The sequence below is a fragment of the Denitratimonas organivorans genome (assembly GCF_037478135.1).
Classification (GTDB): domain Bacteria; phylum Pseudomonadota; class Gammaproteobacteria; order Xanthomonadales; family Xanthomonadaceae; genus Denitratimonas.
Genome location: NZ_JBBHDV010000011.1, coordinates 1 through 57172 on the forward strand (window position 1 = coordinate 1; position 57172 = coordinate 57172).

Genomic DNA, 57172 nt, shown 5'->3' on the forward strand with positions numbered 1-57172 from the left:
ACCTCAAGTGGCTTCTCCTCGATGACACATCGAGACTTCACTTAAACCTTGTTACGTCCCATCCCCATGAGAGCGTGAGCGCGATCTGCAACGGTAAAACACCGCAGAACCGCGACCCTCCACCCTCTCCCTGGTGAACATAGCACTGTGGAACCACCCGATCCCATCCCGAACTCGGAAGTGAAACGCAGACGCGCCGATGGTAGTGTGCCCCGCGCATGCGAGAGTAGGTCATCGCCAGGGTCTTATCCCAAAAGCCCCCGACACAATGTCGGGGGCTTTTTATTGGGAAAAGAAAATGTCATGACATCGGAACAGACAGGGCAATACGCTTGATGGTTCAGTGCTCTGCGCACCCCCCATTCTGCAACCTGTTTCAGTACCCGCGAGATGCACGCCGTTTGGCTTGTTGTTTCGTGCCCGCCTGTGGCACTCTCGGGCCAGTGTGTTCAGGAGATCGTCCCATGATCGATCCGGACGGTTATCGCCCCAATGTCGGCATCATCCTCATGAATCCGGACGGGCGGGTGTTCTGGGCCCGGCGCTCACGTCGGGATGGTTGGCAGTTCCCGCAAGGTGGAATGCGGTCGGACGAGACGCCGCTGGAGGCGATGTTCCGCGAGCTGGAAGAGGAAACCGGGCTGCGCGCCGAGCACGTCGAGGTACTGGCTGCAACACCAGGCTGGTTGCGTTACCGCCTTCCCAGGCGCTTCGTGCGCACGAGCCAGCGTCCGCTGTGCATCGGTCAAAAGCAGGTCTGGTTCCTGCTGCGCCTGGTCGCCGATGAGTCCAATGTTTGTCTGGATCATACCGAGCGCCCTGAATTCGATCGCTGGCAATGGGTGGATTTCTGGTATCCGTTCGAGCACGTGGTCGATTTCAAGCGTGATGTCTATTTGCGTGCGCTCAATCATGTTGCAGCGACCGCACAGGCGGTGGCTGCCGGGGCCTCGATCCTTGGCTTCGGGCCAAAGCACACGCCGGCATCGAGAGTGCCGATGGTGCGCCGGGATGATCAGCGCCGCAGGGGGCAGCAGACTGGCTGAACCTGTGCTGGAGCCATGCAGGTCACCGATCAGTCTGATCAGGACTGATGTTGACATCGATTCTCATTTGCATCAGTATCCACTCCGCTGTTGGTCTATCGGAGTCATACATGTACGTGTGCATCTGCAACGGAATCACGGATCGCGACGTCCGGGAAGCGGTGCATGCCGGTGCCAGCGATCTGTCCCAGCTTTCGGCGATGACTGGCTGTTCGACGGTATGTGGCAGTTGCGGCGATCTGGCGTTGGAAATCATGGAAGAGACCCGGCGCGAGCATTTCTCGCTGCCGCTGCTGGCCGCCTGAGGCCCGTATCCTCCCGTCCGAATCGCTTCCCACTTTCCCATAGCCGGCAGGTAGCGTGCCCGACCGGGCCGACGGTACAAGGCCGCTGACTGACGTGGTGTCCTGGCCGGATCAGTGGGGCGCCATCGAAGATCGCAATGCGAGCGATTTTCGCTCCGCCACCGGGTTCTGGTTGCGGCTAAGCTTCCGGGTCGATGTGGACTCAGGAGAGCCGGCATGAAAGGCGAAACCAGGATCATTGCGCACCTGAACAAGGTGTTGTTCAACCAGCTGACCGCGATCAACCAGTACTTCCTGCATGCCCGCATGTTCGGCCATTGGGGCCTGAAGGAGCTGGAGGAGCACGACTACCACCGCTCGATCAAGGCGATGAAGCAGGCCGATGCGCTGATTGAGCGCATCCTGTTTCTGGAAGGGCTGCCGAACCTGCAGAATCTCGGCAAGCTGCTGATCGGCGAGACACCGCAAGAATGCCTGGACTGCGACCTGCGGCTGGAAACCGCCGCGATGCCGCTGACCCGCCAGGCGGTCGCCGATTGTGAGGAGGCCGGCGACTACGTCTCGCGTGAGCTGCTGGTCTCGATCCTGGAAGCCGATGAAGAGCACGTGGATTGGATCGAAACCCAGCAGGATCTGATCAGCCGGCTCGGCTTGCAGACGTATCTGCAGGCGCAGCTGGACGACTGAACCCTGTCGCGCCGGCTTTGATCCAGCGCAACGTCCCACACCGCGCTGCCATTACACTATCGGGTCCGGTCCATGTGACCGGGCCTTTGTTTTTCCACGGAATCTGCGATGTCGGCGTTCGATGTAGAAAAAGTGCTCCATGTCCACCACTGGACCCGTGATTACTTCAGTTTCCGCACCACGCGTGGTGCCGGCCTGCGCTTCGAGAACGGCCAGTTCGTGATGATCGGCCTGCCGGTCGACGGCAAGCCGCTGATGCGCGCCTATTCGGTGGCCAGCGCCAACTGGGAAGAGGAGATGGAGTTCTTCTCGATCAAGGTGGCGCATGGCCCGCTGACCTCGCGCCTGCAGCACCTGAAAGTGGGTGACGAGATCCTGGTCGGCCGCAAGCCGACCGGCACGCTGTTGATTTCCGATGTGCATCCGGGCCGCAACCTCTATCTGCTGGCCACCGGCACCGGACTGGCGCCGTACCTGTCGATCATCAAGGATCCGGATACCTACGAGCGTTTCGAGCGCGTGATCCTGACCCACGGCGTGCGCCAGGTGGAGGATCTGGCCTACCGCGACTACGTGACGCAGGAGCTGCCCAAACACGAATATCTGGGCGAAATGGTCAGCCGCCAGTTGCTGTATTACCCGGCCGTCACGCGTGAGGAATTCCAGCATCGCGGGCGCCTGACCGATCTGCTGGAAAGCGGCCGGATGATGCAGGATCTGGGCATCGAACCACTGGACCCAAAGCACGACCGCGCGATGATCTGCGGCAGCCCGCAGATGCTGGCCGATTTCCGCCGCATCCTGGATGCGCGTGGATTCACGTCCTCGCCGCGTATCGGGACCGCCGGCGAATACGTGTTCGAACGCGCTTTTGTCGAAAAGTAGCGCGCAGCCTCAGAAGTGCCAGTGGCCTGCGAGCAGCCACTGGCGCCCCGGCGCCGGTTCGAAATAGCGCCCGTTGCCGTCGTTGACGATGACCGAGCCGATGCAGGCCCGGTCCAGCAGATTGTCGATCCGGGCCGACAGCCGCAGGCGGCCGATGCGGTGTCCGGCCTCGATGCCGACCGTATGGCAGGCCGGCGCACTCTGGCTGGCGGCATCGTTGACCACGACCACGCCGGTTCGGCTCGCATCCAGCGCGGACTGCCAGCGCCCGTTATCGAACGCCAGCCGGCTCGCGAGCTGCGAGCGCGGCACCCCGGGAATCGGTGAGCCTGCCGCGATCGGCAGGTCCGGATTCGTGCAAGGACTTCCGCTGCAGGCCAGAAAATCCGTGCGGAACTGCGCCTGGATCCGGGTATAGGCCAGCTGCCACGACCAGTCCCTTGCCAGTTCGGCGTCCAGTGCCAATTCCAGCCCTTGGCGTCGGGCGGCGGCAACATTGCGATAGCTCGAACGCCCGCCGCTGTTCGCCGCGACTGCCAGTTCGTCATCGGTATCGGCGCGAAACAGCGCGCCCTGAATCCCGATGCCGGGCGAAGGTCGCCACTTTGCACCCAATTCCAGACTGCGGCTGCGTGCGGCGGAAAGATCAAACGCCAGCCCGGCACCGCCATCGCGCCGGTAGGCCAGTTCGGCGAAGGTCGGGGTTTCGAAGCCGCGCCCGTAGGCGATGTGGAACTTCAGCGCATCGCTGGTGTGCAGCATCAGCCCGGCCACCGGCGTGGTCGCCGAATAGTGCGCCTGTCCGGAATCATCCGGATTGGCGGCGGTGATGTAGCGGTCCTGCGAGCGGAACGACAGCTGGCTGTGGCGCGCGCCGGCCAGCAGCGACCAGTGGTCCGCCAGTTGCCAGTCCAGTTGCAGATACTGGTCGGAACTGTCGGCGCGGTTGCGCTCGTCGCGGCGCAGCCTGCCTTGCAGGCCGGGAATACCGTCCACATGGTTATCATGGCCACGGCGGCGCTGGTACTGGTGTTCGGCGCTGAGGCCCGCCACCAGTGTCAGTGCGCGACCGGCCAACAGACCGTCGTACTGCCAGCGCAGATCGCCGCCGTGGTAGTCAGAATCCAGATCCACGACCCCGCCCGAATGCAGCGGACTGTTCTGCGGCGCGGCCGGGATCGCCAGGAATTGCAGCACCTGGCGCGCGCCGCCGTAGCCGGTGACATGCAGGCTGTGGCGTTCGCCGATGTCCTGCCGCAGGATCAGCCCGCCCTGGCGTTGCCTTACGGATTTGCGGGTGTTGAAGGCGATGGCGTTGGCCACGGCCTGACGCGGGTTTTCGATGACCTGGTCCCACCCAAGGCCGAGCGGATCGAGGGTGCCCGGCATGTCGATCGCATTGGCGACCAGCGTGAGCTGACGGCTGCCGCCGAAGTCCCAGTCCAGTCTCAGGTTGCCGCTGTCACGCCGAGCCCGGCTGTGGTGCCGGTAGCCATCGGTGGCAAAGCGCGACAGCGCCAGGTTGTAGCCCATCGCGCCCGCCTGTCCCAGCCCCAGCACGCTGGCGCGCCAGAAGCCTTCACTGCCGCTGCGCCAGGAGGTGCTCCAGCGTGCCGGGCCTTCGCCCTGCCGGCTGTGAAGTGCGATCACGCCGCCGGAGGAGTTGCCGTACAGCGCCGAGAACGGGCCGCGCAGCACCTCGATGCGTTCGGCTGCGTCCAGATTGAAATGCGACACCTGGCCGGAACCGTCCGGCATTGTGGCCGGAATGCCATCGGCGTAGAGCCGCAACCCGCGCACACCGAACGTGGAGCGTGCGCCGAAGCCGCGGATCGAGATCTGTTCGTCCTGCGCGTGGTTCTGGCGGTTGCGCACGTTGACCCCGGGAACGCCGCCCAGCACATCGGACAACGCGGTCATCGGTCGCGCAGTGCGCAGCGCATCGATCGCCACCGCATTGATCGAAGCGGGCAGCTGCATCGCATCGCGTGGTGTGCGGGTCGCGCTGACGACGATGTCCGGCAGGCGCGCGGCTTCGTCGTGCACTGCTTCGTGTTCAGGCGCGGGTGCGGGCGGCGCGCCGGACGCCACGCCACACAGCGCCCAGAGGCCGAGCGCCGCCACCGTGCCGAAGCGGGTGGCTATCAAAGAAACACGGGTTTCATGCGGGCGCATCACCTGCCCATGCTAGCGCCGTCAGCATCGGAGGCGGCTGGCTTGTGTGCGTGTGGCGCGGCAGACAATCTAATCCTCGCGTGGTGCGAGTGCGACAAAACGGCCTTCCAGTGAGCAGCACTCGGTGCCTGCGGCGTTGCAGATGCGTGCCAGCATCTGCGCCCGTGCCTTGCCACGTTGCCGGAAGCTGGTGAGGAACTGCTCCCACGACTGCTCCGGCGCCAGCCAGGCCTCGGCCGTCAGTTCGTCGTAGAGCGGGTGGCGGTAGCGCAGCATCGAATCCTGTACATAGACATCAGCCTCCAGGCCGGCTTCTTCCAGCTTCACCGAGACCAGAGCCCAGGCGGCCAGGGTCATCACGCTGGCCAGGCTGCCACCGAAGGCGTTGGCCTTGTCGTTGATATTGGGTGCCAGCGGTGCCACCAGATGCAGCCGTTCGCCATCGTAGTGGTGCAGGCGCAACTGCAGTGCGCGGACAGGAGGCATGGACAGCAGGCGCTGCTCGATACGGTGGGTGGGGATGATCAGGTCCAAGACAACGCTGAAAAGGAGCGGGGCGCGTAAGCTTGCCAAATGGATACTGCATTTGTCTTGCCGGAATTGGCCGGCTGGTCCGTCATCTGCCTGCGCCCGGCGATGCAGCAGGCTGCCGCCCGGCGCGCGGTACAGGCGCGTGGTGCCCGGCATGTTTCGCTGCCCGGCCTGGCCTTGCTGCCGCCACCTGATGTGGCGCTGGCGCGTGAACATCTGCGCAAGTCGCTGGATTGTCCGGTGCTGGTCTTCACCAGCCCGGCAGCGGTGGCGTTCGCGGCACGGCTGCTGCCATTGGCACAAACACCCGCCGAACAGGTGTTCGCGGTGGGTGAAGGCACACGGCGTGCGCTGGCGCGGCAGGGCCTGATGGCGCTGGCACCGCCGGATGATGCGATGCATTCGGAGGGGCTGATGACGATGCCGCACTGGGATGCGATCAGCGGCCGGGTGGGGCTGGTTACTGCACCCGGTGGCCGTGGTGTGATCGCGGCCGGGTTGGCGCGGCGTGGTCTTCAGGTGCAGCGCGCCGAGGTCTATCAACGTCAGCCACCGCGTCTGGATGCGCGGCATTGGCGGGCACTGGCACAGGCCGGCGCACCGCGCGCCGTGTTGGTGTCCAGCGGCGAGGCGCTGGACGCGGTACTGGCCGCTGTGCCGGCGCAATTGCGGCCGACACTGCTGGATTCGGTCGCCGTGGCCAGCAGCCCGAGGTTGGCGCTTCTGGCCGGTGACGCCGGCTTCGCCCACAGCCTGACCGCAGCCGCACCCACGGTGCCCGCGATGCTCGATGAACTGGCCGCATATGCCGCTGCGCCGGGCTTCCGGTAGCATGACCATGCCCGCAACTCCGACGATCGCCACTGTGACCGAAGCCGACGATATCCAGGCCGAACCCGAGCCGGCCCGCACCTCCCGCCGCTGGCCCTGGGTGCTGCTGTTGCTGGTTCTGGCCGGCGCGGTTGCCGCCGCGCTGTATGCGCGCCACACACTGCAACAGGGCCAGAACGATGCGGCACGCTGGCAGGCCGACAGCGAAGCGCTGGATCGGCGCCTGGCCGAGCTTGAGCGCGGCATCGGACAGCTGCGCCAGAATCAGCAGGCGTTGACCCAGCGGATCGATTCCACCAGCGCCACCCATCAGGTGTTGCGCGAGGAAGTGCTGGGCATGGGCGAACGTGCCGGTCTGCTTGAAGACGCCGTCGCGCGGCTGTCGCAAAGCCGCATGAGCGGTGACGCCCTGCTGCGGCTGAATGAGGCCGAATTCCTGTTGTCGATGGGCAGTGAGCGGCTCAGCCTGTATGCCGATGTGCCGGCGACGATCCAGGCCTTTTCGCTGGCCGAAGGCACCCTGGCCGGGCTGGATGACCCGGCGTTGTCGACATTGCGCCAGACCCTGGCGCAGGAACTGATCCAGCTGCGCGCGGTGCCGCCGGATCCGCGCCCGCAACTGCGTGCGGAGCTTGCGCAGCTGGCCGCGCAATTGGCCAATCTGCCGGTTTCGCGCGAGGGTGAAGTCGAAACACTCGGCGCGGGTGATTCGCGTCTGGCGCAACTGCTGGGACAGCTGGTCACGGTACGGCGTGTGGACCCGCAGACCACCCTGCTGGGCCCGGCGCAACGCCAGGCCGCGCTGGCTGCGATCGCGCTGCAACTGGAACTGGCACAGGCCGCGCTGGCGCGCCCGGATCAGGCCGCGTTCGACAGCGCGCTGGCGCAGGTGGAAAACAATGCCGCCGGCTTGTTCGATGCCGGGCAGGCCGAAGTGCAGCACTGGTTCGAGCGCATCACCGAATTGCGCCAGGCGCGACTGCTGCCGCAGCTGCCGGTGCTGGGCGCGACCCTGCGCGAGCTGCGTGCACTGCGCGCTGCGCGCCATGTGGGCCGTGGCTCGGCGTTGGAGCTGCCAGCCGTGCAGCCGCAGCGTGCCGCCCCGGTTGCGGAAGCCGGTGGAGAGGTGCCCGAAGACAGTGCATCGTCCACATCTGACCTTCCGCTGGAACCGGAGATTCCGGCGCAGGCCGACGCCTCGCCGGAGGACGAAACCGCAGCTGGTTGGGATGTCGAACGTGAAGGTGAGACCGGGGATGAAGCCGACACAGAAAGCGATTCGCCGCCCGAGACTGAACCGAATGCACCGCCGGTGGAAGCATCCGAACCGGCTGATGACGGCCATGGAGCCACCCCGTGAGACGCCTGTTCGGGCTGATCCTGCTGCTGGCGCTGGCCCTGCTGGGCGCCTGGCTGTGGCGCGTGGTGGTGGCCGATCCGGGCTATGTGCAGATCGCTTTGCGTGGCTACAGCATCGAAACCACGCTGGTGGTCGCGCTGCTGGCGCTGTTCATCGGCGCTGTGGCGCTGTGGCTGCTGCTGGGCTTGCTGCGGTTTCCGTTCCGTTTCTGGCGCCATCGTCGTACCCGGGTTGCGCGAGAATGCCTGGCCGGTGGGCTGGTGGCGCTGCATGAGGGCCGCTGGCGTCGGGCTGAATCCCTGCTTGTGCGCGCCTCGCGCGATCCCGGTCATCGCCTGCCTGCCCTGCTGGGCGCCGCGCGCGCCGCACAGGCCCGTGGCGATGCGGCGGCCGCCGGTGAACTGCTGGCCAGTGCCGCCGAACATGGCGATCCGGTCGATGCCGCCTTGCTGATCGCGCGCCAGCACAAGCAGCAGGGCGACGCGGCCGCGATCACCGCGCTGTTCGATCCGCTGCCGGTGGCGGCTTTACCACCGCGCGCACTGGAAATCCATCTGGGCGCGCTGGTGGACACCGGCCGCGCACGCGAAGCCGTGCTGTTGCTGCCGGCGCTGCATGCCAGCCATGTGGCCGAAGGCCCGGCGCTGCAACGGCAGGAGGCACGCATCCTGTCCGCCGCGTTGCAGCAGGCCGGCGACGAGGCGGAGCTTTCGCGGCTCTGGTCGAGCCTGTCGCGCGGGCAGAAGTCCGATCCACAAGTGGTGGCCGCCTACGCCCGTCGTGCGGTGGCGCTGGGTCAGGCCGAGGCCGGCATTGCCGCAGTGGAGAAAACCCTGCGCCGGCACTGGTCGCCGGAGCTGGTCGCAATCTACGGCGCGCTGCCGCGCAGCGGCCGCCATTCACCGTTGAAAATGGCTGAAGCCTGGCTGGTCGACCACCCGCAGGATCCGGCTTTGCTGGTGACCCTGGGCCAGCTGTGCCGGCACGAGCAGATCTGGGGCAAGGCCGAGGCCTATCTGCAACAGGCGCTGGCGCACGGGGCCGGCGCCGAGGCATGGGAAGAACTGGGCCATGTGCATGCCGCCCAGCACGACGATGCACGCGCCCGCACCGCCTATGCCCGCGCGCTGGCGATCCAGCGGGGCGAACCGGTATCGCTGCTGCCCGGCCGCAGCCTGCGCGAGGAAATTGCCGGCAGCGCCGAACTGGAATCGCGCTCCAGCATGGGTGTGCCGCTGCTGCCGCACGAGGCCGATCCGCTGCCCTGAGCCGGAGACAGCGCGTAGCAGCCAGTTTGTCCGGTGCTGGTCTTCAGCCGTGGCCGGGTGCCGCAGACACCGCAGAATGATCCAGATTCCCGCCCGACAGCACGATGCCCACGCGGCGTCCGGCGAAGCGTTCGCGTTCACGCAGCACCACCGCCAGCGCCAGTGCACCGGAGGGCTCGACCACCTGCTTCATGCGCTCGAACAGCAGCCGCATCGCGGTCCGTACTTCGTCGTCACTGGCCAGCAGGATGCCGTCGCAACGGTCCGACAGGATTGAAAAGGTGCGTTCGGACAGCTGCGCGCGCAGGCCATCGCAGATCGTGTCCGGACTCATGTCGGTGATGCGCCGCCGCTGGCGCAGCGATTGCCAGGCGTCAGCCGCGCCTTCCGGCTCGGCGCCGAACACCTCGATCGCCGGGTTCAGCGCCTTGACCGCGAGCAGCGTGCCCGACAGCAGGCCGCCGCCGGATACCGGCACCACGATCACATCCAGCGCGGCGGCCTGGTGCAGCAGCTCGAGCGCGGCGGTGCCCTGGCCTGCGATGACGCGTGGATCGTCGAACGGGTGGATCAGTTCGCCACGGGTTTCGGCCAGCACCTGCGCGGTGACGCGGTCACGGTCGTGCTGCGAGGCGTCGCAGGGCACGATCCGTGCACCGAAATCACGGATCGCGGCGAGCTTCACCTGCGGCGCGTTGCGCGGTACCACCACCGTGGCACCAATGCCACGCAGCTTGCAGGCCAGCGCGATTGCAGCGCCGTGGTTGCCGGAGGATTGGGTCACCACGCCGCGGGCTGCGCGGGCCGCGTCCAGCGAGAACACCGCATTGCAGGCGCCACGGAACTTGAACGCGCCCACGCGCTGCAGATGCTCGGCCTTGAAGAACAGCGTGGCACCGGCGAGGCGGTCCAGTGAGGCCGAGCCCAGCACCGGCGTGACATGCGCAAACGGCGCGATGCGGGCGGCGGCGTTGCGGATGCAGGCCAGCGTGGGTGGGTCGGGCAGAGGCGTGTTCATCGGGTGATGGTCGGTGGTCCGGCGTCCAGCATAGCCGCCGCCTGCTGGCAGCGCTGCTCATCCGCGCGCATGTCCGGTTTCATCCCTTTCGGTACTATCGTGGATGGTGTTGCGGCCCGCTGCGGCCGCGTTTGATGGAGTCCGGCTGCGGCCGGGATACGTGACAAGGATGCCCATGACCACCGTTGCCGAGACCGATCCGGAAATCCGCCTGGCCGACTACCAGCCACCACCGTGGCGCGTGCGCCATGCAAGGCTGGAGTTCGATCTGGATCCGGCCGCGACCACGGTCACCGCCACGCTGGCACTGGAGCCGGACCCGGACCGGCCGGTGCAGCCGCTGCGGCTGGATGGCGAAGAGCTGGAACTGCTGGAAATCGCCATTGATGGGCGTCCGCTTGCACCCGGCGAGTATCGTCACGATGCCACCGGCCTGCATATCGAAAGGCTTTCCGGCGCCTGCGAACTGCACACCGTGGTGCGCATCGTGCCGCAGGCCAATACCCGGCTCGAAGGCCTGTATGTCAGCCGTGGCGCGCTGTTCACCCAGTGCGAGGCCGAGGGCTTCCGCCGCATCACCTTCTTTCCGGACCGGCCTGATGTATCGGCGGTGTTCGATGTCGTGCTGCGTGCCGATCGCGCGCGCTATCCGGTGCTGCTTTCCAATGGCGATCCAGTGGAGCAGGGCGGCATGTCCGATGGCCGCCATTTCGCGCGCTGGCACGATCCGCATCCCAAGCCCAGCTACCTGTTCGCGCTGGTGGCCGGCGATCTGCAGCGCGTCAGCGCGCCGTTCACTACGATGGAAGGCAGGCGCGTGGAGGTGAACGTCTGGGCCGAGGCCGCCGACGTGGCGCGCTGCGAATACGCGCTCGGTGCCACGCTGCGTGCGATGGAATGGGACGAGCGCCGCTTCGGCCGCGCCTATGATCTTTCTGTGTTCAACATCGTCGCCGCGCAGGATTTCACCATGGGCGCGATGGAGAACAAGGGCCTCAACATCTTCAACGCGCGTTACATCCTGGCCGACATCGATACCGCCACCGACGAGGATTTCCTCGCAATCGAATCGGTGATCGGGCACGAATACTTCCACAACTGGTCCGGCGACCGCGTGACGTTGCGCGACTGGTTCCAGCTCTCGCTGAAGGAAGGGCTGACGGTGTTCCGCGACCAGGAATTCACCGCCGACCTGCATTCGCGCGGCTTGAAGCGCATCGAGGACGTGCGGGTGCTGAAAAGCCGCCAGTTCGTCGAAGACGCCGGCCCGCTCTCGCACCCGGTGCGCCCAGCCAGCTACCGCGAGATCAACAACTTCTACACCGCCACGGTGTACGAAAAGGGCGCCGAACTGGTCCGCATGCTGCACACGCTGCTGGGCGAGGGCGCGTTCCGTCGGGGCCTGGATGCCTATTTCGCAGCGCATGACGGCGGTGCGGCCACGGTCGAGGATCTGGTTGCCGCGATGGCGCAGGCATCCGGGCGCGATCTGTCGCAGTTTCTACGCTGGTGGGAACAACCAGGCACGCCGCGTATCGAGGTGCACGAGGACTTCGATCCGGCCAGCTGCAGTTACACCCTGACCCTGCGTCAGCACGGCGCCGATCCGCAAAAGCCGCTGCACATCCCGCTTGCCCTGGCGTTCTACGACGCCGCCGGGCAGCGCATCGTGCGCGTGCCCGAAACCGATGCGGCCACCCGCCCAGGCCTGATCGAACTGCGCGATTCCGAACATGTCCTGCGGCTGCACGGGCTTGCCGAAAAACCGCTGCCGGCCTTTCTGCAGGGATTGTCTGCACCGGTGCGGCTGGACATGGCCTACCGCCCGGACGAACTGGCTCGGCTGGCGCAGGTAGAGCCGGATCCGCTGACCCGCTGGGAGGCGATGCAGCGCTTGGCGCGGATGGCGCTGCTGGAACCGGCATCGGACGCGCTGGATGCGCTGTTGCAGGCGCAGGCGGCGCTACTCGACGACCCGCAGGCCAATCCCGCCTTTGTCGCCGAATGCCTGGCGATACCGGATGTCTGGGATCTGTCATCGGATCTGGCGCAACTGGACATCGACGCGATCTGGCAGGCGCGCGAAGCCTTGCTCGAACGCCTGGCCCGCAACCAGGCGCGTACGCTGGATGCGCGTTACTGGGCGCTGTCGGCGCAGGCACTGGAAGGGCTGGATGCCGCCAGCGCCGCAGCCCGCAGCCTACGCAACCTGTGCCTGCAACGCCTGTCGCGGCTGCCGGCCGAAATCGATGGCGCACGCGCCTATGCCCATTTCACCGGCGCCAACACGCTGACCGACAGGATCGCCGCGCTCGGTGTGCTGTTGCATCGTGGGCTTACGCCGGCGCCCACCGCGTTGCGGATGTTCGCGCAACGTCACAGCGGCGATGCGTTGACCACCGACAAATGGCTCGCACTGCTGGCGTCCACACCACGCGCCGGTGCGCTGGACACCGTTGCCGCGCTGTTGGCCGGGCCGCATTGGCAGCCGACCAATCCCAACCGGGTGCGTGCGGTGCTGGGTGCGTTCGCACGCAACAACGTGCCGGCCTTCCATCGTGCCGATGGCGCCGGCTATGCATTGCTGCTGAAGCAGATTCCGGTGCTGGATGCGATCAATCCGCAGGTGGCTGCGCGCCTGCTGTCGGTGTTCGAGCACTGGCGGCGCTTCGACCCGGGCCGGCGTGCGCAGCTGTCGCGCGGGTTGCAGGCGCTGCACCCGCAGCTTCGTTCACGCGACAGCCACGAGGTGCTGGCAAGGCTGTTGCAGCCGTGAAACTGAACGGAAATGTGCGTTTTGGTGCGCAAAACGCTCCGAACAGCCCGGATTCAGCACGGATTTACACCCGGCGCCCGAGACTCGGGACTCATCTTCACAGGGGAGACACGCCATGATGCGCTGGATCACCATCCTTGTTGCGGCCGCCGTACTGACCGGCTGCGTCACCACCCGCGAGGTCGTCTACCGCGAGCCCTACCAGGGCGTTCCGGGCGGCAGCCATGTCGGCGGTGGTACTTATTACGATCCGGGTTATGCCGGCAGCGGCGACTATTACTACGGCAGTGCCAACTACGGCAGCTATGCCGGTTACGGCGTCAGCTACGGGATCAGCTATTTCGACTACCCGCTGTACTACTCGCTGTTCTGGCCGATCAACCGCTGGTACTACGACCCGTTCGTCTATCCGGGCTACCACTATGGCGTGACCTGGTTCCCGCGCAACTATTTCAGCGTCAGCCTGAGCTACGGCAACAGCTGGAATCGCCATGGCTGGATGTCCTACTCGCCGTACCGCTATTCGTGGGTCGACAACTACTACGACTGGCGTCCGTGGTACGACCGCTATCCCAGCTACCGCAACCACTATCCGAAGCCGCGATACGGCGATGCGCGGGTCGAGGCCCAGCGTCTGGCCGATCTGCGCCGTCCGGCACGGGTGCAGCCCTATGCCCAGGGCCAGTACCGCTCCGGGGTGCGGGGTAATACCCGTAGCGGCAGTGCGGTGGCGCCGGCGTATCGCGGCAGCCGTGCGGCCGACTATGGCAATGCGGGCGCGATGCCACGCCAGGGCAGTTCCCAAGCCGTGCGTCGCGTCGGTGCCGGGACGCCACGCGCCACTCCGCAGACCGGTGTTTTCGGTAATCCGGCCAGGGCGCCGTCGACCGGCGGCATGATGCCGCGTGGTGCCGCCAGTGGTTCCACCGGCGTTTCCGGCCCGAGCCGTACCGAAGTGCAGCGCATCAACCAGCAGCGTGGCATGCCGCTCAATCGGACTACTCCGGTGCGTGGCACACAGGAACAGAAGCCGGTGACCGATCGCAGCGGGTTCACCGCACCGGTGCGCACGACGCGTCCGGCGACGGTGGATCGTGGCATTCCGATCCAGGGCGTCCGCAGTGCACAGCCAGCCACGCGTGCGCCGGCTGCCGCACCGGTCCGTGGGGTTTCCACTCCACAACCGGCGCCACGCCAGGTCGCACCGGTGCGTAGCGCCACGCCGGTACAGGGTTCGCGCGGTTATTCCACGGGTACGTCCGCGCCGGCAGTGCGCAGCAGCCCGATGCCGGTGAATCGCGCGCCGGTGCGGTCGGCACCGGTACAGGCCGCGCCGCCCCGCTCGGCGGTACCACCGTCGGTACCGGCCCGCGCAGCACAGCCGGCAAGTGCACCGGCACCGCGCAGTGCGCCGGTGCAGTCGCGTGACAGCGGCTCAAGCTCGCGCAGTGGTGATTCCGGGGGTGTGCGCCGCACCGGTTCGAACCGGGAGCGGTGAGGGTCGATGCCCCGTCAAGCGTGGCGTCAGCACAAATGGAAACGGGGCCGATGGCCCCGTTTGCGTATCCGCGTGAAGTCGATGGTGCGGGTTGGCGTGCGGCCGCAGGTTGCGCAGTCTACGGGCCGGACAGGCTTTCAGCGAAACCTGGTATGGGTGCCCAGCGCCAGTGCTTCCAGTTCCCGCGTGATCTGCTGGCGTGATTGTTCTATGTCGGCCAGCCCGCCTGCACGGTGGCCGTTGCGCGCCCGCTCCAGTTCCTGATCCAGCGTGAACAGGGCGATCAGCAGATCATGGTGGCGTTCCACCTGTTCGGTCGGCTGCGGCAGGTTCATAACGGGCTCCTGTGTGAATGGTGTCACAATATTTGAAACTTGCATCCACTCAACGTATTGCATGCGGCTGCCAGCGGCGGCATCATGCGCCGCAAGTGACACGTTGCGTCCGTTTGCGACGCATTGGGCGAGTCACCTGCCGAGATTCCAGCCTGTTCGGCGCCCGGCAATGGTCTGTCCTGGATTCCCCCTGTTCCATTAAGACCGTCGGGCGCCGACCTTCTCCAGAACCCCCGCCACCGTCGCAGCGCAATCCGCGCGCCGGGGCGGGGGTTCGGCGTTTCCGGGGATGGAAACACCGTGGATATGTGCCGGAGATCAAGAGCCTTGATTCCGGCGGCGTCCCCGTGACGCGCTGACCGATCCCTGTTCAATTCGGTCGGACCTGCGGTTCGATCCTCCCCGCGCGGCACGTGGCCTGCAGCGTTCCGGTGATCGTTCCGCGTGCCTTGCCGGCACGGGTGCGGCATGGGTGTTGCAGGAATCGTTCCAACTGCACTTTAGATACAATTCCGACACTTGGCGTCAGGTTCTGTCATGGATTATCCAGAGTCGTTTGATGTGATCGTGGTCGGCGGCGGCCACGCCGGTACCGAAGCCGCGCTGGCCGCGGCGCGTGCTGGTGCCCGCACGCTGCTGCTTTCCCACAGCATTGAAACCATCGGCCAGATGAGCTGCAACCCGGCCATCGGCGGCGTCGGAAAAGGCCATCTGGTCAAGGAAATCGACGCCTTGGGCGGCATCATGGCCAAGGCCGCCGACCGCGCCGGCATCCAGTGGCGCACGCTCAACGCCTCGAAGGGTCCGGCGGTGCGGGCCACCCGTTGCCAGGCCGATCGCGCGCTGTACCGCGCCGCGATCCGGCATGCGGTGGAAAACCAGCCGAACCTGACGCTGTTCCAGCAGGCGGTCAACGATCTGACGCTGGAAGGTCAGAAGGTGACTGGCGTGGTCACCCAGATGGGCCTGCGTTTCTGCGCACGTACCGTGGTGCTGACCGCCGGCACGTTCCTGTCGGGCAAGATCCATATCGGCCAGAGCAACTATGCCGGCGGCCGTGCTGGAGAGGCGCCGGCGACCTCGCTGGCCGCACGCCTGCGCGAATTGCCGCTGGGCGTGGACCGACTCAAGACCGGCACGCCGCCGCGCATCGATGGGCGCAGCATCGATTACTCGCAATTGCTGGCCCAGCCCGGCGACGAACCGCGTCCGGTGTTCTCCTATCTGGGATCGCATCAGGACCAGCCGCCCCAGGTCAGCTGCTGGATCACGCAGACCGGCGAACGCACCCACGACATCATCCGTGGCGGACTGGACCGCTCGCCGCTGTACAGCGGTGCGATCGAGAGCGTCGGGCCGCGCTACTGCCCGTCGATCGAGGACAAGGTGGTGCGCTTCGCGGACAAGACCTCGCACCAGATCTTTGTCGAACCCGAAGGGCTGGATACGCACGAGATCTATCCCAACGGCATCTCCACCTCGCTGCCGTTCGATGTCCAGTTCGCGCTGGTGCGCAGCATCCGAGGCTTCGAGAACGCGGTCATCACGCGCCCGGGCTATGCCATCGAATACGACTACTTCGATCCGCGCGGGTTGAAGGCCTCGCTGGAAACCCGCGCCATCGACGGGCTCTACTTCGCCGGCCAGATCAACGGCACCACCGGCTACGAGGAAGCCGCCGCGCAGGGGCTGATCGCCGGCCTCAATGCGGCACGCACCACACGCGGGCTGGAGCCGTGGACGCCGCGGCGCGACGAGGCCTACATCGGCGTGCTGATCGACGACCTGATCACCAACGGCACGCTGGAGCCGTACCGCATGTTCACCTCGCGCGCCGAATACCGGCTGCAACTGCGCGAAGACAATGCCGACCTGCGCCTGACCGAACGCGGCCGCGAGCTGGCTCTGGTCGATGACACGCGCTGGGCCGCCTTCTGTGAAAAGCGCGAAGCGGTCGAACGCGAAACCGCGCGCCTGAAATCGCTCTGGGCCTCGCCCGGCAACGCGCTGGCGCAGGCGGTTGAGACCACGCTGGGGGTGGCGGTGTCGCGTGAAACCTCGGCCCACGATCTGTTGCGCCGCCCGGAACTGGATTACCGCACACTGACCCGTGTGGAGATGCTGGGCCCGGCCGTGGCCGATCCGCGCGTGGCCGAACAGGTCGAAGTCCAGGCCAAGTACGCCGGTTATCTGGAGCGCCAGGCCGAGGAGATCGCGCGCCAGCAGCGCAGCGAGGCCACGCCGATCCCGGTGGACTTCGACTTCTCGAAGGTGTCCGGCTTGTCCAGCGAGGTGCGGATCAAGCTGGAGAAGATCCGGCCGGAGAACATCGGCCAGGCGATGCGCATCGCCGGCGTGACCCCGGCGGCGATCTCGCTGCTGCTGGTGTACCTGAAGCGCCAACGCAACCTGCCGGCGGCCGGCGCCGCCTGAAGCGGCGTCAGCCGGCGGGTTTCATCCACAAGGCCACGACGAGGCCGGCAAACACCGCCGCGCCGACCCAGTTGTTGTGCAGGAAGGCGCGGAAGCACGGCCCGCGCTCACGCTTGCGGGCGATCCAGAACTCCCACAGCACCAGTCCCAGCGCCACACCGAGCCCGGCCAGATAGGCCACGCCCAGTTCCGCACGCTGCCCGACCAGCAGCATCGTGACGAAGAAGCCGGCATACAGCACAGCCTGCGCGATCAGATCGGCATCGCCGAACAACACCGCCGTGGACTTGGAGCCGATGCGGATATCGTCGTCGCGGTCGACCATCGCGTACCAGGTGTCGTAGGCCGTGGTCCACAGCACATTGCCGCAGAACAGCAGCCAGGCCAGTGGCGGCACGGTGTTCTGCACCGCGGCAAATGCCATCGGAATACCCCAGCCGAACGCCAGCCCCAGGTACACCTGCGGCAGATAGGTATGGCGCTTCAGATACGGATACGTGGCCGCGAGGAAGGCGCCGACGATGCTCAGCTGGATCGTCAGCCGGTTAGTCAGCAGCACCAGCCCGAACGCCACCAGCATCAGCACCACGAACGTCGCCAGCGCCTGCCGTCCGTTCAGTTCGCCGGTTGCGAGCGGGCGGGCACGGGTGCGTTCCACGTGTGGATCGAGCCAGCGGTCGGCATAGTCGTTGATGACGCAGCCGGCCGAGCGCGTCAGCCACACCCCGGCGGTGAAGATCAGCAGCAGATGCCAGGGCGGAAAACCATCGGCGGCCAGCCACAGCGCCCACCAGGTCGGCCACAGCAGCAGCAGCGTACCGATCGGCCGGTCACCACGCAGCAGGCGCCAGTAGGCCTGCCAGCGCGGAGCGGGAACGGCGGCGACCGGTGCGGCGGCATGGCGTGGTGCGGGAGCAGGGCGGCGGGAGCGCGGCTGGGACATTGAAACCTCCGGAACGCGGCCGTCGGGGTGGTATTTTCCGGCACGCGGGCCAATATGTTAGAGCGGGTCGCCCGGTTTGAAGCCCTGCTCCGGAACAGGCCGTGTCCAGCGCGGCGTAGCCGGACCGACAGGCTGAACCGGTACAAAAGTGGAAACCCTTCTCCGGTCACGGCCCTTTCGCCAACGCGTCGTGTCCCATGGCGCGGCAGCGCCACCTTCGAACTTTTCAGGAGCACCGCTTCATGAGCACAACCGGACAAGGCAGTACGGGCAATGTCATTGCCGCCATCTGCAGCCTGTTCATTCCCGGCCTGGGACAACTGGTCCAGGGACGCCTGATGGCGGCGCTGGGCTGGTTCCTGCTGGCCTGCATCGGGTTTGTCATCACCTGGATCATCACGTTGAGCCTGCTGCCGTTCGGCTGGTTCATCGTCAGCATCTTCTCCTGCCTGAACGCGGCGATGTTCCGCCGCTGAGGCACGGCACGGGGCTCCGTGCTCCGGTGCTTGCAGGCTGGCGGGCGGGCTGGCAAAATACGCGGCTCGCTTCGTCCGGCGCATGCCGGGTGCGAACGGCAGCGCGATGCCGTCAGCCTTCGAGAAGCCTGCTTCCGATTCCCAGATCGCGTACCGCCCGCGTGCGGTGGGGCCGCCGTTTCCCTGGCCAAGGGAGACAACATCATTACCTTCGAGGTGCGCCATGGCACGTGTGTGTCAAGTGAGCAAGAAGGGTGTGCAGACCGGCAACAACGTCTCGCACGCCAACAACAAGTCCCGTCGTCGCTGGCTTCCGAACCTGCACGAACGCCGCTTCTGGGTGGCGAGCGAAAACCGCTGGATCAAGCTGCGCGTGTCCAATCATGCCCTGCGCACCATCGACAAGAACGGCATCGACGCCGTGCTGGCCGAACTGCGCGCCCGCGGCGAAAAGGTCTGAGGAGTAGACGATCATGGCATCCAAGCGCGACAAGATTCGCCTGACTTCTTCGGCTGGTACCGGTCATTTCTACACCACCGACAAGAACAAGAAGAACACGCCGAGCAAGATCGAGATCAAGAAGTACGATCCGGTCATCCGCAAGCACGTCATCTACAAGGAAGGCAAGATCAAGTGATCTTCCGGTGCGGCCCGGCCGCCCCTTGAAGTAGCATCGAAACCCGCCTGCCGGCGGGTTTCTTTTTGCCCGTGTGATGGCAGCGAAAGCATCCCGCGCTGCGGCCGGTGCCGACGCGTTGGTGGTTGCCGCTGCGGCCACGCGCGACCTACACTGATTCCTGACTTCCTGCCCGTGCGACTATCAGGCATGTTCAAGGGGATGCTTGCCAGATATGCATGCGTGTCCCGCCTGATGCGGCTGGGGCTGGGGTTGCTGCTGTGCCTGCCGCTGGTGGCCGGCGCGGTGGTGCGCGATTACCACTTCCGCATGCTGGATGCGCGCCAAGGCCTGTCGCAGAGCAGCGTCACCGCCTTCCTGCAGGACCGCAGCGGATTCGTCTGGATCGCGACCCAGGGTGATCTGCACCGCTTCGACGGTTACAGCTTCCAGATGCTGGAAGATCTGGTCGAAGGTGACGGCACCCTGCCCAGTTTCGTGCAGGCGCTGGCCGAGGGCGATGACGGTACGATCTATATCGGCACGCTGCAGGATGGCCTTTACCTGCTGGATCCGGCACGACGCCACCTGCGCCCGGCAAGCCCGCCGTCCGGCGCGCATTCCATGCCGAAACGGCGCGTGGAGGCGCTGTTTTTCCAGCCCGGCGTCGGCCTGTGGGTGGCCTGGCCGCATGGCGTCGGCCGTTTCGACGCTGCCACCGGCAGCTATCAGGAAATGCTGGTCTTCGATCTGGGTCGCTCCTCGCCGGAGGCCGGCCGCATCGCGCGCGGGGTGCGGGCGTTGACGGTGGATCAGGACGGCATGCTGTGGATCGCGGCCAGCCACGGCATCTATCGGATCCACACCGGCAGCGGCCAGGCCGACCGGCATTCGGTGCTGGGTGCATCTGCGCTGCTGGTGGACGAGGCTGGCGACCTGTGGCTCGGCACCCCTGACGGCCTGCATCGCAAACGTCGCGGCAAGCCGGCGCTGGAGCCGCTATGGCCGCAACAGGCACCGTCTACAGACGCGAGCTGCTGCGATGTGATCGCGCTGGCGCTGGCCGCTGATGGTGCGATCTGGCTGTCGGTACGGCGCGGCAATGTCTGGCGCTATTCGCCGCTGGCCGGCAATGCCAGTGCGATTCCCACCAGCCCATGGGTTGACGGGATGCTGGCCGAAAGCAGCATCGCGCAGATGATGATCGACCGCTCCAACTTGCTCTGGCTCGGCGGTTATGCGCGGGGTGTGGCGACCACGCCGGCCGATGGCACGCCGTTCCGTGCAGTATTCGACATGGATCCGGCGCGTGATCCGATGACCGGCAATTTCATCCGCGCCATCCTGGAAGGCGACAGTGGCGAATACTGGCTCGGCACGTTGGGCGGGCTGCGTCGCTACGAGCCACTGTACGATCATTTCGAAGCCTTCGACGCCGCATTCGAGCCGGTGCCCGGCCGGGCCGGGCCGCAGCCTACGCCCGTGATCAACGCGATCCGCGCCGGTAACGGCAATGTATTGTGGCTGGCGACCAGCGTGGGATTGTACCGCTTCGATACCGGCACGCGACGGGCCGAGGCGGTTCCGCTCAATGGCAGCCTTGCCCCGGTCTACATACGTACGCTGGAGCGCGTACGTGATGGCAGCCTGTGGATGGCCTACGGCGACGCCGGCCTGCTGCGGCTGGATCCGGTCACCGGTGAGGACAGCGTGCTGTCGCCACGGCCCGGAGTCGAAGGTGCGCACCATCTGGCCAATGTCACCGCGATCCTGGAGGATTCGCGCGGCCGCGTCTGGGTCGGTGGGCTGAACGGAGTCAGTCTCTATGATCCGGCCAGCGGGCGCTTCCGCAACTTCATGCATGATCCGGACCGCAACGATTCGCTGGCCGGCAACCTGGTGCGCACGATCCACGAAACCCGCGATGGCGCGATCTGGGTCGGCGGACATCACGGCCTGGACCAGGTGCTGGAATCGAGCACCGGCGACATCACCTTCCGCCGATTCGGCTTCCCCGGCGAGGACATTGATCCGGTGGTCTACGCGATCGCCGAGGACGCCGACGGGCGTCTCTGGGTCAGCGGCAACGACGGCATCGTGCGGATCAACCGGGGTGACGGCAGCATGGTGCGTTACGGCCTCAGTGCCGGGTTGCAGGATCTGGAATTCAACGGCAACGCAGTGGCGATGCTGCGCGATGGGCAGCTGGCATTCGGCGGCATCCGCGGGCTCAACCTGATTGACCCGGCGGCGGTGCAGCCCAGCCGCTTCGATGCGCCGGTGGCGCTGACCTGGATCGGCAGCGGCCGGCGCTCACCGACCGGGCGCATGACCCAGACCGAGGAGATCCAGATGCCGCAACGGCTGCGGGTGCTGAGCCTGGGGTTCGCCGCGCTGGACTACACCTCGCCGGAGAACAACCTGTTCTCCTATCGTCTCGAAGGGTTCGATCCGGAATTCAGCCCGCCGTCGCCACGGGCATCGGCGATCTACACCAACCTGGCGCCGGGGCGTTATCTGTTCCGGGTACGCGCCACCAATCATGCCGGGGTCTGGAGCAGCCACGAGCTGCGCGTGCCGGTCCACATCCTGGCGCCGTGGTGGCGTTCGGCCTGGGCCATGGCCGGCTATGCGGTGCTGGCGATCGGCCTGCTCTGGGCGCTGTGGCAGGCACGCGCAGCGCGACGCGCGCATCGTGCCAACCTGCTGGCGCAGATCCGCGAGCGCGAGGACCGTTTGAAGCTGTCGCTGTGGGGCGCCGGGGATTCTTTCTGGGACTGGGATGTGCGCAACGACGTGATCCACCGGATCGGCGCTGAACATCTGCTTCAGGGGCCGGCCGAACAGATGCTCACCACGGACGAGTGGCGCGAACACGCGATCCATCCGGACGACCTGCCGCAGGTGCATCAGCGCATGCAGGAACATCTGGCCGGACTCAGCGAGTCCTTCGAATCCGAGCACCGCGTGCGCAATTCCAACAACGAATGGGTCTGGGTGCGGGCGCGCGGCAAGGTGGTCGAGCGCGATGCCGACTTCAATCCGCTGCGCGTGGCCGGCACCGCGCGCGACATCACCGCCAACCGCCGCGCAGAGCGCGAGCGTCGCATCGCCTCCGAGGTGCTGCGCAGCATGAACGAGGCGGTGGCGGTGGTGGACCTCAGCTTCCGTTTCGTCTCGGTCAATCCGGCGTTCTCGCGCATCACCGGTTACCGCGAGCAGGATGTCATCGGCATGGCCGAGAGCGTGCTGGAAAGCAGCCAGCATCCGCCCGAGTTCTATCGCCGCACGCGCGAAACGCTGACCGCCAGCGGCCACTTCAAGGGCGAGATGTGGCTGCGCCGCGCCGATGGCGAGGAGTTTCTGGGCTGGGTTGAACAGGTCGAAGTGCGCGACGAATTCGGCGTGCGCAGCCACTACGTCGCGGTGGTCAACGACATCACCGACAAGAAGCGCGCCGAGCAGGAACTGCGCTATCTGGCCAACTACGACACCCTCACCGGCCTGCCGAATCGCAGCCTGCTGTCCGAGCGCCTGGCCCGCGCCGTGGTGCGCGCGCGCCGGCATGAAACCCGGGTCGCGGTGCTGTTTCTGGATCTGGACCACTTCAAGGTGGTCAACGATTCGCTCGGACACGCTGCTGGCGACCGCATCCTGAAAGCCTCGGCACAGCGCCTGCTGGGCGTGGTCGGCACTTCGGACACCGTGGCACGGCTGGGCGGCGACGAGTTCACCATCGTGATGGAAGAGGTCGACGAACTGGCCGCCGTCGGCGCCATGGCCGAAGCGGTGATCGCCGCGTTCGGCGAGGCCATCCTGTCTGATGGGCACGGCGATGTCGTGATCTCGCCCTCGATCGGCATTTCGCTGTATCCCGAACATGCGCAGGTGCCGACCGATCTGCTGAAGTTCGCCGATGCCGCGATGTACCGCGCCAAGGAGCGCGGCCGCAACACCTACCAGTTCTACGACGAATCCATGGATGCCGAAGTGCGGCGCCGCGCCACGCTGACCGCAGCGCTGCGGCGGGCGCTGGACCGCAACGAATTCCGTCTTGAGTTCCAGCCGCGCCAGTCGTTGTTCGATGGTCATATCGGCGGGGTCGAAGCGTTGCTGCGCTGGGACAGCGAAGAACTGGGCAGCGTGCCGCCCAGCGCCTTCATCCCGCTGGCCGAGGAAACCGGCCTGATCCTGCCGATCGGCGAATGGGTGCTGGGCGAAGCCTGCCGCACGCTGTGCCGCTGGCGCGAGGAAGGCGTGATGGATGTCGGGGTTGCGGTCAATGTCTCGGTGCTGCAACTGCTGCGCGGCAACCTGCCCGGCACGGTGGCGCGGGTGCTGGCTGAAACCGGTTTGCCGGCCCCACGCCTGGAGCTGGAGCTGACCGAGAGCATGGTGATGGCCAATGCCGAGCAGACCATCACTATCCTGCGCGACCTCAAGCGCGTCGGCGTTTCGATCGCGATCGACGATTTCGGCACCGGCTATTCCTCGCTGATCTACCTCAAGCGCCTGCCGATCGACACGCTCAAGATCGACAAGGAATTTGTCGGCGACCTGACCCGCGACCCGGATGATGAGGCGATCACCGCCACGATCATCTCGATGGCGCACTCGCTCGGCCTGACCGTGGTGGCCGAAGGCGTGGAAACCGCCGAGCAACTGCGCTACCTGCACGAACACGGCTGCGACGAAATCCAGGGCTATCTGCTGGCGCGTCCTATGCGGCCGGACCAGTGTCTGGAGTTCCTGCAGTTTCAATCCGCGCAGCGGCGCGGACAACCGGTCGCTTGACCGCTTCCCGGGCGCCACCTATCTTGCCGTAATGTCCAGTCCTGACCTCCGCCAACAGCTGGAAGACCTTTCCGAACAGCTCGATCAGCTGGGCGTGGCGCTGGCCCGCCTGCTGGACGAGAACCGCAGCCTGCGCGCCAGCCAGGAACAACTGGTCGGTGAGCGCGCCGCGCTGCTGTCCAAGAACGAGCAGGCACGCTCGCGGGTGGAGGCGATGATCCTGCGGCTCAAATCGCTGGAGCAGAACGCATGAGCGAGCCGGTCAGTGTCCGTATCGTGGATCGGGAATACCTGGTTGCCTGTGAGCCGGAAGAACGCGACGGCCTGATCCAGGCCGCGCAGATGCTGGATCGGCAGATGCGCGAAATCCGTGCCGGCAACCGCATGGCCGGGATCGACCGGATCGCGGTGCTGGCGGCGCTGAACCTGGCGCACGAGCTGCAACAGCTGCGGCGCGGCGAGCAGGCCGAACATCAGGGCCTGGCGCTGGTGCTGGGCGAAATGTCGCGCAAGCTGGACCGGCTGTTGAACGAGGCCCGGCAGCGCTGAGTACATGTCCGGGCGCGGCAGCTGTGCCGCAGTTCGGGATGAAAAGAATCTTCCCGCCGGCAACACCCGGCTGGCCCGGATGACGTGATTTCAGCCGCCTGTCGCGCGCTGCGCCTGCTCGCCCAGGCGCGCGATATCCACCATCACGAATAGCGAATCGGCGCGCACCGTCAGCACATCGCCGGCGTGGATTTCGCACAGCACCCGGGTCTTGCGCCCGACCTCGCCTTCGACCCGTGCCTCCAGCAGCAGCTCCTGCCCCATTGGCGTGGGCCGCAGGTAATCCAGCCCCAGATGCGCGGTCACGCAATGGATCGCCGGCTCGCTTCCCGGTTCGCGGCCCTGTGCTCGGTAATGCGCCGCCATCGCGGTCCAGTTCGAATGGCAATCCACCAGCATCGCCAGCAGGCCGCCGTAGACCAGCCCCGGCCAGCCGATGAACTCCTCGCGCGGAGTGTGGCGTGCCACCACGTGGATGCCGTCCTCGTGCCAGTGGCTGGCGATGCGCAACCCGGAAGGATGCTGCGGCCCGCAGCCGTAGCAACTGCCATCGGGTGCGGCCAGATGCTGGAGGGAGGCAGGTTCGGACGACATGGGAAAACAACTCCGGGAAACAGCGGCGAGGCCGCCGTGAAAGATCGATCGCATGCCCGCGCGCAGGGCGCTGCATGGGCAGCGTGCCGGCAGTATCACGCGACCGCCGCACCATTGACCATCATCGCGCATCGGCACCGAAGCCGCCATGAATTGCAGCGCGTGGTCATCGTGCCCGGCTGCTGCCCTTGCGCTAAGATTGGCCTGCAACCTCTGCCGTGCCCGACAGCGTACGCTTACATTTGCCTTGGCCCTATTGAACGACTCCGGGGACGCAAACAAGGCCGGTGTGCATGCCCGCCACGTGCGGTAAGCCCGACGCCACGCAAGCGACCCCACCTGATCCTCGGGATCAAGGTCGTTTCGTACGCATCGACGCGGTGGAGGCTGCATTCCCTTTTCCCTCCACGCGCCTGCCGCGCTGGCAGCATCGCCTCGGCCTGCGCAGGATGATCTGATGGACTCCACACCCGATTCCCGCACCGCGTTGCGCCAGCAGATGCGCCAGCGCCGCATGGCGCTGTCCGCAGCCGAACGGATCGCGGCCGCCGATGCACTCGCAGCACGCTTGCGCACGCTGCCGGAATTGCAGCGAAAGGCCTACGTGGCCGGCTACTGGGCGATGCAGGGCGAAATCCCGCTGCATGCGCTGTTGTCGCCGGCGCCGGCTTTCGTCTACTGCCTGCCGTGTCTGGCACCGGAACACCATCTGCGCTTTGCGCCGTGGCGTTTCGGCGATGCGCTGGTGCAGAACCGCTACGGCATTCCGGAGCCGGATCTTGCGCCCGCATCGCAGCTGATGCCGCAGGACATCGATGTGGTGCTGGTACCGCTGCTGGCTTTTGACCGGCGCGGTACGCGGCTGGGTGCCGGCGGCGGCTATTACGACCGTAGTTTCGCCTTCCTGTATGGCGTGGAGCGGCCGGCGCGGCCGTTGCTGATCGGCGTGGCCCACGCATTCCAGCAGGTGGACGAGCTGCACGCTGAAGCCTGGGATGTGCCGCTGGATCTGGTGGTCACCGATACAGAAGTGATCCACTGCACCGCCGGTGCCTGAGCCTGTGGCGCGGAGGGTGGCGGGGTAGAATGGCGGTCTTTGATCTTTGACCACGGTGCTGCGGGCATGGCCTTCTGGCTGATGAAATCCGAACCGGAGGAATTCTCCATCGACGATCTGGCCGCGTGCGGGCGCGAGCCCTGGACGGGCGTGCGCAACTACCAGGCGCGCAACTTCATGCGCGATCAGATGCAGATCGGCGATGGCGTGTTCTTCTACCATTCCAACTGCGCGGTGCCGGGCATCGTGGGCATCGCGCGCGTGGCCTGCGAGGCCTATCCGGACCCGACCCAGTTCGATCCTGAAAGCGATTATTTCGATCCGAAATCCTCGCCTGAGGCACCGCGCTGGCAGATGGTCGATGTGGCCTTCGAACGGCGCTTTCCCCGCACCATTTCGCTGGCCGAACTGCGCGAAAACGCGCTCGCACTCGACGACTTCCCCTTGCTGGCACGCGGCAACCGGCTCTCGGTGCTGCCGGTGACGCAGGCGCAGTGGGACACCATCCTCGCGCTGCTTTGAGCAGCTTCACACGGAAACCTCCATGTCCAACGATCAGGAAAACGCCAAGCGGCGCTCGGCCGAGCGGGCGCTGGAATATGTCGAAAAAGGCTCGGTCATCGGAGTCGGCACCGGCTCCACGGTGCGCTGGTTCATCGAAGCGCTCGGGCGCGAGCGCGGGCTGATCGATGGCGCGGTATCCAGTTCCGAACAGAGCACAGCGCTGCTGCGCCAGCACGGCATCGACGTGCTCGATCTGAACGCGGTCGGCCCGCTCGGGCTGTATGTGGACGGCGCCGACGAATGCGATCCGCAGCGCTGCCTGATCAAGGGCGGTGGTGCGGCGCTGACGCGCGAGAAAATCATCGCCGCGGCCAGTGAGCGTTTCGTCTGTGTCGTGGATGCGAGCAAGCGGGTCGATGTGCTGGGGCGTTTCCCGCTGCCGGTGGAGGTCATTCCGATGGCACGCAGCCACGTCGCGCGGCAGTTGCTGGCACTCGGTGGCCAGCCGGTCTGGCGTGATGGAGTGGTGACCGACAACGGCAACTGGATCCTCGATGTGCACGGGCTTTCGATCACCGATCCGGTGGCGCTGGAAGCACGCATCAACCAGATCACCGGTGTGGTCGCGGTCGGCCTGTTCGCCGCGCGGCGCGCCGATGTGGTGATTGCCGATGGCGATATCGTTGCGGGGCCGGAGCCGGAGTGAGCGTGCTGCAGGTTGGGTTCTCGCAGGCGCCCGGCGCACTGCTGCGTTTCGGTTTCGGACATCCGGCCTCCAGCGACGTGCTGGAAGTGGCCTGTCCGCGGCTGGCGGGTGCGCAGGCACCGGAAAGCTGGTTCGGGGATGCGGCGCAATTGCGTATCCGCACGGTCGAAATCGACGAGCACGATGGCGATGTGCAGGCGGCCGCCGAAAGCGCCTACCGCCAGCTTCTGCAGCAGGTGCGCGGCTCCTCGCATCCGTACCTGATCCGGATCTGGAATTACCTGGACGCGATCAACGAGGGCGATGGCGACGGGGAACGCTACCGGCGTTTCTGCCTCGGCCGCGCGACGGCGGTCGATGCTGAATTCAATCAGGCGCCGCCGGCCGCGACCGCGATCGGCCATGCGCATCGCATTGGCAAGGTGCAGTTGATCGCATTGTGCGCGCAGCAGCCTGGCGTGGCGCTGGAAAATCCGCGCCAGATGCCGGCCTGGCGCTACCCGCGCGATTACGGCCCGGTGTCGCCCGGCTTTTCGCGTGGCGCGCTGCTGGGTGATGGCCGCCACACACTGCTGCTGGCATCCGGTACCGCCAGCATCGTCGGGCACCGCTCGCTGCATGTCGGGGATGTGGTGGCGCAGCTGCGCGAGTCGCTGGCCAATCTGCACGCATTGCTGGATGAAGCCGGCACACGCGATCCGGCGCTGCGCTTTTCCCTGGCGCAACCGCAGGCGCTGCGGGTCTATCTGCGCGATCCGGCCGATCTGGCGCCGGTGCAGGCCGAAGTGCAGGCGGCCGGCATCGCGGCCGCGCAGGTGGTCTACCTGCACGGCGACATTTGCCGGAGCGATTTGCTGGTGGAGCTGGAAGGCGCGTTCGCGCCGCTGTGAATCCTGCGATGTGAGGCCGGCTGGCGGGTGCCGAGAGCGACACACCCGCCAGCAGCACCGGCTGATCCGGCTCAGTGCCGCATCTGCACCTGCTGGCGGAATTCCAGGCCCTTGCTGGTGGCTTCGACCGTCATGTCCATGCGCTCGATATAACGGCCATAGCTGTCTTCCAGCAGTTGCGCCTGCATCAGCATCTCCTCGCCGGTTTCATCGGGCATCATCTGCGCGGCCTCGCGCATCAGCTTGGCGATTTCGGTCATGAAGCTGCCGCGGTAGCCGATGTGCAGCATCGGCTTGCGATCCGGATCGGACTTCAGGTGCGCGGCCAGGCGGCTTTCCTGATCGGCACCGATGGCAAAGCCCAGCGCATTGCCGTCCATGGCCGCGAACACCGGTTCCGGCGTCACGCTGTCCAGATAGGGCAGCGCCAGACGTTGCGGCGCGGCGCCGGGCTGCAGATCGAGCTGTACCGAATCGGGCACGAAGTTGCGCGCCATCGCGATCAGCCCGGCCGGGTTGTCCGAGCCGATCACCAGCTGTCCGGCGATGCTGGTCAGCTTCTGTGCTGTCAGGTCGAAGGAGAACTCCTCCAGCGACAGCAGCAGGCTGCTGGCCATCGGGCCGGCGGCGTACAGCGCGGGATTGTTGAGCCCGCTGCGTGCTTCGACCGCCGCATCGTTGAGCCAGACCAGCGCCGGGCAGGTCCACGGTGTTTGCGCCGTGGCGGTGGCGTATTTGTTGCCCAGCGCCGGCAAGGCGGCGGCGCGCAACGAAAAGCCTAAGGTCAGCAGCGCATCGGCGCTGGCCGCCAGGCCCGGAATCGGTGCGCCCAGCGACATCAGGTCCTGCGCGATCGCGGGCGCGGTTTCGATCCGGGTCAGTGAACGGATATCGGTGGTGTCCATGCGGGTGTAACCGGCGATCAGGCGCGGAAAGCTGTCTGCGATCAGGTCAAGATCGGCATTGCACTCGGCGGGAAGGGCCGGCTTTTCGATATCGAACGGCGTCAGGAACGCGATCTCCAGCGGCGAAGCCGGCGCACGCATATGGGCCAGCAGGCGCGCGGTATCGATATAGCCGCTGCCGTAGGCGGTGAAATCTTCGGCGCGGTTCAGGGCCTGCAAGGCGTTGCTGTCGGCCATTGAACGGGACGGGCGGTCCAGCCCCAGCAGCTGGCGTGCGGCGCTGATGTCATCCAGCGGCGCCAGCGTGGTCACCAGGTGGTTGCCGATCACGGCCATCAGCACCTGCAGTGGGACCTCGGGCAGCGGAAAGCGCCAGCCCGCATCCACGCCATCCATCACCAGCGGCTCCAGGGTCTGGCCGGCGTTGGCCTGCATCCGAGCCATGGTGGCACTCCAGGCGGCAGGGTCGTCCAGCGTCAAACGCACCACCGGCACCAGCCCGATGCCGTAGATCGCGGACAGGCTGGAAGGACCCAGGCCGAAGCGTTCGGACAGTTCGATGGCGGTGGGCGCCTGCGCCAGTTCGGCATCCAGTGCGCGCAGCCAGCCGGCCAGTTGCGGCGGGAGGCTGCGGGCGGCACGGGCGAGGGAGTCGGATTCCGGATCGGCTTCGGGATCGATATCGACGTGGTCGATGTCGGAATCGGCTTCGGCTTCGGCGGTTTCCCATGCGTCCAGCACCATCGCGATCTGGCGGCGCCAGTGCGGGATCTGCGGGTCGATCTGGTTGAGCCAGAACCTGGCCATCGGCTCGGGCAGCGGCGCCAGGTTGGCGAACACATACGGGCTGTCCTCCGGCACGAAGCGCAGCGGATCATCGGCCTGGATCACCACATCGGCGCCGCTGCCGGAAACACCGCCCGGCCCGCCACTGCGCCACCACAGGAAGCCGGCTGCCAGCAGCAGCGCCACAATCGCGACAATCACACCCTTGCGCATGGGAACACCTTCCAAATCGGTCAGCGCGCAAGTGTAGCCGCCCGCTGGCGCACAACGTGAAAGGGTTAGCGGTTTCAGCCGGCGCGGACGATCTCGCCGCTGCGTGCGTCGCGGATCACGGTGGGCTTGGCGAGGTCGCCGGTTTCTCCCGTGACATGGCCATCGAGCCCGGCAAGAAGATGTTCCGAAAGCTCCCCGAAACGCCGCGCTGGTGGCTCGCCGGCACGGTTGGCGCTGGTCGACACGATTGCACCATCGAAGGCCCGGCACAGCGCCGCAGCCACCGGGTGCGCGGTGATCCGCACCGCCAGGGTGTCGTGTTCACCGCGCAGCCAGTCCGGTACGTCGGGCCTGCACGGCAGCAGCCAGGTGGCAGGGCCGGGCCAACTCGCGATGACCTCCTCGCGACGTGCAGCCGGCAATGCATTCCAGAGCAGATGCGGCAACACCTGCTCCAGCTCCGCCGCGATCACGATCATGCCCTTGGCGGCCGGGCGTTGTTTCAGTGCCAGCAGGCGTTGCACCGCGTCGGCATTGAACGGATCGCAACCCAGGCCCCACACCGCCTCGGTGGGATAGGCGATGACGCCGCCGCCATACAGGACGGTGGCGGCGTCATCAAGACTCAACGCGTGTGGGGTTGCCGGCATGCTGCAAACTTCCGCCGGTCAAAGCTCACAGAAACAGTGCGCCACGGTCTTGAACGGCTTGCCGCCCTCCGGTGGCGATTCCAGCAGGCGCAGGCCACGCCGCAGTTCCTGCGCGACCGGCTGTTCCAGCATCCGGCCCGACAGGCCCAGATGCGAGGCCAGCCCGCGCGCCGCAGCGTTGTTGGTCGCGTCCACGATGATCTTCTCGAACGGCGACAGCTGTTTCTCCACATAGTGCAACGCGTACTCGCCGCTGCCCAGATTGGCGCGGCGGGCCGCTTCGGCGATGGCATCGTGCAGCCCGCCCAGCTCATCCACCAGCCCGAACTGTTCGGCCTGGGCACCGCTCCAGACGCGCCCGCGCGCGACCCGGTCGATTTCCTCGGGCGTGCTGCCGCGTGCATGCGCGACCTTTTCGATGAACTGGCGGTAGCCCTGGTCAATGATGGCCTGGATGGTTTCGCCCACGGCCGGCGACAGCGGCCGGGACGGGTCGAAGGCGCCGGCGATCTTGGTGGTGCCCACGCCGTCCACGCGCACGCCGATCTTGGACAGGGTGTCGGGGAAGGTCATGAACAGGCCGAAGATGCCGATCGATCCGGTGATCGTGTTCGGTTCGGCGTAGATCATGTCGGCGTTCATCGAGATCCAGTAGCCGCCGGACGCCGCCATGTTGCCCATCGACACCACGATCGGCTTGCCGGCGGCCCGGGTCAGTTCCACTTCGCGCCGGATCTGTTCGGACGGGAACACGCCGCCGCCAGGCGAATCCACGCGCAGCACCACCGCATGCACATTGCTGTCTTCGCGCGCTTCACGCAGCAGGCGCGAGGTGGAAATGCCGCCCACCGTGCCGGCCGGCAGGTCGCCGGCGGCGATTTCGCCCTGTGCCACCACCACCGCGACCTTGGGTCGGGTATCCAGCGGCAGGCGCTCACGGTTGAGGAAGCCCAGGTAATCGTCCATCGCCACCTGGCGGAAGCTGTGGATCTCGGCGTCCTCGACACCGCGCTCGACCATCAGCGCGCGGAACTGGTCCTGGCTCATCAGGCCATCGACCAGCTTCTGCTGCAACGCCATCTGGCCCAGATCGCCACCGGCGGCCTTCACCTGGTTGGGAAGATCGTCGATGCTCGCCTGCAGCGTCGCGGCGTCGAGCTTGCGCAGGCGCGCGATATCGTCCAGATAACGGCGCCAGATGTCGTTCATCCAGTACAGGTCGGCTTCGCGCGATTCCTCCGATGGGCCATCCAGGATGAACGGCTCGGCGGCGGACTTGAATTCGCCCACGCGGAACAGGTGCACATCGACGCCGAGCTTGTCCTGCAGCGCCTCGCGATAATAGGCGCGATAGCGCGACAGGCCTTCCAGCAGCACCATGCCGTCCGGGTGCAGATAGATCTCGTCGGCCAGCGCGGCCAGGTAGTACTGGCGCTGGTCCATGCCATCGGCGTAGGCCACGATCTGCTTGCCGCTCTTGCGGAAGCGGGTGATCGCATCTTCCAGTTCCTGCAGCATCGCAAAACCGATGCCGGTCATCTGGTCGGGGCGGATCACCATGCGCTCGATGCGGGCATCGGTGGAGGCCGCTTCGATTGCGCGCAGCAGGTCGCGCAGCTGGGTTTCCGGCTGCGGCTGGCCCATCGCCCGCGCCATCGCGCGCGACATCGGATCGGCACTGAACTGCTCCACCACCTGGCCCTGCGGTGCCAGCACCAGCACGTTGCGGTCCTGGAGCTTGATGCCGCCGGAGAACATTGCCACCAGCACGATCGCCACGATGAACAGGAACACCAGGTTGAACACCAGGCGGCGGGCGAAGTTGATGCTGTTCCAGATGCCGCGCAGGAAGCGCATCAGCGGCCCGGGAGTGTTTTTCGACATGGGGAAACCCCGAGGAGTAGGAATACCGGGCAAGGATACCGTGCCCGTGACGGCGGTCACGTGCCGGAAGGGACAGCCGGATGGCGGATCTGGCTGCCCAATTCCGTATCTGTCCCAATGGGCACGTATCCGGAAGGAGAACCGCAATGAAACGCATCACACTGAAACATCGCATCACGCTGCTGTTGGGCGCGATGGCGCTGGTCGGCAGCGCCGTCGCCGGGCCGGGGTATTGGACGATCACCGGGCCGGATGGCGGTCAGGTCAACGGCGTCGCCATCGACGCCAGCGATCCGGACCGCGCCGTGGCCATCGGGCGAGGCGGTGTTTTCCGTACCCTGGATGCCGGTGCCAGCTGGCAACGGCACCAGCAGGGGCTGGATTCCAGCTATGGCCATCTGTTGCGTGCCGGACGCCATGGCGATCGCATGTATCTGATGCCCAATTCGGTCCAGTTGTACCGCGGCAGCGTTGATGGGGCATGGCAGCCGGCCAGCCTTGCCCTTGCGCCGGGTGAGTGGATGCAGGATCTGGCCATCCATCCGGATGATGACGAGCGCCTGATGGTGCTGGTTTCTTCCAATCAGCTGTTTTCCAGCACCGATGGCGGCACCAGTTTTACTGCGGTGCCCATGGTCGGGATTCCGTCCGATGGTTTTCTGGCAAATCTGCTCCATGCCACGCCGACGCGCCTGCTGATGATCTCCCGGTCTGAGGATCCCAATACCGCCCGGTTGCTGCGCAGTGAGGACGGTGGCTTCAACTGGAGTCAGGCGATGGAGATTTCCGATGCCTGGGGATCGACGCCGCTGTTGCGTGCCAGCCCGGATGATGGCGACCGGCTGTACCTGTCGACCCCAGACTGGCTGCGGCGCAGCGACGATGCGGGAAACACGCTGGTGGACTGCGCTCTGCTGCCCGGTGGCGACTCGGCGACCACCATGGAGGTTGAAGCGGGCAATGCAGACCATGTCTGGGTCGGTGGCCGCAGGGGCCTGTATCGCAGCACTGATGCCTGTGCCAGCTGGGTCGCACATGGCGCCGGGATTTCGTCCGATGGGTTGCGTCCGGATTCGATCTCGGGCATCGCCCTGGCCGGTGATTTCGCCACGACCCCGCGCCTGCTGGTCGGCAGCCTCAGTGGCGGGCTGTACCGCAGCGACAACGCCGGCCTGAGCTTCACCATGCAGGTGCAGGGTTTCACCAGCCACAACATCCGTGCATTGGCGGCGCATCCTGCCCAGCCGGGCCATCTGTGGGCCGGCCACGGCGATGCGATGGACCCGAGCGGCACGGTGTGGCGCAGCACCGATGCGGCCGCGAGCTGGCAGCTGAGCAATTCCGGCCTCAATGCGCTGCATCTGCGCGGCATCACGGTGGATCCGACCACCGCTGCTGCGCCCGGCGGGCCGCATCTTTACGGTGTGGGAAGCTCGATCTGGAACGGGGCGCCACCCACCCATGCCAATGACGGCGGCATCTACAAGAGCGTGGATGGCGGTCTTTCATGGAACACCATCGACGCTGGTCTGCCCGCAAGCCACTGGGACGGTTCACGTTATATCGGCACCGTGCGGACCGCAGTGCTGGATCCGCGTTCCTGTGCAACGCCACCTGCGGTCGGGCCGTGTACCGATGGTCCGTTGCAGACGGTCTATGTCGCCGCCAGCGGCCGCCCGAATTACGGCGCCGGGACCTACGCTGCAGCGCGCATCTACAAGTCGACGGATGCCGGTGCGAACTGGAGCGCAAGCGAGAACGGCCTGCCGGCGCCGGGCACGGATCCTGTCGGCGGCTCCTGCTGGTATGAGCAGATCGCGGTGCCGCTGGTGATCGATCCGAATGACCCGCAGACGCTGTATGTGGGCCTGAGCCTGTTCTGGCAGGAGTACACGACCTGTCCGGCACCAAGCGTGGCCAATGGCGTGTTCAAGTCCACCGATGGCGGCGCCAGCTGGGTGCATTCGAGCAATGGGCTGCATCGTATCGATGGCCCAACCAGTTCGCATGGCAGCGTGCTGGCGCTGGCGCTGGCGCCGAGCAATCCGCAGCGGCTGTATGCCTCGGTCTGGCGGGAGAATTTTGTCGGGCGCATTTTCCGCAGTGACGATGGCGGTGCCAGCTGGACCGAACGCAGCGTTGGGGTGATCGGACAGGACGTGCGTCATCTGCTGGTGGATCCGGTCAACCCGGATATCGTCTATGCCGCCGGCGCCGGCGGCTCCATCACCGGCAATGGCGTCTACCGCAGCGAGGATGGTGGGCTGACCTGGAACTCGATCAGCCTGGGTCTGGCCGGAGTGTCGGTGACCACGTTGTTGTTTGATCCGCATGAGCCGGCGCGCCTGTATGCAGGCACGGTCAGCGGCGTGGCCGAATACAGCCAGGTCCTGGATGATGACAGCGATGGTGTGCCGGGCGAGATCGAGGACCAGGCGCCCAACGCCGGCGACGGCAATTTCGATGGCGTACCCGATTCGCAGCAGTCGCATGTGGCGTCGCTGCCGGGAGTTTCCGGTTCCGGCGCGCGCGGTGCTGACGGCTGGGTCACGGTGTGGGTCGAGGCGTTGGAAGGCAGCTGCGAGCGGATCAACAACATGGAGGTGGTTGCGGCGCAGGATCTGCCGGCCGATATCGCGCGCGGAGGCGGTGCCACCGTCTTCGACAACGGTGTGCTGCGCTTCCAGTTGCCTGATTGCCAGCAGGCCGACGTGCATGTCCGCTTCCACGGTGCCGATCACCGTCATCCTGCTTTCGGTTGGCGCAATTACGGGCCGCGGGAGCCGGGCGACATCGCCAGCATCGGCTGGTATGGCTTTGCCGGTGCCAGCCGCACCGCAGCGGATAGCTGGACGGTGCGGCTGCGCGCGGGGGAGCAGGGCGACTGGTTCGCCAATGGCGAGGTGATCCGCTTTGTCGGTGGCGCCGGCTATCTGGACCTGTCGCTGTTCGCCGACGGCTTCGAGAGCGGCGACTGATCCGCCGGTGCCGCTACGCCTGCGTCGCCTGGAAGCGCAACTGGCGGCGCAGGCGCAGTCCAAGCAGCACTGCCGCCACACTGAGCCCGGCCACCAACCCGGTCCAGATGCCCTGCGCGCCCCAGCCCAGGCCGAAGGCCAGGCCCGCGCCCAGCGACATCCCGACCATCCAGTACGAAAACGCCGCCAGCAGCATCGGGATGCGGGTGTCCTTGAGCCCGCGCAGCGCGGCGCCGGACACCACCTGGATGCCGTCGGAAATCTGGAACGCTGCGGTGTACAGCAGCAACGTGGCGGCCAGTGCCAGCACCGCCGCGTCGCGGGTGTAGATGGAGGCGATCAGCTCATTGCCCAGCGCGATGCCGGTCGCGGTCACGCACTGGCACAGGATCACGATGGTGTAGCCGGCCAGTACCGCGCGCCTCACCCCGGACCAGTTGCCGGCGCCCACGGCATGACCGACCCGCACCGTGGTCGCTTCGGCCAGCGCCAGTGCCGCCATGAAGGTGATCGAGCCGACGTTGACCGCGATCTGGTGCGCGGCCACCGGCACCTCGCCCATGCCGCCGATCAGCAATGCCGAGACGATGAACAGGCCGCCTTCCAGTCCGACCGTGACGCCGATCGGCAGGCCCAGCACAAGCAGTTCACGGATCGCGACCCAGCGCGGCAACTCCCAGCGGGAGAACAGGCCCAGATCGGCGAAGCGCCGGCTGCGCGCCAGGTACAGCGCGAACGCCAACGCCTGGCACCACAGCATCACCGCCGTCGCATAGCCCAGCCCGGCGGCGCCCATTTCCGGAAATCCGAAGCGCCCTAACAGCATCATCCAGCCCAGCGGCAGCAGCACCGCCAGCCCGGCCAGGCCCAGCACCATGGTCGGCAAGGTCCAGTGCAGGCCCTCGCTGAAATAGCGCATCGACAGGTACAGCGCCAGCGCCGGGATGCCCCAGCGGATGCCCATCAGGAAGGCGCGCGCGCCGGGCTGGATATCGGCACTGATGCCGATCAGCGCCAGCTGCCCGGCTGCGACTTGTACCGCCAGCATCAGCACCGCTGCCAGCGCCAGCGCCAGCCAGCAGGCCTGCCGGAACATCGAAGCGGTTTCGGCGCGACGACCGGCGCCGGCCAATTGTGAAATCGTCGGCGGCACCGACAGCAGCACGCCGACCAGCACGATCACCACCGCTGACCAGATCGCCGCACCCACCGCGACCGCCGCCAGCGTGCCGGCGCTGTGATGGCCGGCCAGTACCGCATCGATGAAGCCGATCATGCCGGTGGCCACATGCCCCAGGATCAACGGCAACGCCAGCGTGAGGGTGAGTCGCATCTCGCGGCACAGCGGCGCGAAACGGGAAAGCAGGGATGGCATGAAGGGCTCGACAGGCGCACCTGCGGTCCGAACCGGACGCAGGCAGGACGCGCATTCTAGCGGCGCCAGCCTGCACAGCCACGCAACCATCGCATCGGCTGTGGCTGCAACTGCGGTCGTGGCTGGTGGCTGTCCCCCATTGGCCAGCCTCGATGCCGTCGGCTTGGCGCTAAGCTTCCCCGCACCGCCCGCGTCGCGGGCCGATCCGTCTGCTGTGGTTCCCGATGTCCGATTCCCGCGTTGTCCGCGCTCCCGCCGTTGCTGGGATGTCCTGTTGCCGGACGGCTGCCTATTGCGACGGCTCCGCCGGTGGCCGGCGGCTGGGCGGTGGGCGTGACGGGCTGAAATACGGGGCCATGGCATGACGCGGCTACATCTTCTGGCGATTCCCGCGCTGCTGCTGGTGCTGGTGTTGCTGCATCTGGCGCTGTTTCCCTACGCCACGCTGGTCACCGACTCCGGCCGGGATCTGGCCAATGCCTACGCGGTGGCCCACGGCGGGCCATATCCGCTCTACGGGCCGGGCCTGTTCGGCCACTGGAAGCTGGGGCCGGTGTGGTTCTGGTTGCTGTCGCTGCCGCTGTGGGTGTTCGGCAGCATCACGGCGGCCGCGTGTTTCATCGGCCTGCTGGCGGCGGCCAAGATTCCGTTGGCCTATTTGCTCGGCCGGCGTCTGCTGGATCAGCGCCTTGGCCTGCTGGCCGCATTGATCATCGCGTTGCCGGGCTGGAGCAGCGTCGGCACCCTGGTGCTGGCACATGCCAGCGTGGTGGAAAGTGCGGTACTGGCCACCTTGTTGCTGGCGGTGCTGGCCTGGCAGACGCGGCGTCCGGTGATCGCGGTACTGGCCTGTCTGATGCTGGCGCTGGCGCTGCATGCCCATCCCACCGCGCTGCTGGCTGCGCCGGTGGTGGCGCTGGCGCTGTGGCGTTTGCGCCAGGTGCCATGGCGCTGGCTCTGGTTGCTGCTGGCGGTGCTGGCCTTCGTGTTGCCCTTCGTGCCGGCGCTGCTGGCGGAAATGCGCAGCGGCTGGCCGCAGGTGACCGCCAGTGCAGCGTATCTGGAACAGATGAGGGCCACGACACGGTTGGCGCGTCTGCCGCAACTGCTCTGGGCTTTGGGCACGGGTGGTGTCTGGTTCGCGGCTGGATTCCTGCTGCCGCTGGCCGGCGCCGTGCTGGCATGGCTGCTGTGGGGGTTGTTGCTGGTGGCTGCATTGCTGGGCTGGATCCGGTTGCTGCTGGGACGCATCGCGGGGGCGGAACAGGCGGGTTTGAGTCGCGGGCGCATCGTGCTGGCCGCACTGTCCGGCCTGGCTGCGGTGGTGTTCATCGCGCTGCTGCGCGACGCCACGCCGGTGTGGATGGTCTACAGCCTGGTGCCGTTCGGGGCGCTGGCGCTGGCGCTTGGCCTGCATGCATTGCTGGCCGGGCGCCGGCATGCGGGTCGGGTTGTCGGGCTTCTGGTGCTGGCTACGCTGTTCATTGATGCGGCACTGCTGCAGCAGCGTGTCGCGCTGGCTGAAGCAGGACGGGTGGCGTTGCCGGGCAAGAGCATCGGCGACATCACCGCCGCGCGCGCGCAGGCGCCGCACCACAGTCCCTGGCTGGCGGCCTGGCAGTTCGACGAACTGGCGCGTGCAAGTTGCGCCGAACCGGGGCGGTTGGCGTTGCATGGGGAACTGGCGACGACGTTCGATTTCAGCCAGGGCGTCGCCGCGCAGCTGCACTGTCCGGAAAACCGGCTGCCGCGATTGGGTGGGCAGGAGGCGGACCGGCATCTGGTCGGCCTGTCGCACGGGTTGGCGCTGGAACTTGGTATGGCGCCGCAGCCGCAGCGCTGGGGTCATGTGCTGCGCGAACCACGCCAGGTATTGGCACCACGACAGGGGCGGGAGGCACGGGTCGATGTGGAATACCGGGTCGACCGCCAGCGCGCGCTGGACGCGCACGGGGATGCCGAACTGTCCGGAAGCGTGCAGTGCGCGCCGGGCGAACTGCTGGTGGTGACCAATCTGATGCCGCTGGTGAATCGTTTCAGTCTGACCGTGCAGCGTGGCGCACAGGAACTGGTGCCGCAGGCGCGCACGATGTCGGCCAGCTATTTCCCGTGCGACGGCGAAGCCATCCACTGGCGCATCCTGACCCCGGATCCGGCCTCGGCCGATGTGGTGGTGATCGCCCGTTCTGTTGATTGAGCGGAGCAGGGCGCCTGCTCCGGGGTCTCAGCGCGCGGCTCCAAGCTCGGCGGCACGTGCCTCGGCGTCCATGTCCAGCAGGCTTTGGCGGAAGGTATCGCGCCGGGCTGGCGGCAGGCGTGCCAGGCGGTTGCGCAGGGTCGCCACCTGGGCCTCGTCCAGCTCACGCAGCATGGCCAGCGTGGCGTTGTGGTCCTGCGCGGGAATGAACGGGAACAGTTCGCGCGCCAGGCCGATCACGGCGCGCGTGGAGGGGTCGTACAAATGGCTCTGGCGCTGTTGCGCCGGCAGCGCATCGAAACGTTCGCGCCAGCGCTGCTGCACCGATTCGGGCAGTGTGGAAAAGTGCGCGCCGGTCTGGATCGCGCGCTTGCGTGTGGCCGGGTCCATCTGTTCCCAGGCATCGAAGCGCGCGCGCAGCGCGAGCTTGTGTTGGGTTTCGAGCGTCTCCCACTGGCTCAGGTTTTCACGCAACTGCGCCTGTTCTTCCGGTGACAACGCGGCCCAGGCGCGGGCGTGGGCGTGCAGCCGTTCGCGCAGCATCGGTGGCAGGCGCTGGCTCAGCTCCTGGAATGGCACCAGCGCCTGGCGCACGGCCTCGGGGTCGGCCCCGGCCTGTTCCGGTTGCGCGGCCAGCGGCGGGGCGGTGCCGAGCAGGCCAGCCAGCAGCAGGGCGAGCGTCGGCGGTGTCACTGGAAGGACTCCTGTTCGGACAGCCAGACCAGGAAATCCAGATCTTCCAGCAGGCCAGGGTGCTGCTGACGCAGCAGCACCAGCGAAAAGTCCGGAGCGGTCAGCGGCGCCGCAGCTGCCGTGGGCGGCGGCATCCGCTCAGGTTCGCTGCGCTCCGGGCCGGTGACGGCGGTCGTGGTCGCGGTCGAGGCGGGGGGACTCAGCACCTGCCATGCCAGCAGCGCGAGGCTGATGAGCACGAGCAGTGCCAGCGCCCCTGGCAGCCAGGGCAGCAGCCAGAAAGCGGTGGCCGTGCGTTCCGTCGCGGCGCTGGTGTTCCGATCCGGCTGTGGTGTCGTGTGCGGCGGCGACGAAGGGGCCGACGACTCCACTGTCGCGGCGGGGCTGGCCATATCCGCTGGCACGGCCGGGTCCGGGCCGAAGTCGATGGCGGCGGTGGCGGGAACCGGCTCCGTGTCAGGCAATGGCCGTTGTGGTGCGGCTGCCGTTGCCGGTGGCTGCGGCATCAGCAGCGCCTGGCAGCGCAGCAACCAGTCGTTGCGTTCCGGGTCCTGCGGTGTGTCGGACAGCATCATGCGCAACTGCGCATTGGCGAAAGCCAGCGAGGCCCGCACCGCAGCCGGCTCCAGATCCAGCCGTGTCGCGATCCGGTCCAGATCCGATTCGCCGCGCAGGCGCAGCAGCATCACATGTCGCTGGGTGCGCGACAGCCGCCCCAGGGCCAGTTTCAACTGGTGCCGGGCGGCGTCCTCCGGCATCCGGATGAAGGCGTCGGGCGATGGCGGGGCCGGAACGGGCATCGAGGGTCAAACAGGTGGCTGTCGAGGCCGCAGGATAGCAGGCCGGCAAGTCGCCACTGATGATCCGGAGCACCGGCAGGCGCGCTTCAGGCGCGTCTTCAGTCCGCCCTGTACCGGTGCGGAGCGGGGCTTGACCCGAAGGCGACCAGGTGCTCCCCGTTGTGCCGCAAGGGCTCCGGGACGATGTGGTTGTGCACAGCGGCATCCGAGCTGCCAAGCAAGTGTCATCAATCGTCAACTCACCCCGGCCCGGGCGGGCAGGACTCATACAAGTTGTTGTTTTTGTTTGTTATTTTGCGTGTGGCTATTTTTTGACCAATGCGACCGGGGACACGGTTTGATGCGCACCGCGTGGTGTTCACCGGGCTTGTTCCACACAGTTATCCACAGGAGATGTGGATTTCCCCGGATTCATCATGCAGAGCAGGCAGTTAGCAGCGATTCATGACTTTGTTTACAGATTCCTGCCGCAACTTCAGCCGCGGAAAAGCGGCTGCCTGGCCGGCTGGTTCGTGAGGTGACTGTCCGCGGCGGGGCCTGTGCGCTCGTCGCCAGTCGGCTAACCTAACCGGCTCCCGCCTCCAGCGACATCCGGGTGTGCAATCGATGAACGCGCCATCTGGCCGAAAACCTGCGTTCTGCTGCTGGCACATGCCGGCATGGCGGCGGTTGGCCGGGACAGCGCGCATGGGCCGGAACCGGATGCGATGACGGCGACAGCGACAGGTATTTCTGCACCGGTGCCGGTCTGGCAGGTGGCACTGCCGGTGCCGCTGCCGCGCCTGTTCGACTATCTGCCGCCGTCGGACATCCCTAACGTGCCGCCGCGTGGCGCCCGGCTGCGGGTGCCGTTCGGCAACCGGGTGCTGGTCGGTTTCTTCATCGGGCCGGCGCAGGCTGAAGTGGATGGCCCGGCGCTGCGTGCGGTCGATGCGGTGCTGGATACGCATTCGCCATTCGACGACGAGCTCTGGCACAGCCTGAACTGGGCCGCGCGCTACTACCAGCGCGCCTTGGGCGAGGTGCTGGCGCTGGCCTTGCCGGCACCGCTACGCCAGGGCGAGGCCTTGCCGGATACGCGGATTCCGCACTGGTTTCTGACCGAAGCCGGCGTCACCGCGCGCGCGCGGTTGCGCACAGGATCTCGCCCGCGCGCGCTGGCCGATCTGCTGCATGAGGGTGAACGTGACGAAATCTCGCTGGAAGGCATGCCGAAATGGCGTGAAGCGCTGCGCTCGCTGCACAAGCGCGGCCTGGTCGACAGCCGCCTGCTGCCGCCGGCGCAGCAGGTCGGCAGTGCGCGTAGCGTGGCGCCGGACTTGTCCGAAGCGCAGCGCGAGGCGGTGGAAGGTATCCAGGGGCTGGCCGGCAGTTTCGGTGTGGCACTGCTGGAAGGGGTCACCGGCAGCGGCAAGACCGAGGTCTATCTGGCCGCGATCCAGCACTGCCTGGTGCGCGGCAAGCAGGCGCTGGTGCTGGTGCCGGAAATCGGCCTGACGCCGCAGGCGATCCAGCGCTACGGCCAGCGGCTGCCGGTGCCGGTCCACGTGCTGCATTCGGGCCTGTCCGACAACGAGCGCGCGCGTACCCACGCTCTGATGGCGAGAGGCCAGGCGCGGGTGCTGATCGGCACCCGTTCGGCGGTGTTTTCACCCTTGCCCGAGGCCGGGCTGGTCATCATCGATGAGGAACACGACGGTTCGTACAAGCAGCAGGACGGCTTCCGTTACCACGCGCGTGATTTCGCGCTGGTGCGGGCCAAGCGGCTCGGCATTCCGGTGCTGCTGGGCAGCGCGACGCCGAGCCTGGAAAGCCTGCAACACGCCCGCCATGGCCGCTACGCCTGGTTGAAACTGCGCGAACGTGCCGGCGGCGCGCGTCCGCCCCGGGTGCATGTACTGGACCTGCGCGGCCAACGCCTCACACACGGGCTCTCGCGGCCGCTGCTGGATGCCATCGGCGCGTGTCTGGCGCGCGGCGAACAGGCGCTGGTGTTCCGCAACCGGCGTGGCTATGCCCCGGTGCTGCTGTGTCACGACTGTGGCTGGCACGCCGACTGCCCACGCTGCGACAGCGCGATGACGCTGCACGGGCGGCGCCGACTGATCTGCCACCACTGCGGCCACCGTCGCACCGTGCCCGATGCCTGCTCGGCCTGCGGTGGGTTGGCGCTGATGCCGCAGGGCGTGGGCACTGAGCGGCTGGAGCAGGCGCTGGCCGAGGTCTTCCCGGATGCGCCGCTGATCCGCGTGGATCGCGAAACCACGCGCCGCCGCGATGCGCTGGAAAAACATTTCGAACAGCTCGGTGATCGCCCCGGCATCCTTGTCGGCACCCAGATGTTGGCCAAGGGCCACGACCTGCCGAATCTCACCCTGGTCGCCATCGTGACCATCGACGAGGGCCTGTTCAGCGCCGATTTCCGCGCCACCGAGCGCATGGCGCAACTGCTGGTGCAGGTGGCCGGCCGCGCCGGCCGCGCGCAGCGTCCGGGCGAGGTCTGGTTGCAGACCCATCATCCCGAACACCCACTGCTGCAAACCCTGGTCAGCGCCGGCTATCCGGCCTTTGCCGAGGCCGCGTTGAACGAACGCCAGGCGGCCGGATTCCCGCCCTTCTCGCATCTGGCGCTGCTGCGTGCCGAGGCGCCGCAGGTCGAGCCGCTGGACGCCTTCCTGCGCGCCGCGCACGCCGTGCTGCGCGGCCATCCGGACATCAGTGCGCATCCGCCGATGCCGGCGCCGATGCCGCGCCGCGCCGGGCGTCTGCGTGGCCAAGTGTTGCTGGAAGCGACGCAGCGACCAGCCTTGCAGGCCGCACTGCGGGCCAGCTTTCCGCGCCTGTTCGAGCTGCCGGAAGCGCGCCGTGTGCGCTGGTCGCTGGATGTGGATCCGGTCGATCTTTACTGAATCATCGGCACCGGCCGCATGGCCGGAGGAAAGGCTTAGGCCGGCGCCAGTTCCAGCCACACCGGAGTGTGGTCGCTGGGACGTTCCCAGGTGCGCGGTTCACGATCAATGCCGGCGGCGCTGATGCGCGGCTTCAAGGCCTGGCTGGCCAGCACCAGATCGATGCGCAGGCCGAGGTTGCGGCGGAATCCGGCGGCGCGGTAATCCCACCAGGAAAACTGTTCGGGTGGTTGTTCGAACAGGCGGTAGCTGTCGACCAGCCCCAGATCGAGCAGGCCTTGCAGCGCGGCGCGTTCGGCGGTCGAGGTCAGGATCGAATTCTCGTTCCAGATCGCCGGATCGTGCACATCGCGGTCGTCGGGTGCGATATTGAAGTCGCCCAGCACGATCAGTTCCGGATGGCGTGCGTGTTCGGCCGCAATCCAGTCGTGCGCGGCTGCCAGCCAGCGCAGCTTGTAGTCGTACTTTTCGCTGCCCACGGCCTGGCCGTTGACCACGTACAGATCGATGATGCGCAGCCCGCCGTAGCTGGCGGCCAGCACCCGGGCCTGCGGATCCTCGAAGCCGGGAATGCCGATCTGGATGTCTTCCGGCTCCGGCACGCTGGACATGCGCGAAACAATCGCCACGCCGTTGTAGGTCTTCTGGCCGGTGAACACGCTGTGGTAGCCGGCCTGCGCCAGCGCCTCGGCCGGAAACTTCGCATCCTCCAGCTTGGTTTCCTGCAGCGCCACGATGTCCGGCTGCGCCTGCGCCAGCCAGTCGAGCAGATGCGGCAGCCGCACATTGAGGGAGTTGACGTTCCAGCTGGCGATTTTCATGTGGCCTCCGGCGGCAGTTCGGCGAGCCAGTCGCGCGGGCGCAGGTACTCGGCCAGGCGGGCTTCCGCGCTGCCAGGTTCCGGCGTGTAGCTGTATTCAAAACGCACCTGCGGTGGCAGGCTCATCAGGATGGATTCGGTGCGGCCGCCCGATTGCAGGCCGAACAGGGTGCCGCGGTCCCAGACCAGGTTGAATTCGACATAGCGCCCGCGCCGATAGAGCTGGAACTGGCGTTCGCGCTCGCCGTAAGGCGTGTCGCGGCGGCGTTCGACCAGCGGCAGGTAGGCCGGCAGGAAGGCTTCGCCGACGGCGCGGGTATAGGCGAAGCAGCGCTCGAATCCCCAGGCGTTGAGGTCGTCGAAGAACAGTCCGCCGATACCGCGCGCTTCGTCGCGATGCTTCAGAAAAAAGTAACGGTCACACCATGCTTTGTGCTCGGGATAGACCGTCTGGCCGAACGGGGCGCAGGCCGCGCGCGCGACCTCATGCCAATGGCGGATGTCTTCGTCGAAAGGATAGAACGGGGTCAGGTCGAAGCCGCCGCCGAACCACCAGACCGGCGCGGCGTTCGCCGGGCGGGCCTGGAAGTAGCGCACGTTCATGTGCGTGGTCGGCAGGTAGGGGTTGTGCGGGTGGATCACCAGCGAGACGCCGAACGCGCTCCACGGTGCACCGGCCAGTTCCGGGCGGTGGGCGCTGGCCGAGGGCGGCAGTGCGGCGCCATGCACTTCGGAGAAATTGACGCCGGCCTGTTCGAATACCCGGCCCTGTTTCAGCACGCGCGAACGGCCACCGCCGCCGCCTTCGCGTTCCCAGGCATCTTCGATGAAGCCGGCGCCGCCATCGGCCCGGGCCAGTGCGTCGCAGATCTCGTCCTGCAGCCGGCGCAGCCAGGCGGCGACGGCGTTTTGATCGGGCAGATTGCTCATGCGTCCTGCTGCTTTTCCTGCTGCCGCAGCATGCCTTGCAGCCCGCCCTGCAGCGCGTAGGCGTCAAAGCCCAGCCGGGTCAGGATGAAGGCGGCGGCCGAGCTGCGCTCGCCGGTATTGCAGTAGACGATGAGCTTGCGGTTGCGGTCGAAGCGGTCGACCGCGTCCTCGCGCAGCCGGTACAGCGGCAGGTTGATTGCGTCGCGGATCGCGCGCTGCTCGAATTCGGCCGGCAGCCGCACGTCGATGACGACTGCGCCGGTGCGCGCCAGCAGCGAAGCCTGCGCCGGGTTGAGCCATTCCACCACCGGCGGCTTCAGCACATCCTCGAAGGTGCGCCGCGCCAGCCGCATCAGGCGGCCATCCTGCATCATCCGCACGGTGGCGTTACGGGTGGTGTTGGACAGCAGCGCGTCCTCGCCGAAGCAGTCACCGCGCACCAGATAGGCGACGATGGATTCAGCATCGTCCAGGTGCTTGAGCACCGAGGCGGTGCCTTCCTTGATGACGTAGAAGTAATCGGCGGCATCGCCTTCGCGCACGATCGCATCGCCGGCGCGCACGCTGATTTCCTCGAAGCCCTGGAACATGCGCTCGATGTTGCCGGTCGGCAGTTTGTGGAAGGCGCGGCTCTGCAGCAGGCGGAACACCCAGCGGTTGGCATCGGCGCCACTGTCGCCGGCGGTGGCGTTGCGCGCCAGTTGGTCCCAAGCGATGACTTTTTCCAGATAGCGCCGGTCCAGGCGCGCCACCCGAGCTTGTGCCGAAATCACCGTGGCGGTGAAGCGGCGCGGCTGCGAGTCGCCGATCGGGTAGCGGCCCTGCAGCGCGCCGGCGGACAGTTCGCGCACCTTGCCGTCCGGGTATTCGGCGCGGATCGTACCGGCCAGCAGGTACAGGGTGTCGTCATCCATGTCGCCGCTGCGGAACAGCACTTCGCCGCGGCCGTAGTCGGAAAAGGCCGCTTCGGTGGCCAGTTGTTCGCGGGTTTCCGGACGCAGCGAGTCCAGCGGGTAAAGATGCGACAGTGAATCGGTGGTCGCGGTGCTCATGGTGGCGATATTCCCCCGTGCAAGTGCGTCAAAGTGTAGCCAGCCTGCGGGGTTCGCACCACTTGGAGGCGGCGATGCGGGTTCATCGGCGGGGTGGCGATGGCGCGGCGGCGGGCATGAAAAAGGCGGCCCCGGGAGGCCGCCTTCTGGGTGATTGCATCCGCCGTGACCGGCGCTGCGTCATTCCAGATCGAGGAACGAACGCAGCTGTTCCGAACGCGACGGGTGGCGCAGCTTGCGCAGCGCCTTGGCCTCGATCTGGCGGATGCGCTCGCGGGTGACATCGAACTGCTTGCCGACTTCTTCCAGCGTGTGGTCGGTGTTCATGTCGATGCCGAAGCGCATGCGCAGCACCTTGGCTTCGCGCGGGGTCAGCCCGGCGAGCACGTCGCGCACCGATTCGGACAGGCCGGTGACGGTGGCCTGGTCGATCGGCGATTCGACGTTGATGTCTTCGATGAAATCGCCCAGATGGGAGTCCTCGTCGTCGCCGATCGGGGTTTCCATCGAGATCGGTTCCTTGGCGATCTTCATCACCTTGCGAACCTTGTCTTCAGGCATTTCCATTTCCTTGGCCAGCTCCTCCGGCGTGGCCTCGCGGCCGTACTGCTGGAGCATCTGGCGGGAAATGCGGTTCAATTTGTTTATGGTTTCGATCATGTGCACCGGGATGCGGATGGTGCGCGCCTGGTCGGCGATCGAGCGGGTGATGGCCTGGCGGATCCACCACGTCGCATAGGTCGAGAACTTGTAGCCGCGGCGGTATTCGAACTTGTCGACCGCCTTCATCAGGCCGATGTTGCCTTCCTGGATAAGGTCGAGGAATTGCAGGCCGCGGTTAGTGTACTTCTTCGCGATCGAGATCACCAGGCGCAGGTTGGCCTCGACCATTTCCTTCTTGGCCTTGCGCGCCTTGGCTTCGCCATAGGCCATTGCACGGTTGATGTCCTTGATGTCGGGCAGCGACAGGAATAGCGCGGCCTCGATCGCGGTCAGCTTTTCCTGCTCGCTGATGATCTCGTCGCGGTGTTCGCGCAGGCCGGACGACCACTTTTGCTTGCGCCGGATCATGTCGTCGACCCAAGCGGTATTGGTTTCATTGCCCGGGAAGGCGCGCAGCAGGTCGCGGCGCGGCATCTTGGCCTGGCGGATGCACAGGTCCATGATGATGCGCTCGTGATCGCGGATGGCGTTGACCACCTCGCGCAGCTTGCGCACCAGGCCGTCGATCTGGATCGCGGGCAGCTTCAGGCCGAGGAACTCGGTGGCCATTTCCTCGCGCAACGCGATGACCTTGGGATCGGCCGGGCCTGCCTTGTCGTAGGCGCGGCGGAATTTTTCGTAACCCACCTTCAGCGCTTCCATGCGGCGCGCGACCTCGGCCGGATCCGGGCCGGTGGCGGTGGTGGTTTCTTCCTCTTCCTCTTCCTCGTCTTCCTCGTCCACGTCCTCGCTGGCGTCGTCGTCGTCGTTCTTGCCTTCGACCTTGGCGGGCGCCGCCGGCGGCGGTGCGGGAGGAGGCGTCGGCTCGGGCTCTTCCTCGTCGGCGAAGCCCTGCACCACTTCGGACAGGCGCTTCTTGCCCTCGACGTGCTGGTCGTACTCTTCCAGCAGCAGCTGGATCGACCACGGGAAGCTGGCCAGCGCCGCCTGGACCTGGCCCAGGCCTTCCTCTATGCGCTTGGCGATGGCGATCTCGCCCTCGCGGGTCAGCAGTTCGACCGTGCCCATTTCGCGCATGTACATGCGCACAGGATCGGTGGTGCGGCCGGCCTCGGAATCCAGCGCGCTCAACGCGGCAACGGCTTCCTCGGTGGCGGTCTCATCGACGTTGGAGCCGGCCGGCGCGCCGTCGGACAGCAGCAGGGTCTCGGCATCGGGCGCGACCTCATGGACTTCGATGCCCATGTCATTGATCATGCCGATGATGTCTTCGATCTGGTCCGGATCGACGATGTCATCGGGCAGGTGGTCGTTGACCTCGGCGTAGGTCAGGTAACCTTGCTCACGACCCTTGGTAATGAGCTTCTTGATCTCCGACTGCGGATCTGGGTTCTCGATCGACATGTGCTGCCTGACTGGAAGGTGCCAAGGGTAAAGAACGCGCCAGTATAGCGTTTTGGGCCGTTCTTCACCATGACAGGGCTGAATGGGCGGAAAATCCGTACGGACATCCGGAGGGGGCGCGGCGGCCGGCAAAGACCGGCGGCAATGCGGCGCCCGGGTGGGAAATGGTGCGCTGCCGGGTGGAATTCAACTGTCCAGCCAGAACGTGACCGGACCATCATTCACCAGACTGACCATCATATGCGCCCCGAATTCCCCGGTTTCAACCGTCGGGTGATGGCGGCGGCAGGTTTCCACCAGTTGCTGGAAGCAGTGCAGGCCGTGTTCCGGGCTGGCGGCGGTGGTGAAGCTGGGCCGCATGCCCTTGGCGGTATCGGCGGCCAGGGTGAACTGGCTGACCAGCAGCAGGCCGCCGCCGGTATCGGTCAGCGAACGGTTCATGCGGCCGGTTTCGTCCGGAAACACGCGGTAGCCCAGCAGCCGTTCGCGCATGCGTTCGATGCGGGAAGGGTTGTCCTGCGGCTGTACCGCGACCAGCGCCAGCAGGCCCGGGCCGATGCGGCCGACAAGGCGTTCCTCCACATGCACGCTGGCCTGGCTGACGCGCTGGATCAGGGCGATCATGGTCCGTCGATTTCCAACAAAGCCGCCATACTAGCGGCCCTTTTCGTTGAAGGTGCAGCCATGCCCTTGCAAGTGGCGGCGGCAGGCAGGCGCGCCGCGGTGCTTTTGCCATGAGTGGTTCGGTGATCAAGGCCCGCGTGGTCTGGGCCCTGGTGTGGCTGGCCGGTGGCTTGCCGATGCGCTGGCAGCGCGGGCTGGGCGGTGCGCTGGGGCGTCTGGTCGGGCTGCTCGGCCTGCGCGAGGCGCGCGTGGCACGGCGCAATCTGGAGCTGTGTTTCCCGCAGATGGAATTGGCACAGCGGCAGGCGCTGTGGCGCCAAAATCTGGTGGAAACCGGCCGCACGCTCACCGAAACCCTGCGCCTGTGGACGCGTCCTTCGACCCGCCATCTGGGTCTGGTGCGGGAAGTGGTCGGCGGTGAACTGCTGGATGCGGCGCTGACCAGCGGCAACGGTACGCTGATCGCGGCTCCGCATCTGGGCAACTGGGAGCTGCTGAACCAGTGGCTGGCCTCGCGCTCGCCGCTGGCCATCGTCTATCGGCCGCCGCGTGCCGACTGGGCCGATGCGCTGATCCGGCGCGCACGCGGGCAGCCGGGTGTCACCCAGGTGCGGGCCGAAGCGTCCGGGGTTCGAACCTTGTTCCGGATCCTGAAGGAGGGCGGCATGGTGGGCATCCTGCCCGATCAGCAACCCAAGCGTGGCGATGGCGAATTCGCGCCGTTTTTCGGCATTCCGGCGCTGACGATGACCCTGCTGCCGCGTCTGGCGCAGCGCACCGGTGCCACGGTGCTGATGGCCTTCGCCGAACGCCTGCCGGATGCCGACGGCTTCCGCATCCGCATCCTGCCGGCAAGCGCGGCACTTTCGGATGCGGATCCGGCCATCGCCACCGCCGCACTCAATGCGGCGGTCGAAAGCTGCATCGCGCTGGTGCCGGCGCAGTACCAGTGGAGCTACAAGCGCTTCACGATCCGTCCGGAAAACGCGGAGCCGATCCGATATGACTGAATCCACACCTGCCGCCACGCCCGGTGCGAACGGACAATTCGAACATCTGGATCCCCGCGCACGCTGGGGCTTCCGGCTGCGCGCGCTGATCGGCTTCGAACTGTTCGGTGTGTTCGCCCTGATGCTGCTGGTGCCGCTGGCGGTGAAGCTGGAACTGCCGGGCGTACTGTTCCGTTGGCTGATCCCGCTGGTGCTGCTGCTGATGCCGCTGCCGGCCTGGTTCTATGCCGGCGCGCGCTGGCGCCGGATGCGTTATGCGCTGGGGCCACTGGGGCTGCGCATCCAGCGCGGGGTCTGGTGGCGCAGCGATACGCTGGTGCCGCGCTCGCGGGTGCAGCACATCGATCTGCATCGAGGCCCGCTGGACCGGCGTCTGGGGCTGGCCGGACTGCGGGTCTATACCGCAGGCAGCGAACTGGGAAAACTCACCCTCAACGGTCTGCCGCACGAACGTGCCACCGCGCTGCGCGATGCGCTGATCCGGGTCGATGACGATGTCCTCTGACACCCCGCGCATACCGCATGAGGAAACGCCTGCCGGGGTGATCGGCGCAGCAAGTGATGCCGATGCTGTGGTGGATGCCGATCAGGCACGGCTGGGCGCCGGCCACGAACGCCGCCTGCATCCGCTGTCGTGGTTGTTCGTGCTGCTGTTGCAGATCAAGGGTTTCGCGCTGCCGCTGATCGCGCTGCTGGTGTTCGGGCGCAACGAGGACAGCTGGCAATGGTGGGGCCTGGTCGCGGTGGCGGTGATGACGCTGGCGGCGGTGGCGCAGTATTTCACCTATCGCTTCCGCATCGATGCCGATGAGCTGGTGATCCGCTCCGGCCTGTTCCAGCGCAATGTGCGGCATGTGCCGCTGGCGCGCATCCAGTCGGTCGCGCTGCACCGCAACCTGTTGCACCAGATCGTCGGCGTGGCCGAAGTGCGGCTGGAATCGGCGGTCGGCGGGGATGAGCCCGAAGCCCAGATGCGGGTGTTGTCGCTGGCCGATGCGGCGGCACTGGAGCGGCTGGTCGAACACCATCGCGGTGCGGTCCGGGCCGGAGTTTCTCCAGCCGATTCCGCCGTTGAAAACGATGCGGATGCGACGCCCGCTGCACAGCAAGAATCAGCCGCACCGGCGACCCGGGTGTTGCTGCGGCTGCCGCTGATCGAGCTTCTCAAGCTGGGTCTGGCGTCCAATCGCGGCACCGTGCTGCTGGCTGCCGGTGCCGGCGCGCTGATGCAGTTCGGTGGGGATGCGCTGTGGGAAAAATTCGGCGAATGGCCGCGCCATGGCGTGGAGTGGCTGCTTGCGCTCGGCATGTCGGTGGCGATCTGGGCCGCGCTGGTGCTGGTCCTGTTGCTGCTGGCGGTCATTGCTGGGCGCGTGCTGGGGCTGGTGATGACGCTGCTGGCCAACTTCGGTTTCATGCTGGAACAGGCCGGCCCGCGCGTGTCGGTCGAACGCGGCCTGCTGACCCGCGTTCGTGCCAGTGCGCCGCTGCGCCGCATCCAGCACTGGACTCTGCGCCAGGGCGTGGTGCTGCGGCTGTTCGGGCGCAGCTCGCTGCGTGTGGAAACCGCCGCGCTGCGCGTCGGAAACGAGCAGCAGACCGTGTCGGAACTGGTGCCGATCGCGGCCCCGGACACGCTTGAAGCACTGCTGCGTCACTGGCTGCCGCACTGGCCGGGGCGCTTCGAATTCCGCCCGCTGCATCCGCGCGCGTGGCGCCGGTTGTGTCTGGTGCCGTGCGTATTGACGCTGCTCGCCTGCGCGGTGCTGCTGTATCTGATTGGTTTGATGGCGCTGCTGTTGCTGGCGCTGATCCCGTTCTGGATCTGGCTGGCGCGGTGTCAGGCCCGTGCGGCAGGTTATGCGGTGGAAGGGGATTTTCTGGTCTGGCGTAGCGGCTGGCTCGACCGGCGGATGTCCTTCACCCGGATCAAAAAACTCCAGGGCCTGCGACTGGTGCAATCTCCGTTCGACCGCCGCCACGGCATGGCCAGCCTGCGCGCCGACACCGCCGGCGCACACCCGATGGGCCACCGCCTGCACCTGATCCACCTGCCGGAAAACGAAGCCCGCGCCCTTTACCGCCGCCTCGCCACGCATCTGGCCAGAACCCCGTGGCAGTGGTAGTGGCCCGCACGCAGTGCCCGTGCCTTACGCGCACCATAACCCGCACGCCAGACCAGACCACGTAGCCCGGGCAAGGCGCAGCCGCACCCGGGGTTGGCCTGCCCGATAACGCTGCCCCGGGTGCGGCTGCGCCTTGCCCGGGCCACTCACCTGCGGACAGGTCGGGAGCTTTGAGTTTCACGGCAAAACCGGCGCGCGCCGGCCACCCGGCTGCTACTCCCGCCAGAACGAAGGCGCCAGCAGCACCAGCACCGGGAACACTTCCAGCCGGCCCAGGATCATCGCGAACGAGCAGATCCACACCGCCGCCGGCGGCATCGTGCCGAAGTGCACGCTGACTTCGCCCAGGCCGGGGCCGAGGTTGTTGATCGAGGCGGCGGCGGCGGCGAACGCGGTGACCAGGTCGATGCCGGTGGCGGTCAGCGCCAGCATCACGCCCATGAAACACAGCAGGTACAGCGTGCAGAACGCGCCGACCGACAGCACGATGCGCTCGGACACGCGCCGTCCCCCCATCTTCACGATGAACTGGCCCTTCGGGTGCACCAGCTGTTTGACCTCGCGCGCGCCCTGGCGCACCGCCATCACCACGCGCGCCACCTTCATGCCGCCCGAGGTCGAGCCGGAGGAGCCGCCGATGAAGGCCAGCATGATCAGCAGCAAGGGCGCAAATCCCGGCCACAGGCTGAAATCACCCAGCGTGAAACCGGTCGTGGTCAGGTTCGACACCGCCTGGAACGCGGCGCGGCGCATGGCACCAGCCAGACCGGAGATTTCGCCGCCCAGCCACAGCGCCAGCGCAATCGCAGCGGTGGCGGCCAATGCCAGCAGGGTGAAGAAACGCAGTTCGGTGTCCTTCTGGTACGGCGCCATCGTGGCGCGGTTCCACGCCACGTAATGCAGGCCGAAATTGATCCCGCCCACCAGCATGAAGACGATAGCGACCACTTCGATCATCGGGTTGTTCCAGTAGCCGAAGCTGGCGTCGTGCGTGGAAAATCCGGCCGTGGCCACGGTCGAGAGCGCATGGCAGACCGCATCGAACAGGTTCATGCCGGCGGCCCAGTAGGCCAGCGCGCACAGCACGTTGAGGCCCAGATACACCAGCCACAGCGCCTTGGCGGTGCCGGCGATGCGCGGCGTCAGCTTGGTGTCCTTGCCCGGCCCGGTGGCCTCGGCGCGGAACAGCTGCATGCCGCCGACCTTGAGCATCGGCAGGATCGCCACCGCCAGCAGCACGATGCCCATGCCGCCGTAGAAGTTCAGCGACTGCCGGTACAGCAGCATGCTGCGCGGCAGGTGGTCGAGGCCATCGATGGTGGTGGCCCCGGTCGTGGTCAGCCCGGAAACGGCTTCGAACATGGCCTGGGTCAGCGCCAGGCGCGGCTCGGCCAGCATGAACGGGATCGAGGCCACGGCCGCGGCCAGCAGCCACGCGAAAGTGGTGATGAAGAAACCGTCGCGCAGTCGCAGTTCGTAGCGCAGCCGTCGTACCGGCCACCACAGCGCCAGCCCGAGCAGGGCGGCGCAGGCGAAGGTTTCGGCGAACGCGACCACGGTGTCCTCGCGCAGCGCGATGGCCAGCGTCAGCGGCGGCACGAAGAACAGCGAGGAAAGCCCGAGCAGTGCGCCCAGCACTTTCTGGATCACGAGGAAGCGGCGCGGCAGCATCGTCGGGTTCCGGTGCTCAGAGCCAAGTGGCGCCGGCGCGGAACGCGGCTTCCACTTTGGCCAGATCGTGCTTGTCGAGCAGGAACACGATCAGGTGGTCGTTGGGCTCCACGATCACATCGTGGTGTGCGATCAGCAGCTTCTCGCCGCGCACCACACCGACCACATTGGCAGATTCTGGCAGGTCCAGCTCATCCAGCCCGCGTCCGATCACGCGCGAGGTGCGCGCATCGCCGACCGCCACTGCTTCGATCGCTTCGGCCATGCCGCGCCGCAGGCTGTGCACCCGCACCATGGTGCCGGCGCGGATGTGGGTCAGTAGTGCGCCAAGCGTGACTTGCTGCGGACTGATCGCGATGTCGATGCTGCTGTCGCCCTCCACCAGTTCGGCATAGGCCGGGCGGTTGATCAGTGCGATCACGCGCGGGCAGCCCATGCGCTTGGCCAGCATCGCGGACAGGATGTTGGCCTCGTCGTCGTTGGTCAGCGCGCAATAGACATCGGTCTGGTCGATGTTTTCCTCGCGCAGCAAGTCTTCGTCGGTGCAGTCGCCGACCAGCACGATGGAGTTCTGCACGTCCTCGGCGATGGTCTTGGCGCGCTCGCGCGAGCGCTCCAGCAGCTTGACGTTGAACTGCTGGTCCAGCGCCGTGGCCAGCGCCACGCCGATGTTGCCGCCGCCGGCAATCAGCACGCGCCGCGCCGGTTTTCCGCCCGGACGCAGGGTGTCCATGACCGCGCGTGTGTGGCGCCGGTCGGCGAGGAAGAAGACTTCGTCGTCCTCATCGATGCGCGTCGTGGCTTCCGGAAAGATCGGCCGGCCGTGGCGGTAGATCGCCGCCACGCGCGCATCGACGCCGGCCGGCAGGATGTCGCGCAGCTGCATGATCGGCTGGCCCAGCATCTTCGCGCCGTGCTGCACCCGCACCGCCACCAGCTGCACCTGGCCGGTTGCGAAATCCAGCACTTGCAGCGCGCCCGGATGTTCGACCAGACGCTGCACATGGCGGCACACCAGGGCTTCCGGGCTGATCGCCACGTCCACGGTGCTGCCACGGCGTGCGGTCAGTTCCGGGTGTTGCAGGTATTCGGTCTGGCGCAGGCGCGCGATCTTGGTCGGGGTCTTGAACAGGGTGTCGGCGACCTGACAGGCGATCAGGTTGACCTCGTCGCTGGAGGTCACCGCGATCACCAGATCGGCATCACCGGCGCCGGCATTGTCCAGCACGCTGGGCAGCGAGGCGTGCCCGAGCACAGTGCGAATGTCGAGGCGTTCGGACAGATCGCGCAGGCGCTGCTCGTGATTGTCGACCACGGTGATATCGCTGTTTTCCGACGCCAGCGCCGCCGCCACCGACGCGCCGACCTGTCCGGCGCCAAGGATCAGGATTTTCATGGGAGCCGGGAATGGGGAGTTGGGAGTGGGGAATGGTAGAAGCGGCCCATGCGTTGGGCGCAGGATGTTGCCGCGCATCGGTCATGCGCTTTTTTTGGAACTGGTTGCCGCAGAAAATCACGCATTCCCGGATCCCTCGCTTTTCCGATTCCCCACTCCCGATTCCCTTATTCCTTGTTGATCCCCAAATCCCGCAGCTTCCGATACAGATGGGTGCGTTCCATGCCGGAAAGCTGCGCCAGTTTGCCGACGCTGCCGCCGGCATTGGCGAGTTGGCGCAGCAGATAGGCGCGCTCGAAGCCGTCGCGGGCTTCGCGCAGTGGCTGGGAAAGATCCAGTGGCACGACGTTTTCCTGCGTGGCCGCATCGTTGCGCACCGCCTGGCCCTGCAGTGCCGGTTCGATTTCGTCCAGCCGCACTTCGCCGCTGCCCAGCAGCGACAGGCGCTGGGTCAGGCCGCGCAGTTCGCGCACGTTGCCGGGCCAGTCGTGCTGGCGCAGCCGCTCCAGCACCGCATCCGGCCACTGGCGCGGCGGCACGCCGTCGCGCGCGGCGAAAATGCGGTCGAAATGCTGAGCCAGCGGACCGATGTCCTCGCCGCGCTCCCGCAGCGCCGGCACCTTGATCGGCAGCACGTTGAGCTGGAAATAGAGTTCGTCGCGCAGCCGTCCGGCGCTGCGTTCGGCTTCCAGATCCTGCGAGCTGGCGGCGATCACGCGCACGTCCAGCGGCACCGGACTGCGGCCGCCGACGCGCAATACCTGGCGGCGTTCCAATGCGCTGGACAGGCGCAGTTGCAGTTCCGCGCCCAGCTCGGCGATTTCGTCCAGATACAGCGTGCCGCTGTTGGCCTGTTCCAGCAGGCCGGCGGAAACGCCTTCCGCGCCTTCGCTTCCGAACAGTGCGATCGCGGCTTGTTCGTCGGGCACTGCGCCGGCGGCCACGGTGATGAACGGCCCGTTGCGGCGATTGCTGTTGCCGTGCACCCAGCGCGCCAGCGATTCCTTGCCGGTGCCGGCTTCGCCGCGCAGCAGCAGGGCCGCATCGCGTTCAGCCAGACGCCGCAGTTGCGCCAGTACCGTCTGGAAGGCCGGCGACTCGCCGACCGGCTCGAACAACGAACCGACCTGGCGCTGCAACTGGCGGTTGGCCTGGCGCAGGTGCTGGGCTTCCAGCGCACGCTCCAGCGTGATCAGCAGTTTGGCCAGCGCGATCGGTTTTTCGATGAAATCGTAAGCGCCCAGACGGGTGGCCTCGACCGCGGTTTCAACCGTGCCGTGGCCGGACATCATGATTACCGGCTGCGGCAATTCGCCGGCCGTCACCCATTCGCGCAGCAGCGCGATGCCATCGGTGCCGGGCATCCAGATGTCCAGCAGCACCGCGTCGAATGCGGCATCGGCCAGCAGCGCGCGCGCGGCGGCGGCATCCTGTGCTTCGCTGACGCGATGGCCTTCGTCTTCGAGGATGTCACGCAGGCCGGAACGGATGTCCGGCTCGTCGTCGATGACCAGAATGTGGGCAGGCATGGGACGGTCGTTGTGGCGGCGCTACAGTCTACGCCCAATGCCGGGCGGCGGGCCGTTGCAGTGCGGCGAAATGGCGCTGGTGTCAGGCCAGCGGCAGGCGCAGCACGAAGCAGGCGCCGCCGTTGTCGCGGTGGCGGGCGAAGAACTGCGCGCCGTGTTCCTGCGCGATCCGCGCCACGATCGCCAGGCCCAGGCCGGTGCCGCGCGGCTTGGTGCTGCGGTAGGGCTCGAACCAGTGCATGTCGAAGCCTTCCGGCAGGCCGGGGCCGTCGTCGCCGA

Annotated in this window: 47 protein-coding genes, 1 rRNA gene and 1 other RNA gene (1 of these 49 cut by a window edge); 28 read left to right on the plus strand and 21 right to left on the minus strand. The window is 66.8% G+C overall.

Annotation, left to right across the window (positions count from 1 at the left end; genetic code table 11):
- Nucleotides 1-129: 129 nt before the first annotated feature.
- The 5 genes from rrf (at nt 130) to WDB66_RS11405 (ending at nt 2923) form a co-directional block, all read left to right on the plus strand.
- A 5S ribosomal RNA gene (gene rrf, locus WDB66_RS11385) occupies nt 130-243 on the plus strand.
- 221 nt (nt 244-464) lie between these two features.
- Nucleotides 465-1046, plus strand: coding sequence for an RNA pyrophosphohydrolase (locus tag WDB66_RS11390; protein WP_339398708.1), 582 nt, complete (start codon nt 465-467; stop codon nt 1044-1046).
- Between the two features lie 47 nt (nt 1047-1093).
- Nucleotides 1094-1351, plus strand: a complete 258-nt coding sequence (locus WDB66_RS11395; RefSeq protein ID WP_339398709.1) for a (2Fe-2S)-binding protein — start codon at nt 1094-1096, stop codon at nt 1349-1351.
- Between the two features lie 216 nt (nt 1352-1567).
- A complete protein-coding gene (gene bfr / locus WDB66_RS11400) occupies nt 1568-2038 on the plus strand; it encodes a bacterioferritin (RefSeq protein ID WP_339398710.1) in 471 nt (156 codons plus the stop codon).
- A 108-nt stretch (nt 2039-2146) separates the two neighbouring features.
- The gene (locus WDB66_RS11405; protein ID WP_339398711.1) at nt 2147-2923 is read left to right on the plus strand and encodes a ferredoxin--NADP reductase; all 777 of its coding nucleotides are present in this window, start codon (nt 2147-2149) and stop codon (nt 2921-2923) included.
- A gap of 9 nt (nt 2924-2932) precedes the next feature.
- Here WDB66_RS11405 and WDB66_RS11410 read toward each other — a convergent pair whose 3' ends face one another.
- Both WDB66_RS11410 and WDB66_RS11415 read right to left on the minus strand, forming a co-directional pair.
- Nucleotides 2933-5098, minus strand: coding sequence for a TonB-dependent receptor family protein (locus tag WDB66_RS11410; protein ID WP_339398712.1), 2166 nt, complete (start codon nt 5096-5098; stop codon nt 2933-2935).
- A gap of 69 nt (nt 5099-5167) precedes the next feature.
- Nucleotides 5168-5632, minus strand: a complete 465-nt coding sequence (locus WDB66_RS11415) for a YiiD C-terminal domain-containing protein (protein ID WP_339398713.1) — start codon at nt 5630-5632, stop codon at nt 5168-5170.
- A gap of 39 nt (nt 5633-5671) precedes the next feature.
- Between WDB66_RS11415 and WDB66_RS11420 the strand changes: the two genes are divergently transcribed.
- From WDB66_RS11420 to WDB66_RS11430, 3 genes are read left to right on the plus strand one after another with little or no spacing between them, the layout of a single operon-like run.
- A complete protein-coding gene (locus tag WDB66_RS11420) occupies nt 5672-6460 on the plus strand; it encodes a uroporphyrinogen-III synthase (RefSeq protein ID WP_339398714.1) in 789 nt (262 codons plus the stop codon).
- A 7-nt stretch (nt 6461-6467) separates the two neighbouring features.
- Nucleotides 6468-7820: a uroporphyrinogen-III C-methyltransferase gene (locus tag WDB66_RS11425; protein ID WP_339398715.1), complete on the plus strand. Its 1353-nt coding sequence runs from the start codon at nt 6468-6470 to the stop codon at nt 7818-7820.
- On the plus strand, nt 7817-9088 hold the full coding sequence (locus WDB66_RS11430; protein WP_339398716.1) for a heme biosynthesis HemY N-terminal domain-containing protein: 1272 nt from the start codon (nt 7817-7819) through the stop codon (nt 9086-9088). The genes WDB66_RS11425 and WDB66_RS11430 overlap by 4 nt, the downstream gene beginning before the upstream one ends.
- A gap of 43 nt (nt 9089-9131) precedes the next feature.
- On the opposite strand, the gene WDB66_RS11435 is transcribed toward WDB66_RS11430, so the two are convergent.
- Entirely contained in the window at nt 9132-10106 is a 975-nt protein-coding gene (locus WDB66_RS11435; protein WP_339398717.1) for a pyridoxal-phosphate dependent enzyme, read from the minus strand.
- A 175-nt stretch (nt 10107-10281) separates the two neighbouring features.
- Here WDB66_RS11435 and pepN point away from each other — a divergent pair, with 175 nt between their 5' ends.
- Both pepN and WDB66_RS11445 read left to right on the plus strand, forming a co-directional pair.
- Nucleotides 10282-12882, plus strand: coding sequence for an aminopeptidase N (gene pepN / locus WDB66_RS11440; protein WP_339398718.1), 2601 nt, complete (start codon nt 10282-10284; stop codon nt 12880-12882).
- Nucleotides 12883-12997: 115 nt separating this feature from the next.
- Nucleotides 12998-14380 carry a hypothetical protein gene (locus tag WDB66_RS11445; protein ID WP_339398719.1) on the plus strand — a complete coding sequence of 461 codons (1383 nt, stop codon included), beginning with the start codon at nt 12998-13000 and terminating at the stop codon, nt 14378-14380.
- A gap of 137 nt (nt 14381-14517) precedes the next feature.
- Here WDB66_RS11445 and WDB66_RS11450 read toward each other — a convergent pair whose 3' ends face one another.
- The gene (locus WDB66_RS11450; protein WP_339398720.1) at nt 14518-14715 is read right to left on the minus strand and encodes a hypothetical protein; all 198 of its coding nucleotides are present in this window, start codon (nt 14713-14715) and stop codon (nt 14518-14520) included.
- A gap of 537 nt (nt 14716-15252) precedes the next feature.
- On the opposite strand from WDB66_RS11450, the gene mnmG reads away from it, so the two are divergent.
- A complete protein-coding gene (gene mnmG, locus WDB66_RS11455) occupies nt 15253-17148 on the plus strand; it encodes a tRNA uridine-5-carboxymethylaminomethyl(34) synthesis enzyme MnmG (RefSeq protein WP_339398721.1) in 1896 nt (631 codons plus the stop codon).
- 7 nt (nt 17149-17155) lie between these two features.
- Here the strand turns inward: mnmG and ubiA are convergent, their stop codons facing one another.
- Complete coding sequence (gene ubiA, locus WDB66_RS11460) at nt 17156-18091, minus strand: 4-hydroxybenzoate octaprenyltransferase (RefSeq protein ID WP_339398722.1); 936 nt, start codon at nt 18089-18091, stop codon at nt 17156-17158.
- Nucleotides 18092-18333: 242 nt separating this feature from the next.
- On the opposite strand from ubiA, the gene WDB66_RS11465 reads away from it, so the two are divergent.
- From WDB66_RS11465 to WDB66_RS11490, 6 genes are all read left to right on the plus strand, one after another.
- Nucleotides 18334-18567: a hypothetical protein gene (locus WDB66_RS11465; protein WP_339398723.1), complete on the plus strand. Its 234-nt coding sequence runs from the start codon at nt 18334-18336 to the stop codon at nt 18565-18567.
- 223 nt (nt 18568-18790) lie between these two features.
- Nucleotides 18791-19027: a 50S ribosomal protein L28 gene (rpmB, locus tag WDB66_RS11470; RefSeq protein WP_339398724.1), complete on the plus strand. Its 237-nt coding sequence runs from the start codon at nt 18791-18793 to the stop codon at nt 19025-19027.
- A gap of 10 nt (nt 19028-19037) precedes the next feature.
- Nucleotides 19038-19205, plus strand: a complete 168-nt coding sequence (rpmG, locus tag WDB66_RS11475) for a 50S ribosomal protein L33 (RefSeq protein ID WP_489670857.1) — start codon at nt 19038-19040, stop codon at nt 19203-19205.
- 222 nt (nt 19206-19427) lie between these two features.
- Nucleotides 19428-23978 carry an EAL domain-containing protein gene (locus WDB66_RS11480; RefSeq protein WP_339398726.1) on the plus strand — a complete coding sequence of 1517 codons (4551 nt, stop codon included), beginning with the start codon at nt 19428-19430 and terminating at the stop codon, nt 23976-23978.
- 31 nt (nt 23979-24009) lie between these two features.
- On the plus strand, nt 24010-24231 hold the full coding sequence (locus WDB66_RS11485) for a TIGR02449 family protein (RefSeq protein ID WP_339398728.1): 222 nt from the start codon (nt 24010-24012) through the stop codon (nt 24229-24231).
- Nucleotides 24228-24527 carry a cell division protein ZapA gene (locus tag WDB66_RS11490; protein ID WP_339398729.1) on the plus strand — a complete coding sequence of 100 codons (300 nt, stop codon included), beginning with the start codon at nt 24228-24230 and terminating at the stop codon, nt 24525-24527. The genes WDB66_RS11485 and WDB66_RS11490 overlap by 4 nt, the downstream gene beginning before the upstream one ends.
- Before the next feature lie 90 nt (nt 24528-24617).
- Here WDB66_RS11490 and WDB66_RS11495 read toward each other — a convergent pair whose 3' ends face one another.
- Entirely contained in the window at nt 24618-25121 is a 504-nt protein-coding gene (locus tag WDB66_RS11495) for a PaaI family thioesterase (RefSeq protein WP_339398730.1), read from the minus strand.
- 207 nt (nt 25122-25328) lie between these two features.
- Between WDB66_RS11495 and ssrS the strand changes: the two genes are divergently transcribed.
- The 5 genes from ssrS to WDB66_RS11520 all read left to right on the plus strand — a co-directional run bounded on the left by ssrS (nt 25329) and on the right by WDB66_RS11520 (nt 28278).
- Nucleotides 25329-25512, plus strand: a non-coding RNA gene (gene ssrS, locus WDB66_RS11500) — 6S RNA.
- Nucleotides 25513-25578: 66 nt separating this feature from the next.
- Entirely contained in the window at nt 25579-26178 is a 600-nt protein-coding gene (locus tag WDB66_RS11505) for a 5-formyltetrahydrofolate cyclo-ligase (protein WP_339398731.1), read from the plus strand.
- Nucleotides 26179-26244: 66 nt separating this feature from the next.
- The gene (locus WDB66_RS11510; protein WP_339398732.1) at nt 26245-26700 is read left to right on the plus strand and encodes an EVE domain-containing protein; all 456 of its coding nucleotides are present in this window, start codon (nt 26245-26247) and stop codon (nt 26698-26700) included.
- Nucleotides 26701-26722: 22 nt separating this feature from the next.
- On the plus strand, nt 26723-27388 hold the full coding sequence (gene rpiA, locus WDB66_RS11515) for a ribose-5-phosphate isomerase RpiA (RefSeq protein WP_339398733.1): 666 nt from the start codon (nt 26723-26725) through the stop codon (nt 27386-27388).
- Nucleotides 27385-28278, plus strand: coding sequence for a chorismate transformation FkbO/Hyg5 family protein (locus WDB66_RS11520; RefSeq protein ID WP_339398734.1), 894 nt, complete (start codon nt 27385-27387; stop codon nt 28276-28278). Before rpiA ends, WDB66_RS11520 begins: the two co-directional genes overlap by 4 nt.
- 71 nt (nt 28279-28349) lie before the next feature.
- Here the strand turns inward: WDB66_RS11520 and WDB66_RS11525 are convergent, their stop codons facing one another.
- The 3 genes from WDB66_RS11525 to sppA all read right to left on the minus strand — a co-directional run bounded on the left by WDB66_RS11525 (nt 28350) and on the right by sppA (nt 32716).
- On the minus strand, nt 28350-30182 hold the full coding sequence (locus WDB66_RS11525; RefSeq protein WP_339398735.1) for a hypothetical protein: 1833 nt from the start codon (nt 30180-30182) through the stop codon (nt 28350-28352).
- 74 nt (nt 30183-30256) lie between these two features.
- On the minus strand, nt 30257-30832 hold the full coding sequence (gene tsaC / locus WDB66_RS11530; RefSeq protein ID WP_339398736.1) for an L-threonylcarbamoyladenylate synthase type 1 TsaC: 576 nt from the start codon (nt 30830-30832) through the stop codon (nt 30257-30259).
- A gap of 18 nt (nt 30833-30850) precedes the next feature.
- Nucleotides 30851-32716, minus strand: a complete 1866-nt coding sequence (sppA, locus tag WDB66_RS11535) for a signal peptide peptidase SppA (RefSeq protein ID WP_339398737.1) — start codon at nt 32714-32716, stop codon at nt 30851-30853.
- Nucleotides 32717-32862: 146 nt separating this feature from the next.
- Between sppA and WDB66_RS11540 the strand changes: the two genes are divergently transcribed.
- Nucleotides 32863-35694 carry a WD40/YVTN/BNR-like repeat-containing protein gene (locus WDB66_RS11540; RefSeq protein WP_339398738.1) on the plus strand — a complete coding sequence of 944 codons (2832 nt, stop codon included), beginning with the start codon at nt 32863-32865 and terminating at the stop codon, nt 35692-35694.
- A gap of 13 nt (nt 35695-35707) precedes the next feature.
- Here WDB66_RS11540 and WDB66_RS11545 read toward each other — a convergent pair whose 3' ends face one another.
- Entirely contained in the window at nt 35708-37069 is a 1362-nt protein-coding gene (locus WDB66_RS11545) for an MATE family efflux transporter (protein ID WP_339398739.1), read from the minus strand.
- 361 nt (nt 37070-37430) lie between these two features.
- On the opposite strand from WDB66_RS11545, the gene WDB66_RS11550 reads away from it, so the two are divergent.
- Complete coding sequence (locus tag WDB66_RS11550) at nt 37431-39266, plus strand: hypothetical protein (protein ID WP_339398740.1); 1836 nt, start codon at nt 37431-37433, stop codon at nt 39264-39266.
- 27 nt (nt 39267-39293) lie between these two features.
- Here WDB66_RS11550 and WDB66_RS11555 read toward each other — a convergent pair whose 3' ends face one another.
- Both WDB66_RS11555 and WDB66_RS11560 read right to left on the minus strand, forming a co-directional pair.
- On the minus strand, nt 39294-39959 hold the full coding sequence (locus WDB66_RS11555; protein WP_339398741.1) for a DUF3106 domain-containing protein: 666 nt from the start codon (nt 39957-39959) through the stop codon (nt 39294-39296).
- Nucleotides 39956-40759, minus strand: coding sequence for an RNA polymerase sigma factor (locus WDB66_RS11560; protein WP_339398742.1), 804 nt, complete (start codon nt 40757-40759; stop codon nt 39956-39958). The genes WDB66_RS11555 and WDB66_RS11560 overlap by 4 nt, the downstream gene beginning before the upstream one ends.
- A 728-nt stretch (nt 40760-41487) precedes the next feature.
- Between WDB66_RS11560 and WDB66_RS11565 the strand changes: the two genes are divergently transcribed.
- A complete protein-coding gene (locus WDB66_RS11565) occupies nt 41488-43668 on the plus strand; it encodes a primosomal protein N' (RefSeq protein ID WP_489670858.1) in 2181 nt (726 codons plus the stop codon).
- Nucleotides 43669-43703: 35 nt separating this feature from the next.
- On the opposite strand, the gene xth is transcribed toward WDB66_RS11565, so the two are convergent.
- The 5 genes from xth to dtd all read right to left on the minus strand — a co-directional run bounded on the left by xth (nt 43704) and on the right by dtd (nt 49161).
- Entirely contained in the window at nt 43704-44489 is a 786-nt protein-coding gene (xth, locus tag WDB66_RS11570; RefSeq protein WP_339398744.1) for an exodeoxyribonuclease III, read from the minus strand.
- Complete coding sequence (hemF, locus tag WDB66_RS11575) at nt 44486-45418, minus strand: oxygen-dependent coproporphyrinogen oxidase (protein WP_339398745.1); 933 nt, start codon at nt 45416-45418, stop codon at nt 44486-44488. Before hemF ends, xth begins: the two co-directional genes overlap by 4 nt.
- Complete coding sequence (locus WDB66_RS11580) at nt 45415-46470, minus strand: cyclic nucleotide-binding domain-containing protein (RefSeq protein WP_339398746.1); 1056 nt, start codon at nt 46468-46470, stop codon at nt 45415-45417. Before WDB66_RS11580 ends, hemF begins: the two co-directional genes overlap by 4 nt.
- 180 nt (nt 46471-46650) lie before the next feature.
- Nucleotides 46651-48537, minus strand: a complete 1887-nt coding sequence (gene rpoD / locus WDB66_RS11585) for an RNA polymerase sigma factor RpoD (RefSeq protein ID WP_339398747.1) — start codon at nt 48535-48537, stop codon at nt 46651-46653.
- A 186-nt stretch (nt 48538-48723) separates the two neighbouring features.
- Nucleotides 48724-49161, minus strand: a complete 438-nt coding sequence (gene dtd / locus WDB66_RS11590; protein ID WP_339398748.1) for a D-aminoacyl-tRNA deacylase — start codon at nt 49159-49161, stop codon at nt 48724-48726.
- 110 nt (nt 49162-49271) lie between these two features.
- Between dtd and WDB66_RS11595 the strand changes: the two genes are divergently transcribed.
- From WDB66_RS11595 to WDB66_RS11605, 3 genes are read left to right on the plus strand one after another with little or no spacing between them, the layout of a single operon-like run.
- Nucleotides 49272-50171 (plus strand): LpxL/LpxP family acyltransferase, encoded by a 900-nt coding sequence (locus tag WDB66_RS11595; protein WP_339398749.1) that lies wholly within the window; start codon nt 49272-49274, stop codon nt 50169-50171.
- Nucleotides 50164-50676 carry a PH domain-containing protein gene (locus WDB66_RS11600; RefSeq protein WP_339398750.1) on the plus strand — a complete coding sequence of 171 codons (513 nt, stop codon included), beginning with the start codon at nt 50164-50166 and terminating at the stop codon, nt 50674-50676. Before WDB66_RS11595 ends, WDB66_RS11600 begins: the two co-directional genes overlap by 8 nt.
- Nucleotides 50660-52297 carry a PH domain-containing protein gene (locus tag WDB66_RS11605; RefSeq protein WP_339398751.1) on the plus strand — a complete coding sequence of 546 codons (1638 nt, stop codon included), beginning with the start codon at nt 50660-50662 and terminating at the stop codon, nt 52295-52297. The genes WDB66_RS11600 and WDB66_RS11605 overlap by 17 nt, the downstream gene beginning before the upstream one ends.
- Nucleotides 52298-52510: 213 nt before the next feature.
- On the opposite strand, the gene WDB66_RS11610 is transcribed toward WDB66_RS11605, so the two are convergent.
- The 4 genes from WDB66_RS11610 to WDB66_RS11625 form a co-directional block, all read right to left on the minus strand.
- Nucleotides 52511-53968 carry a TrkH family potassium uptake protein gene (locus tag WDB66_RS11610; RefSeq protein ID WP_339398752.1) on the minus strand — a complete coding sequence of 486 codons (1458 nt, stop codon included), beginning with the start codon at nt 53966-53968 and terminating at the stop codon, nt 52511-52513.
- A 16-nt stretch (nt 53969-53984) separates the two neighbouring features.
- On the minus strand, nt 53985-55364 hold the full coding sequence (gene trkA / locus WDB66_RS11615; protein ID WP_339398753.1) for a Trk system potassium transporter TrkA: 1380 nt from the start codon (nt 55362-55364) through the stop codon (nt 53985-53987).
- 167 nt (nt 55365-55531) lie between these two features.
- A complete protein-coding gene (locus tag WDB66_RS11620; protein ID WP_339398754.1) occupies nt 55532-56893 on the minus strand; it encodes a sigma-54-dependent transcriptional regulator in 1362 nt (453 codons plus the stop codon).
- A gap of 82 nt (nt 56894-56975) precedes the next feature.
- On the minus strand, nt 56976-57172 hold the 3' end of the coding sequence (locus WDB66_RS11625) for a sensor histidine kinase (RefSeq protein WP_339398755.1). Its footprint extends 1972 nt past the window's final position; 197 of the gene's 2169 nt are visible here — the last part of the coding sequence; its start codon lies off the right edge, out of view — the gene reads right to left on this strand; its stop codon occupies nt 56976-56978.

Excerpts from the sequence above, each read along its gene's own strand:
- WDB66_RS11390 (WP_339398708.1), top strand. The coding sequence starts at position 465 with ATGATCGATCCGGACGGTTATCGCCCCAATGTCGGCATCATCCTCATG.
- WDB66_RS11395 (WP_339398709.1), top strand. The coding sequence starts at position 1,094 with ATGTTGACATCGATTCTCATTTGCATCAGTATCCACTCCGCTGTTGGT.
- bfr (WP_339398710.1), top strand. The coding sequence starts at position 1,568 with ATGAAAGGCGAAACCAGGATCATTGCGCACCTGAACAAGGTGTTGTTC.
- WDB66_RS11405 (WP_339398711.1), top strand. The coding sequence starts at position 2,147 with ATGTCGGCGTTCGATGTAGAAAAAGTGCTCCATGTCCACCACTGGACC.
- WDB66_RS11410 (WP_339398712.1), bottom strand. The coding sequence starts at position 5,098 with ATGCGCCCGCATGAAACCCGTGTTTCTTTGATAGCCACCCGCTTCGGC.
- WDB66_RS11420 (WP_339398714.1), top strand. The coding sequence starts at position 5,672 with ATGGATACTGCATTTGTCTTGCCGGAATTGGCCGGCTGGTCCGTCATC.
- WDB66_RS11425 (WP_339398715.1), top strand. The coding sequence starts at position 6,468 with ATGCCCGCAACTCCGACGATCGCCACTGTGACCGAAGCCGACGATATC.
- WDB66_RS11435 (WP_339398717.1), bottom strand. The coding sequence starts at position 10,106 with ATGAACACGCCTCTGCCCGACCCACCCACGCTGGCCTGCATCCGCAAC.
- pepN (WP_339398718.1), top strand. The coding sequence starts at position 10,282 with ATGACCACCGTTGCCGAGACCGATCCGGAAATCCGCCTGGCCGACTAC.
- WDB66_RS11445 (WP_339398719.1), top strand. The coding sequence starts at position 12,998 with ATGATGCGCTGGATCACCATCCTTGTTGCGGCCGCCGTACTGACCGGC.
- WDB66_RS11450 (WP_339398720.1), bottom strand. The coding sequence starts at position 14,715 with ATGAACCTGCCGCAGCCGACCGAACAGGTGGAACGCCACCATGATCTG.
- mnmG (WP_339398721.1), top strand. The coding sequence starts at position 15,253 with ATGGATTATCCAGAGTCGTTTGATGTGATCGTGGTCGGCGGCGGCCAC.
- ubiA (WP_339398722.1), bottom strand. The coding sequence starts at position 18,091 with ATGTCCCAGCCGCGCTCCCGCCGCCCTGCTCCCGCACCACGCCATGCC.
- WDB66_RS11465 (WP_339398723.1), top strand. The coding sequence starts at position 18,334 with ATGAGCACAACCGGACAAGGCAGTACGGGCAATGTCATTGCCGCCATC.
- rpmB (WP_339398724.1), top strand. The coding sequence starts at position 18,791 with ATGGCACGTGTGTGTCAAGTGAGCAAGAAGGGTGTGCAGACCGGCAAC.
- WDB66_RS11485 (WP_339398728.1), top strand. The coding sequence starts at position 24,010 with ATGTCCAGTCCTGACCTCCGCCAACAGCTGGAAGACCTTTCCGAACAG.
- WDB66_RS11490 (WP_339398729.1), top strand. The coding sequence starts at position 24,228 with ATGAGCGAGCCGGTCAGTGTCCGTATCGTGGATCGGGAATACCTGGTT.
- WDB66_RS11495 (WP_339398730.1), bottom strand. The coding sequence starts at position 25,121 with ATGTCGTCCGAACCTGCCTCCCTCCAGCATCTGGCCGCACCCGATGGC.
- WDB66_RS11505 (WP_339398731.1), top strand. The coding sequence starts at position 25,579 with ATGGACTCCACACCCGATTCCCGCACCGCGTTGCGCCAGCAGATGCGC.
- WDB66_RS11510 (WP_339398732.1), top strand. The coding sequence starts at position 26,245 with ATGGCCTTCTGGCTGATGAAATCCGAACCGGAGGAATTCTCCATCGAC.
- rpiA (WP_339398733.1), top strand. The coding sequence starts at position 26,723 with ATGTCCAACGATCAGGAAAACGCCAAGCGGCGCTCGGCCGAGCGGGCG.
- WDB66_RS11525 (WP_339398735.1), bottom strand. The coding sequence starts at position 30,182 with ATGCGCAAGGGTGTGATTGTCGCGATTGTGGCGCTGCTGCTGGCAGCC.
- tsaC (WP_339398736.1), bottom strand. The coding sequence starts at position 30,832 with ATGCCGGCAACCCCACACGCGTTGAGTCTTGATGACGCCGCCACCGTC.
- sppA (WP_339398737.1), bottom strand. The coding sequence starts at position 32,716 with ATGTCGAAAAACACTCCCGGGCCGCTGATGCGCTTCCTGCGCGGCATC.
- WDB66_RS11540 (WP_339398738.1), top strand. The coding sequence starts at position 32,863 with ATGAAACGCATCACACTGAAACATCGCATCACGCTGCTGTTGGGCGCG.
- WDB66_RS11545 (WP_339398739.1), bottom strand. The coding sequence starts at position 37,069 with ATGCCATCCCTGCTTTCCCGTTTCGCGCCGCTGTGCCGCGAGATGCGA.
- WDB66_RS11550 (WP_339398740.1), top strand. The coding sequence starts at position 37,431 with ATGACGCGGCTACATCTTCTGGCGATTCCCGCGCTGCTGCTGGTGCTG.
- WDB66_RS11560 (WP_339398742.1), bottom strand. The coding sequence starts at position 40,759 with ATGCCCGTTCCGGCCCCGCCATCGCCCGACGCCTTCATCCGGATGCCG.
- xth (WP_339398744.1), bottom strand. The coding sequence starts at position 44,489 with ATGAAAATCGCCAGCTGGAACGTCAACTCCCTCAATGTGCGGCTGCCG.
- hemF (WP_339398745.1), bottom strand. The coding sequence starts at position 45,418 with ATGAGCAATCTGCCCGATCAAAACGCCGTCGCCGCCTGGCTGCGCCGG.
- WDB66_RS11580 (WP_339398746.1), bottom strand. The coding sequence starts at position 46,470 with ATGAGCACCGCGACCACCGATTCACTGTCGCATCTTTACCCGCTGGAC.
- rpoD (WP_339398747.1), bottom strand. The coding sequence starts at position 48,537 with ATGTCGATCGAGAACCCAGATCCGCAGTCGGAGATCAAGAAGCTCATT.
- dtd (WP_339398748.1), bottom strand. The coding sequence starts at position 49,161 with ATGATCGCCCTGATCCAGCGCGTCAGCCAGGCCAGCGTGCATGTGGAG.
- WDB66_RS11595 (WP_339398749.1), top strand. The coding sequence starts at position 49,272 with ATGAGTGGTTCGGTGATCAAGGCCCGCGTGGTCTGGGCCCTGGTGTGG.
- WDB66_RS11600 (WP_339398750.1), top strand. The coding sequence starts at position 50,164 with ATGACTGAATCCACACCTGCCGCCACGCCCGGTGCGAACGGACAATTC.
- WDB66_RS11605 (WP_339398751.1), top strand. The coding sequence starts at position 50,660 with ATGACGATGTCCTCTGACACCCCGCGCATACCGCATGAGGAAACGCCT.
- WDB66_RS11610 (WP_339398752.1), bottom strand. The coding sequence starts at position 53,968 with ATGCTGCCGCGCCGCTTCCTCGTGATCCAGAAAGTGCTGGGCGCACTG.
- trkA (WP_339398753.1), bottom strand. The coding sequence starts at position 55,364 with ATGAAAATCCTGATCCTTGGCGCCGGACAGGTCGGCGCGTCGGTGGCG.
- WDB66_RS11620 (WP_339398754.1), bottom strand. The coding sequence starts at position 56,893 with ATGCCTGCCCACATTCTGGTCATCGACGACGAGCCGGACATCCGTTCC.